Source organism: Streptomyces sp. NPDC006516 (assembly GCF_040611875.1).
Lineage (GTDB): Bacteria > Actinomycetota > Actinomycetes > Streptomycetales > Streptomycetaceae > Streptomyces.
Genome location: NZ_JBEXPD010000011.1, coordinates 219308 through 276777, shown reverse-complemented (window position 1 = coordinate 276777; position 57470 = coordinate 219308). Strand labels below are relative to the sequence as shown.

At 71.2% G+C, this 57470-nt stretch carries 50 protein-coding genes and 2 pseudogenes (2 of these 52 running past the window's edge); 21 read left to right on the top strand and 31 right to left on the bottom strand.

Going from position 1 to position 57470, the window contains the following annotated elements; translation table 11 throughout:
- A protein-coding gene (locus ABZY45_RS26825; protein WP_356743763.1) for a heparin lyase I family protein crosses the window boundary here: on the top strand, positions 1-261 show its final stretch. It extends 462 nt beyond the left edge of the window; only the last 261 of its 723 coding nucleotides appear in the window; its start codon lies beyond the left edge, outside the window; its stop codon occupies positions 259-261.
- 39 nt (positions 262-300) lie between these two features.
- The gene (locus tag ABZY45_RS26820; RefSeq protein ID WP_356743762.1) at positions 301-2043 is read left to right on the top strand and encodes a beta-galactosidase family protein; all 1743 of its coding nucleotides are present in this window, start codon (positions 301-303) and stop codon (positions 2041-2043) included.
- Positions 2044-2134: 91 nt separating this feature from the next.
- Here the strand turns inward: ABZY45_RS26820 and ABZY45_RS26815 are convergent.
- Both ABZY45_RS26815 and ABZY45_RS26810 read right to left on the bottom strand, forming a co-directional pair.
- Positions 2135-2349: pseudogene (locus ABZY45_RS26815) on the bottom strand (hypothetical protein); the annotation flags it as partial.
- A gap of 147 nt (positions 2350-2496) precedes the next feature.
- Complete coding sequence (locus ABZY45_RS26810) at positions 2497-3324, bottom strand: alpha/beta hydrolase (RefSeq protein ID WP_356743761.1); 828 nt, start codon at positions 3322-3324, stop codon at positions 2497-2499.
- A gap of 69 nt (positions 3325-3393) precedes the next feature.
- On the opposite strand from ABZY45_RS26810, the gene ABZY45_RS26805 reads away from it, so the two are divergent.
- The gene (locus ABZY45_RS26805; protein WP_356743759.1) at positions 3394-3858 is read left to right on the top strand and encodes a helix-turn-helix domain-containing protein; all 465 of its coding nucleotides are present in this window, start codon (positions 3394-3396) and stop codon (positions 3856-3858) included.
- 504 nt (positions 3859-4362) lie between these two features.
- On the opposite strand, the gene ABZY45_RS26800 is transcribed toward ABZY45_RS26805, so the two are convergent.
- Positions 4363-4974: a TetR/AcrR family transcriptional regulator gene (locus ABZY45_RS26800; RefSeq protein ID WP_356743757.1), complete on the bottom strand. Its 612-nt coding sequence runs from the start codon at positions 4972-4974 to the stop codon at positions 4363-4365.
- 51 nt (positions 4975-5025) lie between these two features.
- Here ABZY45_RS26800 and ABZY45_RS26795 point away from each other — a divergent pair, with 51 nt between their 5' ends.
- Positions 5026-5577, top strand: a complete 552-nt coding sequence (locus ABZY45_RS26795) for a GNAT family protein (protein ID WP_356743756.1) — start codon at positions 5026-5028, stop codon at positions 5575-5577.
- Between the two features lie 877 nt (positions 5578-6454).
- Here ABZY45_RS26795 and ABZY45_RS26790 read toward each other — a convergent pair.
- Positions 6455-7360 (bottom strand): S41 family peptidase, encoded by a 906-nt coding sequence (locus ABZY45_RS26790; RefSeq protein WP_356743754.1) that lies wholly within the window; start codon positions 7358-7360, stop codon positions 6455-6457.
- Between the two features lie 313 nt (positions 7361-7673).
- Here ABZY45_RS26790 and ABZY45_RS26785 point away from each other — a divergent pair.
- Together ABZY45_RS26785 and ABZY45_RS26780 are read left to right on the top strand one after the other, a co-directional pair.
- A pseudogene (locus tag ABZY45_RS26785) lies at positions 7674-7879 on the top strand (hypothetical protein); the annotation flags it as partial.
- Positions 7880-7899: 20 nt separating this feature from the next.
- Positions 7900-8781, top strand: a complete 882-nt coding sequence (locus ABZY45_RS26780) for an alpha/beta hydrolase (protein WP_356743753.1) — start codon at positions 7900-7902, stop codon at positions 8779-8781.
- Positions 8782-8927: 146 nt separating this feature from the next.
- On the opposite strand, the gene ABZY45_RS26775 is transcribed toward ABZY45_RS26780, so the two are convergent.
- Positions 8928-9488 (bottom strand): TetR family transcriptional regulator, encoded by a 561-nt coding sequence (locus ABZY45_RS26775; RefSeq protein WP_356743751.1) that lies wholly within the window; start codon positions 9486-9488, stop codon positions 8928-8930.
- Positions 9489-9602: 114 nt separating this feature from the next.
- Here ABZY45_RS26775 and ABZY45_RS26770 point away from each other — a divergent pair, with 114 nt between their 5' ends.
- The 6 genes from ABZY45_RS26770 (at position 9603) to ABZY45_RS26745 (ending at position 16454) form a co-directional block, all read left to right on the top strand.
- Entirely contained in the window at positions 9603-10295 is a 693-nt protein-coding gene (locus tag ABZY45_RS26770; RefSeq protein ID WP_356743750.1) for an SDR family oxidoreductase, read from the top strand.
- Between the two features lie 330 nt (positions 10296-10625).
- Positions 10626-11630 carry an NADP-dependent oxidoreductase gene (locus tag ABZY45_RS26765; RefSeq protein ID WP_356743748.1) on the top strand — a complete coding sequence of 335 codons (1005 nt, stop codon included), beginning with the start codon at positions 10626-10628 and terminating at the stop codon, positions 11628-11630.
- A gap of 201 nt (positions 11631-11831) precedes the next feature.
- Positions 11832-12401, top strand: coding sequence for an SMI1/KNR4 family protein (locus ABZY45_RS26760; protein ID WP_356743746.1), 570 nt, complete (start codon positions 11832-11834; stop codon positions 12399-12401).
- 300 nt (positions 12402-12701) lie between these two features.
- Entirely contained in the window at positions 12702-13154 is a 453-nt protein-coding gene (locus ABZY45_RS26755; RefSeq protein ID WP_356743744.1) for a hypothetical protein, read from the top strand.
- Positions 13151-15493 carry a tetratricopeptide repeat protein gene (locus tag ABZY45_RS26750; RefSeq protein ID WP_356743742.1) on the top strand — a complete coding sequence of 781 codons (2343 nt, stop codon included), beginning with the start codon at positions 13151-13153 and terminating at the stop codon, positions 15491-15493. The genes ABZY45_RS26755 and ABZY45_RS26750 overlap by 4 nt, the downstream gene beginning before the upstream one ends.
- Before the next feature lie 322 nt (positions 15494-15815).
- Positions 15816-16454 carry a hypothetical protein gene (locus ABZY45_RS26745; RefSeq protein ID WP_356743740.1) on the top strand — a complete coding sequence of 213 codons (639 nt, stop codon included), beginning with the start codon at positions 15816-15818 and terminating at the stop codon, positions 16452-16454.
- Positions 16455-16601: 147 nt separating this feature from the next.
- Here the strand turns inward: ABZY45_RS26745 and ABZY45_RS26740 are convergent, their stop codons facing one another.
- Positions 16602-17846, bottom strand: a complete 1245-nt coding sequence (locus tag ABZY45_RS26740; protein ID WP_356743738.1) for a helix-turn-helix transcriptional regulator — start codon at positions 17844-17846, stop codon at positions 16602-16604.
- Here ABZY45_RS26740 and ABZY45_RS26735 point away from each other — a divergent pair.
- A complete protein-coding gene (locus ABZY45_RS26735) occupies positions 17771-18265 on the top strand; it encodes an STAS domain-containing protein (RefSeq protein WP_356743736.1) in 495 nt (164 codons plus the stop codon). The genes ABZY45_RS26740 and ABZY45_RS26735 overlap by 76 nt on opposite strands.
- 78 nt (positions 18266-18343) lie before the next feature.
- Here ABZY45_RS26735 and ABZY45_RS26730 read toward each other — a convergent pair whose 3' ends face one another.
- On the bottom strand, positions 18344-18751 hold the full coding sequence (locus ABZY45_RS26730; RefSeq protein WP_356743734.1) for an ATP-binding protein: 408 nt from the start codon (positions 18749-18751) through the stop codon (positions 18344-18346).
- 220 nt (positions 18752-18971) lie between these two features.
- Here ABZY45_RS26730 and ABZY45_RS26725 point away from each other — a divergent pair, with 220 nt between their 5' ends.
- Positions 18972-19841 carry a DUF4429 domain-containing protein gene (locus ABZY45_RS26725; protein WP_356743732.1) on the top strand — a complete coding sequence of 290 codons (870 nt, stop codon included), beginning with the start codon at positions 18972-18974 and terminating at the stop codon, positions 19839-19841.
- Positions 19842-19969: 128 nt separating this feature from the next.
- On the opposite strand, the gene ABZY45_RS26720 is transcribed toward ABZY45_RS26725, so the two are convergent.
- On the bottom strand, positions 19970-20722 hold the full coding sequence (locus ABZY45_RS26720) for a hypothetical protein (protein WP_356743730.1): 753 nt from the start codon (positions 20720-20722) through the stop codon (positions 19970-19972).
- Positions 20723-21009: 287 nt separating this feature from the next.
- On the opposite strand from ABZY45_RS26720, the gene ABZY45_RS26715 reads away from it, so the two are divergent.
- Both ABZY45_RS26715 and ABZY45_RS26710 read left to right on the top strand, forming a co-directional pair.
- Positions 21010-21741, top strand: a complete 732-nt coding sequence (locus ABZY45_RS26715) for a HEAT repeat domain-containing protein (RefSeq protein ID WP_356743728.1) — start codon at positions 21010-21012, stop codon at positions 21739-21741.
- On the top strand, positions 21735-22772 hold the full coding sequence (locus tag ABZY45_RS26710) for a HEAT repeat domain-containing protein (protein ID WP_356743726.1): 1038 nt from the start codon (positions 21735-21737) through the stop codon (positions 22770-22772). Before ABZY45_RS26715 ends, ABZY45_RS26710 begins: the two co-directional genes overlap by 7 nt.
- Before the next feature lie 505 nt (positions 22773-23277).
- Here ABZY45_RS26710 and ABZY45_RS26705 read toward each other — a convergent pair.
- Positions 23278-23862 (bottom strand): PadR family transcriptional regulator, encoded by a 585-nt coding sequence (locus tag ABZY45_RS26705; RefSeq protein WP_356743724.1) that lies wholly within the window; start codon positions 23860-23862, stop codon positions 23278-23280.
- Between the two features lie 108 nt (positions 23863-23970).
- Here ABZY45_RS26705 and ABZY45_RS26700 point away from each other — a divergent pair, with 108 nt between their 5' ends.
- The 3 genes from ABZY45_RS26700 to ABZY45_RS26690 are packed head-to-tail and all read left to right on the top strand — an operon-like array spanning position 23971 to position 27493.
- Positions 23971-25083, top strand: coding sequence for an aromatic ring-hydroxylating dioxygenase subunit alpha (locus ABZY45_RS26700; RefSeq protein WP_356743722.1), 1113 nt, complete (start codon positions 23971-23973; stop codon positions 25081-25083).
- A gap of 1 nt (position 25084) precedes the next feature.
- A complete protein-coding gene (locus ABZY45_RS26695; RefSeq protein ID WP_356743720.1) occupies positions 25085-26107 on the top strand; it encodes a PDR/VanB family oxidoreductase in 1023 nt (340 codons plus the stop codon).
- Positions 26108-26155: 48 nt separating this feature from the next.
- Positions 26156-27493 (top strand): MFS transporter, encoded by a 1338-nt coding sequence (locus ABZY45_RS26690; protein WP_356743718.1) that lies wholly within the window; start codon positions 26156-26158, stop codon positions 27491-27493.
- A 332-nt stretch (positions 27494-27825) separates the two neighbouring features.
- Here ABZY45_RS26690 and ABZY45_RS26685 read toward each other — a convergent pair whose 3' ends face one another.
- The 22 genes from ABZY45_RS26685 to ABZY45_RS26580 form a co-directional block, all read right to left on the bottom strand.
- The gene (locus tag ABZY45_RS26685) at positions 27826-28512 is read right to left on the bottom strand and encodes a DUF3618 domain-containing protein (protein WP_356743716.1); all 687 of its coding nucleotides are present in this window, start codon (positions 28510-28512) and stop codon (positions 27826-27828) included.
- Positions 28488-28940 carry a phage holin family protein gene (locus tag ABZY45_RS26680; RefSeq protein ID WP_356743713.1) on the bottom strand — a complete coding sequence of 151 codons (453 nt, stop codon included), beginning with the start codon at positions 28938-28940 and terminating at the stop codon, positions 28488-28490. Before ABZY45_RS26680 ends, ABZY45_RS26685 begins: the two co-directional genes overlap by 25 nt.
- A gap of 12 nt (positions 28941-28952) precedes the next feature.
- Positions 28953-29687, bottom strand: a complete 735-nt coding sequence (locus ABZY45_RS26675; protein WP_356743711.1) for a hypothetical protein — start codon at positions 29685-29687, stop codon at positions 28953-28955.
- Between the two features lie 422 nt (positions 29688-30109).
- Positions 30110-31291: an MFS transporter gene (locus ABZY45_RS26670; RefSeq protein ID WP_356743710.1), complete on the bottom strand. Its 1182-nt coding sequence runs from the start codon at positions 31289-31291 to the stop codon at positions 30110-30112.
- Positions 31292-31293: 2 nt separating this feature from the next.
- Entirely contained in the window at positions 31294-32487 is a 1194-nt protein-coding gene (locus ABZY45_RS26665; protein ID WP_356743708.1) for an argininosuccinate synthase, read from the bottom strand.
- Positions 32484-33899 carry an argininosuccinate lyase gene (gene argH, locus ABZY45_RS26660; protein ID WP_356743706.1) on the bottom strand — a complete coding sequence of 472 codons (1416 nt, stop codon included), beginning with the start codon at positions 33897-33899 and terminating at the stop codon, positions 32484-32486. The genes ABZY45_RS26665 and argH overlap by 4 nt, the downstream gene beginning before the upstream one ends.
- A 2-nt stretch (positions 33900-33901) precedes the next feature.
- A complete protein-coding gene (locus ABZY45_RS26655; protein WP_356743704.1) occupies positions 33902-34546 on the bottom strand; it encodes a GNAT family N-acetyltransferase in 645 nt (214 codons plus the stop codon).
- 125 nt (positions 34547-34671) lie between these two features.
- A complete protein-coding gene (locus ABZY45_RS26650; RefSeq protein ID WP_356743702.1) occupies positions 34672-36087 on the bottom strand; it encodes an asparagine synthase-related protein in 1416 nt (471 codons plus the stop codon).
- 2 nt (positions 36088-36089) lie between these two features.
- Positions 36090-36869 (bottom strand): enoyl-CoA hydratase/isomerase family protein, encoded by a 780-nt coding sequence (locus tag ABZY45_RS26645; protein WP_356743700.1) that lies wholly within the window; start codon positions 36867-36869, stop codon positions 36090-36092.
- Positions 36870-36991: 122 nt separating this feature from the next.
- Entirely contained in the window at positions 36992-37318 is a 327-nt protein-coding gene (locus ABZY45_RS26640) for a rhodanese-like domain-containing protein (RefSeq protein ID WP_356743698.1), read from the bottom strand.
- Positions 37315-37827 carry a peroxiredoxin-like family protein gene (locus ABZY45_RS26635; protein WP_356743696.1) on the bottom strand — a complete coding sequence of 171 codons (513 nt, stop codon included), beginning with the start codon at positions 37825-37827 and terminating at the stop codon, positions 37315-37317. The genes ABZY45_RS26640 and ABZY45_RS26635 overlap by 4 nt, the downstream gene beginning before the upstream one ends.
- 80 nt (positions 37828-37907) lie before the next feature.
- A complete protein-coding gene (locus tag ABZY45_RS26630; protein WP_356743695.1) occupies positions 37908-38735 on the bottom strand; it encodes a TauD/TfdA family dioxygenase in 828 nt (275 codons plus the stop codon).
- 95 nt (positions 38736-38830) lie between these two features.
- Positions 38831-39094 (bottom strand): acyl carrier protein, encoded by a 264-nt coding sequence (locus tag ABZY45_RS26625; RefSeq protein WP_356743694.1) that lies wholly within the window; start codon positions 39092-39094, stop codon positions 38831-38833.
- Complete coding sequence (locus ABZY45_RS26620) at positions 39081-43001, bottom strand: amino acid adenylation domain-containing protein (RefSeq protein ID WP_356743693.1); 3921 nt, start codon at positions 42999-43001, stop codon at positions 39081-39083. Before ABZY45_RS26620 ends, ABZY45_RS26625 begins: the two co-directional genes overlap by 14 nt.
- On the bottom strand, positions 42994-44292 hold the full coding sequence (locus ABZY45_RS26615; RefSeq protein ID WP_356743691.1) for an alanine racemase: 1299 nt from the start codon (positions 44290-44292) through the stop codon (positions 42994-42996). The genes ABZY45_RS26620 and ABZY45_RS26615 overlap by 8 nt, the downstream gene beginning before the upstream one ends.
- The gene (locus ABZY45_RS26610) at positions 44282-47557 is read right to left on the bottom strand and encodes an AMP-binding protein (RefSeq protein ID WP_356743690.1); all 3276 of its coding nucleotides are present in this window, start codon (positions 47555-47557) and stop codon (positions 44282-44284) included. Before ABZY45_RS26610 ends, ABZY45_RS26615 begins: the two co-directional genes overlap by 11 nt.
- Positions 47554-48195 carry an FMN-binding negative transcriptional regulator gene (locus tag ABZY45_RS26605; RefSeq protein ID WP_356743688.1) on the bottom strand — a complete coding sequence of 214 codons (642 nt, stop codon included), beginning with the start codon at positions 48193-48195 and terminating at the stop codon, positions 47554-47556. The genes ABZY45_RS26610 and ABZY45_RS26605 overlap by 4 nt, the downstream gene beginning before the upstream one ends.
- Complete coding sequence (locus ABZY45_RS26600; RefSeq protein WP_356743686.1) at positions 48195-49340, bottom strand: acyl-CoA dehydrogenase family protein; 1146 nt, start codon at positions 49338-49340, stop codon at positions 48195-48197. Before ABZY45_RS26600 ends, ABZY45_RS26605 begins: the two co-directional genes overlap by 1 nt.
- Entirely contained in the window at positions 49337-50845 is a 1509-nt protein-coding gene (locus ABZY45_RS26595; RefSeq protein WP_356743684.1) for a class I adenylate-forming enzyme family protein, read from the bottom strand. Before ABZY45_RS26595 ends, ABZY45_RS26600 begins: the two co-directional genes overlap by 4 nt.
- A 937-nt stretch (positions 50846-51782) precedes the next feature.
- The gene (locus ABZY45_RS26590) at positions 51783-53489 is read right to left on the bottom strand and encodes a LuxR C-terminal-related transcriptional regulator (protein WP_356743682.1); all 1707 of its coding nucleotides are present in this window, start codon (positions 53487-53489) and stop codon (positions 51783-51785) included.
- A gap of 161 nt (positions 53490-53650) precedes the next feature.
- The gene (argJ, locus tag ABZY45_RS26585) at positions 53651-54805 is read right to left on the bottom strand and encodes a bifunctional glutamate N-acetyltransferase/amino-acid acetyltransferase ArgJ (protein ID WP_356743680.1); all 1155 of its coding nucleotides are present in this window, start codon (positions 54803-54805) and stop codon (positions 53651-53653) included.
- A gap of 320 nt (positions 54806-55125) precedes the next feature.
- A complete protein-coding gene (locus ABZY45_RS26580; RefSeq protein ID WP_356743816.1) occupies positions 55126-56016 on the bottom strand; it encodes a ferric reductase-like transmembrane domain-containing protein in 891 nt (296 codons plus the stop codon).
- A gap of 364 nt (positions 56017-56380) precedes the next feature.
- Between ABZY45_RS26580 and ABZY45_RS26575 the strand changes: the two genes are divergently transcribed.
- Positions 56381-57199 carry a DUF427 domain-containing protein gene (locus ABZY45_RS26575; RefSeq protein WP_356743678.1) on the top strand — a complete coding sequence of 273 codons (819 nt, stop codon included), beginning with the start codon at positions 56381-56383 and terminating at the stop codon, positions 57197-57199.
- Between the two features lie 195 nt (positions 57200-57394).
- Positions 57395-57470 carry the 5' portion of a DUF402 domain-containing protein gene (locus ABZY45_RS26570; protein WP_356743676.1) on the top strand. 443 nt of this gene lie beyond the right edge of the window, so 76 of the gene's 519 nt are visible here — the first part of the coding sequence; the start codon lies at positions 57395-57397; its stop codon lies beyond the right edge, outside the window.

Below are 57470 nucleotides of genomic sequence, written 5' to 3'. Positions count from 1 at the left end.
GCGCCGGTCTCGGCCGGGGCGTGGAACCGGTTCGCCCTCGGCATCCACACCTCTGCCTCGGCCGCATCAGGCTGGGTGGAACTGTCCTTCAACGGGACCCGGCAGACCTTCGCCGGTGGCGGCACCCGCTATGCCGCACGCACCTGGGACAGCGCCAACGAACCCAAGTGGGGCATCTACGACCGGGACACCCCGCAGAGCGACGCCGTGAACCGACTGGACCGGCTGCGCGTGGGCACCGCCTACGCGGACGTCGGCTGAGCTGCCGTGCGCAACGAGAGAGACGAAGGTGAACCGTCGATGAGCAAACGACCGGCGGACGGCGTTTTCACCGTGACCGACAGCGGATTCGCCCTGGACGGCCGCCCTGTGCGGCTGCTGTCGGGCGCCCTGCACTACTTCCGGGTGCACGAGGCGCAGTGGGCGCACCGGCTGGACATGCTTCGAGCGATGGGACTCAACTGCGTCGAGACGTACGTGCCGTGGAACCTGCACGAGCCTTTTCCCGGACAGTACCGGGACGCCGAGGCGCTGGGCAGGTTTCTGGACGCGGTACACGCAGCGGGCCTGTGGGCCCTCGTCCGGCCCGGACCCTACATCTGCGCCGAATGGGAGAACGGCGGGCTGCCCCAGTGGCTCACCGGCAGCTTGGCAGGGCAGGTCCGCACCAGGAACCGGGCGTACCTGGAGCCGGTGCGGCGCTGGTTCGGCCGCCTGCTGCCGCAGGTCGTGGAGCGCCAGGTCCACCACGGCGGCCCAGTGATCATGGTGCAGGTCGAGAACGAGTACGGCAGTTACGGCTCCGACCAGGAATACCTGCGCGAGCTTGCCCAGATCCTGCGGGACGGCGGGGTGACGGTGCCCCTGTTCACCTCCGACGGGCCCGAGGACCACATGCTCACCGGCGGTTCGCTGCCCGGTGTCCTGGCCACCGTGAACTTCGGCTCGGACCCGGCCGAGGCCTTCCGCACCCTTCGCCGTCACCAGCCCACCGGCCCACTGATGTGCATGGAGTTCTGGTGCGGCTGGTTCGCCCACTGGGGCGCCGGTGAGCCCGAGCCGCGCGAAGCCCGGGACGCGGCGGCGGTACTGCGCGAGATCCTGGAGTGCGGGGCGTCGGTGAACATCTACATGGCGCACGGCGGGACGAGCTTCGGCGGCTGGGCGGGCGCCAACCGCGCGGGCGACCTCCACGACGGCGCCTTCCAGCCGACGGTGACCTCCTACGACTACGGTGCCCCCGTCGACGAACGGGGCAGGCCCACGGAACTGTTCCGGCGTTTCCGCGAGGTACTCGCCGACTTCGCCGACACCCCACCGCCTCCCGTGCCGGCAGCCCCGCCGGTCCTCACGGCGCCGGCCACGGCCGTGCTCGATGCGTGGACACCGCTGGGCGAGGTGATGGACACACTCGGCGGACCAGAGGGAGCTTTTGGTACGGCGCCGACTTTCGAGGACCTCGATGTCGACCGGGGCCTGGTGCGTTACCGCGTCCGTGTTCCCGGCCCCCGCCCCCCACTGCCGCTGTCCCTGCCCGGTGTACGGGACCTGGTCCGGCTGTCCGTCGACGGCATCGACACCCCGGTCGGCACGGCGGTCGCGGGCCCTGCCGAGCTGGAACTATGGGTGGAGTCCCTGGGACGCGTCAACTACGGTCCCCACCTGGGCGAGACCAAGGGACTGACCGGCGGGATCCTGCACGAGCGGCAGTACCTGCACGGCGTGAGCGCACGCGGCCTGCGGCTGGACGCGTTCGACGACGTGAAGGCGGTCGCCGGGCTGCCGTCCCGCCTCCCGGAGCAGGGGGAGCCGGGCCTCTACCGGGGCGGCGTCGACGTATCGAGCCCTGGGGACGCGATGCTGGAACTCCCCGGCTGGGGAAGGGGCTTCGTCTGGGTCAACGGCTTCTGCCTGGGGCGGTACTGGTCCATGGGTCCCCAGTCCGCCCTGTTCGTCCCCGGCCCCGTACTCCGTCCCGGGGCCAACGAGGTGTGGGTGCTGGAGACGGAGCGAACCGACGGCAACCCGGCGCGTCTGGTCTGAGGCCGGTCCCCTCCTGCCTCGGCGGTCACCAGCTCACCGACATCGTCCGGCCTGGCCGCCGGGCGGACGGCAGGAATACCCACCCCCGTTTTCAGCGCCGCCGCATCAGTGCGAGCACGCTCAGGGCGAACATCAGGACGCCCAGGGGCAGGTGGACTGATGGGATGCGGGCGATGCCGAGGACGACCTGGACGGAGGCAAGAATCAGGAAGCCGGTGGCGTGCCGGATATCGCGGGGGAGCCGCCGCCCGGCTTCCACACCAGGACTGCGGCGAGCGCGTACAGCATGGTGGCGCCGTACATCACGCTCGTGGGCAGGAGGGAGCAGGCGTGCGTCTTGCCAGGCCGGCGGCTCATGGCTCCTGAGCGCGTACGGTCCACGGTCGGTGGGTCTGGAGGCTGTTCCGGCACCGTGGCGCTGGGCGTTACCCGGGTTGGTCAAGGCGGCTTTCGTCAGCGCAGGAAGTGCAGCAGCCGGTCGTTCAGCTCCTCGGGTGCGACGGAGGGCAGGGAGTGGTGGGTGGCTCCGGGAAGCACGGCCACTTCGGCGTGCGGGAGTCGCCGGCGAGCTCGGGCCGCGACCTTGGCCGTGTGGTGGGCGCGGCTGTGCTGGGCGAGCAGGACCAGGACCGGCATGTGCAGGCCGGTGGTGCGGGGGCGGGCGCCCGTGACGATCTTGCGGCCGGAGAGAGTGGTGGCTGCTGCGTAGAGGCGCTGCCAGGTCTCGTCCAGCGGGGCGCCGTCGGTCTCCCAGGCCAGGAACGCACGAGCGCGGGCCTGGCTGGGACGGATCAGGGTGGGCAGCGCGCGCAGCAGGTAGTGGGGGCGGAAGGCGGCGAAAACCTGGGTGGGGTCGAGGAGGGCGAGGCGGTCGACGCGCTGCGGTGCCCGCAGTGCGTAGTGGGCGGCCAGCCAGGCACCGTAGGAGTGGCCGCACACGTGCGTGCGGGCGAGGGCAAGGCCGTCCAGGACGGCGTCCAGCCACGCCGTCAGATCGGCGGTGGTCTTCAGTGCGATACCCCGCCGTTCGGTGCGGCCGGCGTCGCCCAGCAGGTCGACGGCATGGACCCGGTAGCGCGCGCCCAGGGCGGGAGCGTTGGCGAACCAGGCCAGTCCGGTGGCCGCCCCGCCCGGCAGCAGCACCAGAGGACGGCCGTCCTGAGGGCCGTACACATGCACGCGGGTGGGACCGTAGGGGGTGGGGACGTCCTGCGCCTCGGTCAAGGCAGGCCAGCGGGAGTGCAGTTGCTCGTAGGCACGGTCGAAGGCGGACAGCGACACAGACTTTCCCCTCGCTCGACGATAATCTCGTTCAGCGAGATAATAGGCAAGAGAAGGTAGGGAGCGTGCATGAAAGACGATCAGAGCCCGGCCATGGAGCTGGTCCACCTGCTGCGCGCGGTGACCGTGCGATTCGACCTGCTCGGCGCCGAGTTCGCCGCCGGCCACGGGCTGCACCCCACCGACGTGCGGGCACTGATCCATCTACTGGATGCGGCACGCGAGGGCACCCGCGCCACACCCGGCCGGCTCGGCGAACAACTACGCCTGAACTCCGCCGGAACGACCGCCCTGGTCGACCGGCTGGAGCGACTTGGACTGATCCGGCGCACCAGGGACACAACTGACCGACGCCGCGTGCTGCTCACTGTGGAGCAGAAGGCCCACGACCTCGGCTGGGCCTTTTTCGGACCGGTCATCAGCGACGTACGGGGCGTCGCCGAGGGCTTCGAGGCAGAAGATCTTCAGACGGTGCGTCGCTTCCTGACAGCGGTTCTCGACTCCGTGCCCGATCGTCTTCCGACCCGGCAATGACGCGGACGAGTTGCGCGCTTCGCGGGGTGCGCCGTGGTTTTGGTCCGGGTGGAGCAGCAGCCGGGACGGAGTGGCGCTGAGGCCGGGCGTCGTCGTGTCGTAGCCGAAGCAGCCCGGTCCGTGCTGTTTTGCGAAGCCGCGGACGGCACGGAGCACGACCGCGGGCGATGCGTTCCGGCGCACGCACCGCCCGCTTCGGTGGTCGTGAGCCGGATCAGCGCTCTCCCGATGTGGCCGGACGCCCCTCGCCCCGCCCGCTGTCGAGGGCGCAAGGCCGCCCGGCGGACGCCCGATGGCCGGCAACTGCTCGCGCATGGCCTGCGAGCTCCGGACGGATCGGTGCCGGGGGCGCGACGAGGCATTGGCTCGCAGGCCGAGCCCGAGCCGTGCCAGGTCGAGGTGGACCCTGTAGCCCTGGATCCGCGCCAAGCCGTCAAGATCGCACTCCGGCCATGACCCTTGCCAGGATCCGCGCGCGGGCCCCGTGGCACCTGCCACCTTGCGTCAGGGTGGTGGTGGCGCGTTCTCCTCGGCGCGGTCGAAGGCGGCCAGGTAGTCGTCAAGAAGCCGCACCTGCCGCGCCGGCGGAAACGCCTCCGGGGCGAACAGCGCCTGGACCACCAGGCCCAGCGCGAAAGACTGGGCCCCGGCCGCCATCTCCGCGGGATCACCGGGGGGCATCTCCCCCAGCTCCTGGGCCGCGACCACCCGCTCGGTCAGCCTGGCACGGCTGTCGGCGTACTTGCGCGCGTAGCCGGCGCTCAGGTGGGGGTCGGCGAGCGCGGCGTCCCAGGAGGACACCCAGACCCGGTTGCTGTCGGTGGCCTCGGGAGTCAGCGGGAGAATGTCCAGCAGCGCGGCCCGCACGGCGGCCAGCCCCGGGCCCGACTCGCGGCGGGGGCGAGAGAACGTACGCTCCTCGAGCAGGGCGAGGGCGTACTCCACCAGCGCGCTCTTGGTGGGGAAATAATGCGTGAGCAAGCCGGTCGTCGCCCCGAGTTCGGCCGCGACCGCGCGCAGGGTCAGTCCGGCGAAGCCGCGCGTCGCCATGACCTGCCAGACCGCCTGGGAGACATCGCGTCTGCGTGCCTCGTGATCACCCTTGGTACGCGCCATGCCGCCACGCTACTTTATCGTAACGACTGTTATGTGAATGGAGAGGTGCTCATGTTCTCGCTGCCGTTGCACGACGATGCCCGTCTCGCCCCGTTGGAGGTCCGGCACGCCGAGGAGTTCGCGGAGCACCTGGACCGGGCGCGTGAACACATCCGCCCGTGGGTCGGGCCGGGGTTCGTCACCGAGGACGTGGGCGGCGCCCGGGCCACGCTCGAGCGGTATGCACAACGCCAGGCCGCCGACGGTGCCCGGCTGTACGGCATCTGGTGGAACGGATCGCTGGTCGGCGGCGTCATGTTCACCGACTTCGACGCGGCGGTCGGCTCGTGCGAGCTCGGTTGCTGGCTGGAACCCTCCGCCGAGGGCCACGGCCTCGTCACGCGGGCCTGTGCCGCGCTGCTGGAGTGGGCGTTCACCACCCGGAAACTGCACCGGGCCGAATGGCACTGCCGGGCCGACAACGACCACAGTTCTGCGGTCGCCAAGCGGCTCGGCATGACACTCGAGGGTGTGCGACGCGAGGCGTGGCCCTACCAGGGCACGCGCTACGACAAGCAGCTCTGGGCTGTCCTTGCTCCCGAATGGCAGTCCACGGGCCGGTGACCGGTGACGGCTGTGTCCGGCGGCCTTGCCGTGGATGCCATGTCTGCTGACGACCTCCGTGATGACCCGCAGTGCTGCTGGAAGGGCACGGGGCCACCGACGCGGGCCTCGCATCGGGGCGGCGGCGAGAGGAACGCCCGTGCGCCCCGGTCAGGGCAGGGGCTGGTGACCTTGACGAGCTCCAGGGTCACCGGTCCGTCCACGTCCGGGTGCAGGAACACCTTCCTCGGACTGGCCGTGTAGAGCTGGATGTCGCCCATGTCCTGGCCGCCACCCGAGTCGTCGGGCTCCAGGTACACGAAGGTCGAGTGCGAAGCGGCACTCCAGGTACCGCCGAAGTCGACGGAGGCGGCACCTCCGTGCCACCAGAGGTCGCTCGCCGGAATACCCGTGACGGAGAACCGCCCGTTGGCGTGCAGCCGGACCTCTCCGCCCCTCTCGCCGTCGCGGTATGTCCCGGGCAGGCCACGCGGATCCACCTCGACCGCGCCAGGCCCGACGCACCCCGAAGCGAACACCGCCACGGCTGCGACGAGCACGGTGACACGCCCGCCTCCGGCCGCGCCCCTCGTCCTCCAGGTTCTGGCCCCCACGTCCACGCGCCTCCTCCCCCGACACCGGGCGGCAGGTCTGCCCGCCCAGTGCCTCAATTTGAACACGCTCGGAAATGGTCCACTCGCGCAGGGCGCGGCAGGATTTTGCTTTCGCGGACCCGGCGCTCCCTCTGCGCGACCTGCGGCGCAGCCGATCGAGGATGGGCCTTGTCCTTGTCGGGTCTGGGACCGGACAGCAAAAATCGTCCCCCTCACCTCGAAGGGCGGGACGGGGGGCCGACGGCGCTTTCCGGGGCGGCGCTGCGCGTGGTGCTGCCGGAGGGTCAGCCTGCCAGTCGGGCGCGGGCCAGAGCGTGTGCGCGGTCCAGAGCGTCGGCGGGAGCGCAGGAGATGTCCGGCTGTACACCGGCGCCCTCCCAGTTGGTGCCGGAGACGGGGTTGATGGCGCGGCCGATGGGGATCGAGGCTTCCAGATGCGGGTGGACCGTCCAGCCCTCCCGAGGGTGCGCGCCGCCCCGGGTGGGCTCGCCGACGACCACCGCACGGCCGAGCTGTTGCAGGTCGTACGCCAGTTCCTCGGCTGCGGAGAAGGTGTGGTTGCTGGTCAGCACATACAGCGGCTTGCTGCCGCCGAAACGGGCGCCGGGGACGTGCGGCTGGCTCCAGGACTGCTCGGTGCGTTCGCCGTCGCGCCAGTACATGGAGTTGAGGTGGGTGCGCTCGTCCAGCAGGTGGCTGCAGATGAAGGCGACCGTGTCCGGGTCGCCGCCCCGGTTGGCCCGGAGGTCCAGGATCAGCGCCTGGGCACGGGCGGTCAGGGTGAGCGCGGCGGTCAGCGGTTCGGCGGCCCAGTCCAGCGGAAACAGCATCGGCGCCAGCTCCAGTACGGCGACCCCTCCGTCGAGCAGTTCCACCCGGGGCGCCCCGCCCAGCGAGGTGTCGAAGTCCCCGCGGATGGACTCCAGCACCGCCGCCCCCTGCTTCTCGGGCACCTGCTCGGCGTGGTACTGCAGGCTCAGATGCCGGTCGCCGTTGACGGACCGCAGGTCCGCGGTGACCAGCCGGGCGAGCTCCTCTGCGTCGTCAACGGCGTAGGCGCCCTCGGCATGGCGCCGTTGCAGCAGGCCGGCGAGCTGCCCGGCTATCTCGGGGAAGACGTAGTGCTCGGTCAGAAGCCGGACCGTCTCGTCGATGACAGGGCCTGGCTGAAGCTTCGTCACAGTCGTCATGGCACGAAGTAGATCACCGCCCTTGCGAAAGCGTCCACACGTTCAGCATGCGCCACCACATCCGGTACGCACGCTCCCGAACGGCGGCAGCACGCGCGCCCATCGACCTGGCCTGCGTTCCCCGAGAACACCACGACGTGCACACGCTCTCGGTCGGCTCCACCACCTCGACAACACGACCCAGCCGGCAAACGGCGCGGCCACCGAGACCCTCCTCGGCAAGCGCCGTCACCCAGACCGATGCGGAGATCCTCCCCGTCGACGAGGCCATCCGGCTCACGCAGGCCCAGATCTGGCCCACTGGCGATGCTGACGCCGGCGGGCGGCAGGGTCCGACAGGTAGCCGGCCCACAGGGATCGACAAGACGATCTGCTGACGCCGCAACGAAGTCGAGCGGACCATCAACCGGCCAGGAAATGGGCGAGCAGTGGCGACGCGCTACGCCGAGAGGGCATACGTCTTCCCACGGCACGGTCGTCGTGGCCGCGCTCAGGGGTCAGCCCACGTGCCGCGTGTAAAACATCGCGAGGAGGCGTAGGTGTTCGAGGGATTCGAGACGGCGCAGATCGATATCGGCGAGGCTTCGGCATTCGTCCGCTACGGCGGTCACGGGCCGCCGGTGGTGCTCCTGCATGGTCACCCCCGCACCTCAGCGACGTGGCACCGCGTTGCTCCACTGCTCGTGCAGGCCGGCCACACCGTGGTGTGTCCGGACCTGAGGGGCTACGGGCGCTCCCGCGGGCCGCGTTTCACTGCGGATCACGCGGGCTACTCGAAGCGAGCTGTTGCCGCGGACGTGGCAGCCGTGATGCGCCATCTCGGCCATGACCGGTTCGCACTGGTGGGGCATGACCGCGGAGGGGCAGTGGCCCTGCGCCTGGCACTCGATCACCCGGAGAGCGTTACGCGGGTGGTCTTCGCGGATGCCCTGCCCGTGACGGAGCATCTGTCGCGGATCACTGCCGAGTTCGCCACCCAGTGGTGGCACTGGTTCTTCTTCGCCCAGCCGGAAATCCCCGAGCGGGTCATCAACGCCGATCCCGACAGTTGGTACCACGGGGACCGTGAGGTGATGGGCGGGGAGAACTACGACGAGTGGCGGCAGGCCACCCGTGATCCCGAGGTGGTCCGGGCCATGCTCGAGGACTACCGCGCCGGGTTGACCGTCGACCGCAGGCATGAGGAGATCGACCGTGCGGCTGGCGCGCAGATCAGGTGTCCGACCCTGGTCCTGTGGTCGCTTCAGGACGATCTGGAGGACCTCTACGGTGACCCTCGCGCGATCTGGCGACGGTGGGCCGGCGACGTCCGCGGGCACGGCATCGACGCCGGTCATCACGTTGCGGAACAGGCACCCGGAGCTCTGGCCTCAGCCATCACCGGCTTTCTCCAGCCAACCTCCGGTGACGTGACGCAGTAGGCCCACGGCGCGGGCCTACTGCTCATCGAGGGCCGGGCCTCGATGCCTGCGACCGGGCCAGACGTCGCGCGGCGCCGGCACCGGTGGACGTCTCGGATGCCTGGCGCCGTTCCCCGGCGGGCTGGGTTCGCACACCGTGCCCCTGATCAGCCCACCTCTGTCAGGGCCGCATGCGCGGCGGAGAGGATCTCTTCGGAGAGCGGGGAGCCCACGGTGGCCCGGGACAGGACCAGCGCGCCGAACAGGGTGCAGAGGCGGACGATGCCGTCCTCGTCGTCGGTGGCGAGGAAATCGGCGAAGTCGGCCACTCCCTCGGCGTAGACGCGGCGGGCCTCGTGCCCCGCTCCCTCACGCGCGATGTCGGTCGCGAGGGCTGCGACGGGGCAGCCGTCCGCCGGAGTGTCGCGGTGCTCGACGGAGAGGTAGGTGTCGATCAGCGACTGCTGGGCGCCCTCGCGCTGCCTGTCGTGCCGCTCGAGCCCGGCGCTGTAGCGCTCGGTGAAGTCGGCGAAGGCGTGGGCGGTGGCCTCGTCGACGAGCGCCTCCTTGGAGGCGAACTGCTTGTAGAAGGCGCCGTGGGTCAGACCGGCCGCCTTCATCAGGTCGGCGACGCTGACCTGCGTGCCCTGCTCCCGGAACAGCCGGGATGCGGTGTCCACCACCCGCCTGCGATTCTCCTCCGCCTGTGCCTGCGATACGCGGCCCATGACCACTCCCATTTGGATGTCGGCTGGCATCTATCATAGACCCGTGTTTAGATTGGCTACATAATCTAAATCGTGCGGGTGGCAGACGGCGCCCGCCAGGCACCAGGAGCGAACATGGAACTGAAGAACACGGTCGCAGTCGTCACCGGCGCCAACCGGGGGCTCGGGCGGCACCTGGCCGCGCAGCTCGTCGAGCGCGGCGCGAAGGTGTACGGCGCGGCTCGACGCCCCGAGACCGTCGACGTGCCGGGCGTCATCCCGTTGCGGCTGGACGTCACGGACGAGGCGTCGATACAGGAGGCCGCCCGCGCGGCGTCCGACGCGACACTGCTGATCAACAACGCCGGCATCTCCACCGGAGCGACGCTGATCGGAGGTGACCTGGATGAGGTGCGCCGGGAGATGGAGACCAATTTCTTCGGCCCGCTCGCCGCGACCCGCGCCTTCACCCCCGTCATCGAGGGCAACGGCGGCGGCGCCGTACTCAACGTCCTGTCCGCCCTGTCCTGGTTCCACCCGGCCGGCCTCGGCTCCTACGCCGCGTCCAAGGCCGCCGCTTGGGCGCTGAGCGACGCGACCCGTGAGGAGCTGGCACCGCGCGGGATCACCGTCTCGGCGCTGCACGTCGGCTACATGGACACCGACATGGCCGCCGCAGTGCCCGCCGACCAGAAGGTCGCCGCCGCCGACGTCGCCGCCCAGGCCCTGGCCGGCATCGAGGCGGGCCTGCCCGAGATCCTCGCCGACGAGACCAGCCGGTACGTCAAGCAGAGCCTGTCCGCGGCACCCCAGCCGGACGCGGGCTGAGGCTCCCCTTTACCCCGGCCCGACCGCCTCCCCGCCCTCGGGCAAGGGACATCTCATGGGTTGCAGGACCTTCGGCCACCGGACCGGACTGCGCGTCCCAGAGACACGCTCGGCACCTCCAGGGAGGCGCCGCCGACCGGATCGCCGCCCCGGTCGTGCCGACGGTCTGATCGCTCGACGCGGCCGGACATCGCACCCGCACCGCACCGCACCGCACCGCACCGCACCGCACCGCACCCGCAAAGACACCACGAAATGGTTCGCAATGGGAGAATCCCGGACCGAACACGGCCCTCGTCCTCACGGACGGGACACGGAACGGAGACGACGATGAGGGCTTTCACGGTCGAGACGTACGGCGGCGAAGCCGGGATGCGCGCCGTCGAACTGCCCGACCCCCGGGTAGGGGACGACGACGTCCTGGTCAAGATCCACGCGGCGGGCGTCAACCCGCTGGACCTCAGGATCCGCAACGGGGACTTCAAGGCGTTCCTGCCCTATCGTCTCCCGCTCGTCCTGGGCAACGACCTCGCCGGGACCGTCGTCCGGGTCGGCCCGTCCGTCACCCGCTTCGCGGCGGGCGACGAGGTCTACGCCCGGCCCGACAAGGACCGCATCGGCACCTTCGCCGAACTCATCGCAGTCCATCAGGACGACCTGGCACCCAAACCGGCCACGCTCACCATGACCGACGCAGCTTCCCTTCCTCTGGTCGCGCTGACCGCATGGCAGGCCCTGGTCGAGCGGGCCCACGTACAGCCGGGCCAGAAGGTTCTCATCCACGCGGGCGCCGGCGGCCTCGGTTCCATCGCCGTCCAGCTCGCCAAAGCGCTGGGCGCGCACGTGGCCACCACCGTGAGCACCGCCAAGGCAGACCTGGCCAAGGAGCTCGGTGCGGACGTCGTCGTCGACTACCGGGCCCAGGACTTCGAAGAGGTCCTCGACGGCTTCGACGTCGTCCTCGACAGCCTCGGCGGCGAGAACCTCGCCAAATCCCTGCGCGTACTCAAGCCCGGCGGCATGGCCATCAGCGTCGCGGGCCCACCCGACCCGGCCTTCGCCCGTGAACTCGGCGCGAACCCGTTGCTCCGCCTGGCCATGAGCGCCCTCAGCTTCAAGACCCGGCGCAGCGCGAAGCGCCGAGACGTGACGTACACGTTCCTGTTCATGAGGGCCAGCGGCGACCAGCTGCGCGAACTCACCCCCCTCATCGAGACCGGAAAGGTCCGTCCTGTCGTCGACCGAGTCTTCCCGTTCGGCGAAACCCTCCAGGCAATGGAGTACGTCGAGAAGGGCCGCGCGAAGGCTGGAAAAGTCGTCGTCTCCATGACGTGAGCCCGGCACTGGTGGGCCATGGAGGGCGGGGCAGGAGGCCTGCTCCGAGTACCCTCCCTGCCGAGGCTTCCGGTCGGCGCTCCCCGACGTGACGTTTCTGCGCACACGCTTCGGTCCTGCGACGCCCGGCATCGACGCTTCGAACGGCACCCCCACGGAGGCGCAGTTGTCGGGGGCATCCGTGCAGAGAGAGGAGAGGGAATGAGTGTGGTGGAGAGCTGGTCCCGCGTGATGAGTCTTCTGGAGCAGCACGCCCCGGTGGAACACGCGGATCTGCCGGGGCCCGCTACGGAACAGATGCTCGCGGCCGCCGAGGAACGGATGGGTATTTCCCTCCCCCCGGATCTTCGGGTGTGGCTGCTGCAGAACAGTCTGGATCTTCCTGCGGAGGATGTGGACGACGATGTGCAATGCTGCGGCTTTGCCGGGTTCCCGGATGAGGGCAGCTTCTTTCTGGGCATCCGGGCGATGGAGAAGCTCTATGCCAACCGCTCCAGGTCCGGTGGCTTCGACCCTCCGGACCAGCCGGACAATCCGTTCTGGCGTAATGAGTGGATCCCGTTCCTGTCGGACCAGGACGGCTGGACCGGAAAGTTCATCGACGCGCGGGACGGGCGGATCGGCAGGTGGTTCGTGGGTGACATCACGACCACGGGCGAGTACGAATCCCTGGCTCACTACTTCGACTCCGTGGCAGAGATGCTGAGGAAGATCGCCGATGGAAGCCATCCGGTCTGCGAGGTCGACCAAGGGCGACTCGTCTGGTCGTAACGCAATGCGCCCCGGTTGCGCCGGGGGCGCCTTCCTTGCGCATTCGCAGCGTGGCCACCGGTTCGCGAGGCGGAAGGCACCGCCGGCGCGTACCGATCCCCGCCGCCTGGCCTCAGCCGCCCGGCGAGCAGCTCCGCCGTTGCGTGGGCGCTCAACTCGCTGCCATAAACGTCGGCTTGACGGCCCATGGTCTACATTGCGGTATCCGGCGGTCGCTGGTGCGGGCTCTGTGTCCGGCCAGTGACCAGGACGGTGTTGCGACAGCTACGAGGGCCGACACGGTCCGCTGGAGGGGGATCGGTGGAGATCGAGGCCATGGTCACGGCGGTGTCGTCCATGCTGGGGCCGGTGCTCCAGTTCCTGGGACGCCGACGGGAGGAGACGGCAGGCGACGAGAGCGACGCTCAGCCGGTGCCGGCCGGTGCCGAACCCGTCTACGCCGTTGTCCGCGAACGCTTCGACGTCGAGCCCGCCACCGCGCTCCTGCTCGACCGCCTGGCTCAGGAACCCGAAAGCACCCTGTGGCAGAGCACGTTCCGCGCCGCCCTCGCGGACATGCTCGCTCAGGATCGGAGGTTCGCCGACCAGGTGGCTGAGGCGCTCAACCGAGCCGACGGGCCCGGCGGCGGGAGTGGTGTCACGGATGCCGGTGCCGTCGCAGGCCGGGACTTCTCCCAGCGGGGCCGCTTTGTGGCGGGCCGGGACCTGCACATCGGTGACCACATGCCGCAGGACCCGGGCGGACAGCCGTGACCGACAAACCCGAGGCAGCGCCGTCCCCAGCCGGCGCCACCGCCCCCGTCACCACCGTCCAGGACTCCGGTCTCACGGCAGGACGGGACGTCCACCAGAGCGGACGGTACGTCGCCGGCCGCGACCTGTCGGTCGTCCTGCCGCAGCGCACCGCTGTACGGGCTCTTTCACAACTGCCCCCAGCCGTGGAGCTCGTGGGACGCGCGGCCGAACTCGCAGCCCTCACCCGCCCGCAACCGGCCGGCGACGCCACCCGTGTCGCCGTCGTACGCGACGGCGCGGGCGTGGGCAAGTCGGCGCTGGCGATCGGGGCCGCTCACCGGATGACGGAGCAGTATCCCGACGCCCACCTGTACCTCAAACTCGGTGGTGAGAACCTCCGCACCCTCTCCACCGCAGCGGCCCTCCAGCATCTGCTGTGGTCTCTCGGCGTCGGCGAGAGCGACATCCCCGAAGACCTGGAACGCCGTGTCGCCCTGTACCGCTCCACCATCGCCGAGATGCGCGCCGTCATAGTCCTTGACGACGCCGAGTCCGCTCAGCAGGTCGCTCCGCTCATTCCGGCTTCGCAGGCATACGTGTTCATCACGTCTCGCCGTCAGACCGTCGGGCTGCAAGGAGCTCATGTCGTGGATCTGACCCGCCTGTCCGAAGACGCCGCGATGGAGCTGCTCGAACGTGAGATCGGGGCGGAACGGTGCGCGGCTGAGCCCCGAGCAGCCCTCGACGTGGTCCGTGCCTGCGGTTGTCTGCCGCTTGCGGTCCAGCTGGCGTCATCGGCACTCAACTCACCCTCCGGGAAACGCCGCTCCCTCACGACGTTCGCGCGACGGCTGGCCGAAGAGGGACGACGCCACGGCGCGTTCGACACCGAAGTACGAGCCGGCTTCGCTCTCTCGTACCGCACCCTCTCTCCCACCGCGGCCCGGGTCTTCCGCGCTCAAGGGCTGGTCGCCGCCACTTCCCTCGGCGTGCCCTGCGTCGCCGCCCTCACCGGCCTCGACGAGGCCGACGTGGAGGAGGCCCAGGACGAACTGCTGGACGCCTACCTCGCCGAGCCGTCGGGCCCGGACGGCGACCGCTTCCATCTCCACGACCTGCTACGGCGTTTCGCCCGGGAACAGGCCCTGGACGAGGACGGCGTGCAGGAATGCGGGAGGGCCACGGCCCGGCTGCGCGCCTGGGCCCTCGCCTTCGCCACCGACAACATCCAGGCACTGCACTCCCCGGACACGACGGAGGCCGACCGCGCCCGCCGGCGGTTGGACGCCGAAGGAGCGGTTCTCGTGGCCGTCGTGGAACAGTCGACAGCCCAGAGTGGTGGCGCGGCCGATGCCGTCGCACTCGCCCTGAGTCTGGAGCCCTGGTTCGAAGCCGGCAGCCACTACGAGGCATGGCGGCGGGCGTACGAGAGCGCCCTGAACCATGCCGTCGCCTCGGGTGACGAAGCCTGCGCCGTACGCCTCCTGCTCGGCCTGGGCGACCGCAGCCGCCTCCTGCGCGACCACGCCGGCGCCGAACACCGTCTTGCAGACGCCCTGCACCGCGCCCAGGACCTCGGACAGCCGCAACTGGTGGGCCAGGCACACTTCCAGTCCGGCATGCTCCTGCGCGAACGTGGACGATACGACGAGGCCATCAGCCACCTGAGCCTGGCCGTCGACGCCCTCACCGGCGAAGACAGCCACGCTCTGGCCCAGTCCCACAACAACCTCGGGCACACCCTGCGCCGCCTCAAGCGTTATGAGGAGGCTGCGGTCCACCTGCGCCGAGCGGCCGCGATCGCCGCCCGGCTCGGCGACCGCACCGTGACTGGCTGGGCCACAGCCAATCTGCTCGCCTCCCTCCGCGCGCAGAACCGGCTCACCGAGGCCGAGGCGTGTTACAGGCCTGGCCTGGCGGCGTTCGAGGCCGTAGGACACCGGCTCGGCCAGGCGTGGATGCACTGCCATCTGGGTGCCGTGCGCGCGCTGCAACAGAGGTGGCCCCAGGCCGTCGAACTGTTCACCCGCGCGGTCGACGAGTTCACAGCCCTGGACGACGCCTACGGTCTGAGCGCCGCGTACGGCGGACTCGCGGACGCGCACCGCGCGCAAGGCGACCTGGGCCAGGCCGCGACCCTCTTCGCCCGCGCGGCGGACCGCGCCGAACAGGCGGGCGACGCGCACCGCCGCGCACTTGCCGCGCTCTGCCGGCTCACGACGCTTCAGGACCTCGGCGATGCCGCCCCACCCGATCGGGTCTCCACCGCTGAATCAGCTGCGCAAGCGGCAGTGGCCGCCCTGGACGAACCCCAGCGCCGGTCCGCGCTACGAAATCCGCGATGGTCCCTGGACTGAAGAGCGAGCGTCAGGACCGTTGCATGAGGTGACTGCGCGCCGCACCTCGTAGAACCACCGTGCGGACCGTCAGTCATCGACTGCGTGACCGATCACGGTCGGCAGAACCATGGCCCCCCTGCCGACCCACGACGTGACACCGTGAGGGCACAGCACGAGGCACAGCTGCCCATCGCGGCAATCGGGGTCCGGCACCTCACCCGGTCGACGATCCGTCCGATCGGGCTCTGCCCCGCCGCGGGGACGTCGGTGGACGTTTGCTGCCTCACCTGTCTCCGTCGGCCGCAAGCACGGGCCCGGAAGGATCAGTAGGGTCGTCGGCGTGCATGACGTACGGGTGGTTCTCATCGGCGGGACGTCGAACGTCGGAAAGTCGACCGTTGCCCAAGTGGTGGCGGAGAGGCTCGGGTTCGCATGCCTGAGCACCGACGGGCTGGCCCGGCACCCCGGACGACCCTGGCGAACCCCGGAGAGGGAGGTGCCGGCGCACGTCGCCGAGCACTATGGATCACTTGCGGTCGACGAACTGATCACGTCCGTTCTCGGGCACTACGATCGGCTGTGGCCCCGCATCGAAGACCTGATCAGCACGCATGCGTCCGACGGCCGCGGCACGGCAGGACTGGTTCTGGAGGGGTCGGCGCTCTGGCCCGTCCGCGTCGCCACTCTGCAGGTCGCGCGCACGGCCGCCGTGTGGCTCACCGCCGACGCCTCCGTAGTACGCGCCCGCGTGCACGCGGCGGGCTCCTACGAAACAGCCCTGGACGAGGAGCAGGTACTGATGGACAAGTTCCTGGCCCGCACCGAGCGCTACCAGACACTCATGATCGAGGCTGTCGACAGGCTCGGCCTGGAGCGCATCGACGCCGGGGGTGGACGGTCCGCCGCCGAGCTGGCTGACGTCGTACTCGCGGCTGCCGACGCACAGACCGCGGTGGGGCGGTCGACCGATACTGGGTGACCAGTGGGGGCACCGCCGACACACCCCTACGCCAGGAGCCCCACCAGGTCGAATGGCAAGGATCACCTGCGCTACCGAGCTTTGCGACTGGGCAGTTGAGCCTCGAGTCGTGTGTGCGTGCTCGCGGGGCACGAATGTGGAGCGGGTCTAGCTGCGGGTGCGAAGAGTCGTGGCGGGGGTCGCGCCGTACAGCTGGCGATACGCGGCTGCGAAGCGGCCGATATGCGCAAAGCCCCAGCGGGCCGCGATCTGCGTCACGCTGGACGTGGCCGGGTCGGCGGTCTTCAGATCGTGGTGCGCACGGGTAAGACGTACATGGCGCAGGTAGCCGAGTGGACTCGTGTCGGCGTGCCGGCTGAAGGCGTACTGCACAGCGCGGGGGGTGACGAATGCAGCCGCGGCGATGTCGGACAGGCCGATGGCGCGGTGAGCGTTCTCTTCGATGAAGGTTCTTGCCCGGCGCAGGGTGTCGGTGTGCGCGTCACGACTGTCGATGCGGTGGTGCTCCTCCCGGTCTGTGGTGTTCGGGAGCGCGGCCAAGGCGACGGCGGCCAGATGTTGGGTGGCGGTGGCGACGACGAGAGGGTCGGGGGCGGGAGGCCCTGTCAGGACTTGATCGCGAAGGAAGGCTATGGTGCTGCCCAATCGACGATTGGCTCCGCCGTCGACTGCGCGCTGACCGGTGAGTCGGACCGGCCCCGGTGCGGCCTGAGCACCGACGGCGGCGGCCTTGTCGAGCACCGTCGGGTCGAACATGGTGATGGTGTAGCGCGCGGAGTGCAGTGCGCCGGTGTACGGGCGGTCGGGAGGGGCGATGAGAAACGTTTCGCCCGGGCCGTAGACGTCGGAGCGGCCCTCGGTGGTGTCGACCATGGTGCCGCTGTGCACAGCGATCAAGCAGATCAGGCCCAGCGGGTTGGCGGTGTAGGACATGGTGTAGCCGAAGGTGAGGCGGTCGACAATGAGGCCCTCGGCTGCGTTGCGCACGATCTGCGTCTGCGTGTCGTTGGGTCGGCCGCCGATGCGCATCGGTGTGTACGCCCGCGACAAGAACTCCTCCGTCGCCTCCAGACTTCTGCTGTCGAAACGCTCCGTTTTCATCTTTGCCTCTCCGTGCGCGCAGCGGCGCAGCAGTCCTGCCACATCGTACGACGCGCAATGTGCAGGCCCGGGCACGAGCATCGCGGAGGTGGTGAACCGGGTGCGTCGGCGCTCCGCAGAGGTGATCCTGCAGGTGGCGGCGTTGACGGCCCCCTGGAAGGTCAGAAAACGAAGGGCCGCAGACTCTGCCGCGAAACGCAGGCCGCGAAGCGTGGATGCGTGGGTGTGCAGGTGGAGGACCAGGGCATTCGTCGAGTCGAGCGGCCTGCCGCAGCAGGCCGACCGTGTCATTTACCCACCGAGAGAGGTCTGCAGTGCTCACAGCTCACGCGGGCCAGCACGACAGCGGGCGGGCCGAGGTCACGGCATGTCACGACGTGAGCAACGGCCGATACGTGCTGTACGCAAAGGGCGTGTTCGACGCCACCACGAGCGGCGCCCTTGACCAGGCCTTGAGCCGAGCGTGCCATGCTGGGAATCCCCGCATCGTGATCGACTGTTCCGCCGTCACCTTCGCGGATGTCGCCTTCTTGCGTGCGCTGCTCAGCTGCAACTCTCATGGCGCCCGAGTCGCCGTGGCCGCACCGTCCCTGGCTGTGCGCCGCCTCCTTGAGGCCACGGACACCTCCGGCCGCTTTCTCGCTGCGCCAGACGCTCATTCGGCCTCGGGCAGGGGATCCGGCGAGGCCATCATGCGTGCCGGCCGTTGAGCACTCAGCGCTTCGGCGGACATGCCCGCAGCCTTGCTGGAGCACCAGCTTCACCGCCACGCTCTCCAGGGTCGCGCCTCACATGAGAGGTACAACAGCTTCGATGCGTTTTCCGGTGGCGGTCGAGATCACCACCAGACTTTTCGCCAGACGGCTGACCATGGGCCAACCATAACCACCGACGGTGTACTGGCCTGGAGGGCACGGGCGAGCGACGGGAAATTCGGTGCTTGCATCAGCAACTGACAAGATGAGTTCGTCGCCGTGGATTTTCGCGGAGAAACCCGTGAGGCCGCCGCCGTGCCGGCACGCGTTGGTCACCAGCTCAGAGGTGACCAACAGGGCATCGGCCCACACGATGTCGTCCCGAATTCCCTCGTTGCCGGAAAAGAACTGGGCACGGAGCAGCGCATCGACATGCTCGCGGGCGGCAGCCGCGCTCGTCGGGAGGCCCATCACGAGGACGTCTGTAAGCTCGTCGCTCACGCTGCCTTCACCGCCAATCTGCTGCAACGTCTACGTCGTCCCCGCCTGCCCGCCAATCCTCGGCTTACACGGGGCGGCAGCTGACCCCGGCCCTGGGCGTAAGGCGGCCGCCGACGCCTGAGCGTCCGCCCGCACATCCGGCGGGCGGAGGGCCCTGGACCTTGCACCGCACTGCCCGCGCACCGCTCGACGAGGTCACCGGGCTGGCAGAATCCGGGGTATGGCGGACATCATCACGCGTGACGGCACCTGGAGCTTCGACGGAGACACGATACGGATCGTGCCTGGCGGCAAGGTGCACCCGGTGCGTCAGGACCTCGGTGAGGTCATCGTCCCGCTGCACGCGGTGGCGGGGGTCTCGTTCGAGCCGGACCGCAAGGGCGGTCGTCTGCGGTTGCGAATGCGGTCCGGAGCCTGCCCTGTGCTGCGCGCCGCGGACGGCCGGCTGAAGGATGCCTCCGATCCGTACCATCTGGTGGTGGAGAAGGGCCGCACGGGCGTGGCGGAGTATCTCGTCGACGAGATACGTAACGCCCTGCTGATCGAGCAGGTGCCTGACGGGCCGGTGGACCGCTTCCTGCTGCCGGGGCCGTCGGTGCCGGTGTCCGGCGGGGGCGGGGACGGTACGGCCTCCTTCGACGGCGAGACCATCCGCCTCTCCTGGAACTGGAAGGCCGAGGAGTCCAAGACGGCCGGCGGCACGGTCTCCCTCCCGCTGTCGGAGGTGACGGGCGTGCGCTGGGTGCCCTCCATCGGGCTGGAGAACGGCTCCCTGCGCTTCGACCGGGCAGGAGCGGTGTCGAGCGCGCCGGCCAAATTCGATCCGTACTCCCTGGAGCTGTGGGGGCTGTCGAAGCGGGAGTACACCGCCGTCCTGGTCGCGGCTGCCGTGCTCGTCCGGCTGCGGGCGCCCGCCCGACAGGCCGCACCCCCCGGCCTGTCGCCCCCAGCCCCTGAGATCGCCCCCGCCGCCGACGACCATGACCTCCTGCTGCGCAGACTCCGCGAGCTCGGGGAGCTGTACGGGGCCGGCATCCTCACCGACGAGGAGTTCGCCACCGCAAAGGCCGCAGTCCTGAGGCGCCTCTGAGTGGCCTGTGGGAGCCCGCGCGGCCACCACCGCCCGAGGCCCTCTGCTCTCGGCTCGTCGTACGCCCGCACCCGGAGGGGCTGGTCCGGGCCCGTGCCACGGGACAAATCCGCAGGCGTTGCGACGGATCAGGGTGTGGGCGAGGCGTCGGTGAGGGCCATCCACTCCCGGACCGTGTCCTGGTGCGACCCGCTCGCCGTGCTCGCGGCCACCTCTTCGGCATCCTTGACGGAGCACGGTGCCCCTGCTCGGCTGAGCAGGACGAGCGGCCACGCAGGGCCCGCACCGGCCGGCTCTCCATCAAAGGCGGCCCATTCCCAGGGGCCGTCAAAACGCCATGCCCGGCCGGCGGCGTCGGCGATTTCGTCGCCCGCCTGGAGAGACGCGTAGGGACGCATCAGCAACTCGAAGGTGAAGGGGATACCGTCACCAGGGTGGATGGTGTATCCCGAGCCATCGAGATGACTCTCGTCCGGGAACTCCCTGTAGGACAGGCCTCGGCGCAGCACCGTCACTGTCCGAGTGGGATGCGGCAGCCAGACCGTCTCCAGCGGCGGATCATGGTGGTCCACTGCCGTTACGTGCACCACAGTAGGTGGCACGCCGACCCGGCAGACGCCTCCGGCCTGCAACTGCTCGGCCGGAGGATCCGTCCGGAACAACTCCGCGGCCACCTCCGGCGCAACGCTTCCGTGACCGTCGTCCACACCGAGGGCCACGATCCCGTTCCACTGCGCGAACCCGTCGGTCCTGTCGATCTCCCACCATGGCCATCGCACCGCCACATGCCCCCACGTGACACCCCGCTCAACGCGGGTGACCGTAAAGGGGCACGAGACCGACAGCACGTCACCTACCCGGAAGTCCCCCTCATCGTCCACCCGGTCAGGGTAGCCAGGTAGACGGGAGAGGTGCCGGCGGGCGTACGAGCCGCTACCGGACCACGCGTAAGCGGCGGTCCGGGAAGTACGCGCAGGTGCAGGTCAGGCGGCTGTGCTCTCAGCGTCTCCATGCTCTTGGGTGAGCACCACGTGGAAGATGCGTACCCCGGTCAACAGGTGTCGACGGGGTTCCTCTGACTCATCGGTCATGAGCTTGACCTTGACACGGTGACAAGGTCTTCACTTGGGCGTAGGAGGTGGTCCCGATCAACACGACCGACGTGACCATGCAGAACACCCGTGTGACCGACGCCCTCGGATCCGAGGACTCACCGGTCCGGCTTCGGGCGGCCCTGGCGGTCGGCTCGAACCCCGACCCCGTGTTCCTGGAGGTGCTCGTCGACCGGTGCGCGGTCGAGCCGGACTTCTTCGTACGCGACATGCTCTCCTGGGCGCTGACCCGTCTCCCGACGGAGATCACCTTGCCCCGGATCCGGGATGAGCTCGGCTCCGGGCTTCCCCAGGCCCGCAGTCAGGCGCTGCACACACTCTCCAAGATCGGCGACAGGAGTGCGTGGGCCTGGATCACCCGCGACATGCTGCGGGACGCCGACGACGAGGTCGCGCGGACTGCGTGGCGCGTCGCGGTCGTCCTCGTGCCCGAGCACGAGGAGAAGGAGCTGTCCGACGAACTGGTCCTGCACCTCGGCCGTGGCGACCGAGATGTGCAGCTGAGTCTGAGCCGGGCCTTGGTCGACCTCGGTGACGTGATCAAGCCCGCCCTGGAGAGGGCAGCGCAGAGCGCCGACCCGGCGATGGCCGCGCACGCGCGTGCCACCGAGCTGCTCCGGCAGGACCCGGAGACCGGTTTCGACGCGGCCCTCGACGAGGCGAAGCGCGTGGTCGCACTCGGCCCGGGACGAGCCGCTGCCGCAGCGGCTGCGCCGGCCGGCGCTGAGACCGCCGCGCCACCGGAGACGACCGAGCAGCTGGAGGGTTCGGGGGGCACGGAGTGCTGATCGGTGATGTGGCCCGCCGCTCCGGGGTGAGCACCCGGATGCTCCGGCACTACGACGCCCTGGGGCTGGTGCGGCCCACGGGCCGCACCGTCGGTGGCTACCGCGAATACTCTGCCGAGGATGTCCGCAGGATCTTCCACGTGGAGAGCCTGCGGTCCCTCGGGCTCTCGCTCAAGCAGATCGGGCGCGCGCTGGAGGATCCGGCCTTCACACCGCTCGACCTGGTCAGCGACCTCATCCGGCAGACGGAGGACCGCCTCGCGCGAGAACAGGAACTGCTCGAGCGGCTACGCGCCATCGACGCGTCGGCGCCCACCGACTGGCAGGAAGTACTGCGCATCGTCGAACTCGTGCGAGAACTCAACTCGACCAGCGCCGCGCGCAGACAGCAGGTTCTCCTGGCCCGCCCGGAGGACGTGCCGGTACCCGCCGAACTGCTGGCCGGGGCGGTCCTGAACGAGTCCGACCCGCACGTCGCAGGTGCCCTGCGCTGGGCGCTCGCCCGATCGGGCAGCGACGGTGTGGCGACGCTGCACGCCGGCATGCGCTCGGAGGACGCCGGCATCCGGCGGCGCGCGGTGCTTGCGATCGCCGAGATGCCCGAGGCTCCAGGTGCCACCACTGTGCTCGCGGATGCTCTGGGGGACCCGGACACAACGGTGCGCAGGCACGCTGCTCTTGCTCTGGGCCGTCGGGGCGTGGCCGCGGCTGTGCCCACCCTCGTCAGCATGGTGGTGGAGGGCTCCAACGACGTGGACGCCGCGGAGGTTCTGGGAATGCTGTCCCTGGACCCCGGGTGCACGGACCGGATCATGACCGCCCTGGTCGACGAACTGGCCGTACCCACCGCCGACTCCGCGACGCGGATTCGTCTCACCCAGGCACTGGTCGAGCTCGCGGGAACCTCCGCGCAGGAGGTCCTGCGCCAACTGGCCCACGACGACGACGCCGCTGTCGCCCTCGTCGCCTCGGCCCTTGTCGGAGTTCTCGAAGAGCGGTCCCGTGAAGACGAGGCAGACGAACCTTCCTGATCGCGGGTACGGAACCAGGTCTCGGTCATGGCCTCGCAAACGGATGCTTCACGATCGGCTCACCTTGACTCGCCGGCCCGGAGTGAACAGGAGGGCCCGGGAGCCGTCGAATTCGGCCTCCGCGCGCTTCCCTCCGGAAGCAGGCCACAGGAAGGGACGACCGACGACCTCAGGGGACCGAGCACCAGCAGGACGGAGACGCAGACGGCGGCATAGACGGCGAGGGTGAGGCCGAGGGCGCAGACTGGCGCTCCTCGACGGCCGTACCGCAAGCAGGTGGCCCGCGGTCCGCGCCGACGACAGGGGATGGACCTGAACACGCCGTGAGCCTGGGCGGGCCGGGGCGCCGCGCTCTCGTCCGCCGGTGTTCGTCCATGGCGGCGCCCGCAGTGCCGCATCGACCACCTCGGCACCTCCGCGTTCCCCGGCCTCCTCGTCCCGCACCTGCGGGCGACCCGCGCGTGGTCACGGTCAGCCCCTGGCGTCGGCCGCGCAGGCGGAGGGGTCAGGGGCCGTGCAACTCGTCGGCGAGGGCGAAGCCGTCGGCAATCCATGCCAGCTCGGTGCGGGCCCGGGCGATGAGCCCGTCGTAGGCGTACACCTTGTACCGCACCGCCAGCTCGGCCTCGCGCTCGGTCAGCTTGGACAGGCGAGCCGCCAAGGTGGGGTGGGTGCGCTCGACGAGTGCGGCCCGGGTGCCTTCGAGCATGCTCAACTGCTCCCGCCAGTACGCCTCTTGCTGCCGAAGCTGCTCACGTACCGATGCGGGGTCGGCGAAGTCGAAGTAGGCCGCCTTCAGGTACGCGGGGTCGCGCTGCCGCTGCGGCGTCAGCGGGGACTCCATCCAGCCCCGGAAGTCGGCGAGTCCCGCGTCGGTGACGTGGTACTCCTTCTTCGTCCCCTTCTGCCCCCATCGCACCTCGACCGACTTGAGAAGCCCGTCGCGCTCCAACCGGTTGAGTTCGGGATAGATCTGCGAGTCCGGGGCGTGCCAGACGTGGGCCACCGAGCGGCTGAAGCTCTTCGAGATGTCGTACCCGGTCATGGGGCGACCGGTGAGCAGCGCGATGAGCGCGTATCGCAGCGACAAGGCACCTCCCCCTCCGAGATCACCAAGCTACACACCCTTGCCATCTCACTATATCGATAGTTAGTTTGTGGCCCGCGCAACACATACCTCTCTTCATAGGGAGTTTCCATGTCTGTCACCACTCCGCCCTCCACCGCGGCGGCGAAGATCTTCAACTACCCCCGCAACGCCTGGTACGCGGCCGCCTGGGATCACGAGGTCACCGGCAGGCAGCCGCTGGCCCGTACGATCGCCGGCGTCCCGCTGGCGCTGTGGCGCACCACCGAGGGCCGCCCGGTCGCCCTCGCCGACGCCTGCTGGCATCGGCTGGCTCCCCTGTCGATGGGCAGGATCCTGGGCGACGAGTTGCAGTGCCCGTACCACGGCCTGCGCTACAACGCGGCCGGCCGCTGCACCGGGATGCCCGCGCAGGAGACGATCAACCCCAGCGCGGTCGTCCCGTCCTTCCCCGTCGTCGAGCGGCATCGGTACGTCTGGGTCTGGGTCGGCGATCCCGACCTCGCCGACCCGACCGCGGTGCCCGACATGCACCAGATGGACGACCCGGGCTGGGCCGGCGACGGGGAGACGATCCACGCCGACTGCAACTACCAGCTCATCCTCGACAACCTCATGGACCTCACCCATGAGGAGTTCGTCCACTCCTCGAGCATCGGGCAGGAGGAACTGTCCGAGGCCGAGTTCGACGTGACCCACAAGGGCGACACGGTCACCGTCGCCCGGTGGATGCGCGGCATCGACGCCCCTCCGTTCTGGCTGAAGAACATGCGGGACAAGTTCCCCGGCTTCTCCGGCAAGGTCGACCGCTGGCAGATCATCACGTTCCAGGCACCCGGCACCATCTGCATCGACGTCGGCGTCGCGAAGGCAGGCACCGGGGCACCCGAAGGCGACCGCAGCCATGGCGTCAACGGGTACGTGATGAACACGATCACCCCCGAGACCGACCGCACCGCCCACTACTTCTGGGCGTTCATGCGCAACTACCGCCTGGACAGCCAGACCATCACCACACAGCTCCGCCAGGCCGTGCACGGCGTCTTCGGCGAGGACGAGGAGATGCTGCGGGCCCAGCAGCGCGCCATCGACGCCAATCCCGAACACGAGTTCTACAGCCTCAACATCGACGCCGGCGGTATGTGGGTGCGCCAGATCCTCGACCGTATGCTCGCGGCCGAGGGACGCCGCTCCTCCGCGCCGGCCGCCGGTCAGGTGGGCTGACATGGCAGTGCAGACACAGACCCGCTGGCAGCGGGCCCGGGTCGTCGAGGTCTCGGACGTCGCCGACGGTGTGCGCCGCATCGTCCTGGCGCCGGAACACCCCGCGCACGCCGCGCCCGGCACGCACGTCGACGTCCGGATCGGTTCCGGGGACGGCACCGGGGACGGAGTCAGCCGCGTGCGGTCCTACTCGGTGGTGCGCTCCGAGGACGACGGTCGCCGGCTGACGCTCAGTGTGCGGCTCTCCCCCACCTCGTCCGGGGGGTCGGCGACGATGCACCGGCTCCGGGCCGGGGACGAACTCACCGTCACGGGCCCGCTGCAGAACTTCCCGCTCGCGGTCGGCGCCTCCCGGTACGTACTCGTCGCCGGCGGCATCGGCGTCACCGCGTTGGTCGCGATGGCATCCGCGCTCCGTCGGCGCGGAGCCGATTACGAGCTGCGGCTCGTCGGCCGCAGCCGCGCCGTGATGGCGTACGTCGACGAGCTCGTCGGTGAGCACGGCGACCGGGTCCGCCTCCATATCGACGACGAAGGCACCCCCCTGGCGGTCGACGACCTGGTCGCCGGGATAGCCCGGACGCCCTCCGCCCCCGGAACAGAGCTCTACATGTGCGGCCCGATCGGGCTCATGAACGCCGTCTCCCGGAGCTGGGCCGAGCATGCGCTGCCCACCACCAACCTGCGCTTCGAGACCTTCGGTTCCAGCGGCAGGTACCCGGCGGAGGAGTTCCTCGTCCATCTGCCCGAACTCGGCCGCGAGGTCACCGTCGCCCCCGGCACCTCGATTCTCGACGCCCTCGAGGCGGCAGGCGTCGAGACCCTGTCGGACTGCCGCAAGGGCGAGTGCGGGCTGTGCCTGGCGAAGGTACTGGACTCCACCGGCACCGTCGACCACCGCGACGTCTTCCTGAGCGAGGCCCAGAAGGAACGCTCGGACAAGCTGTGCCTCTGCGTCTCCCGGGCGGCGGCAGCCCACAGCGGCTCGGACACCCCCGCTGTTCTCTCTCTCCGCCTGACCTGACCCGGCGGGCACCCGCGTACGCCCGGATCTCTCACCACCTGGACACCCATGAACATCACCGCACGCATTTCGCAGGCACCGATGAGCGGCTACCAATGGCTGATCGTCGCGCTCTGCACCTTCATGAACTGCCTCGACGGCTTCGACGTCATGGCGGTCGCCTTCACCGGGCCGTCGGTCACCGAGGAGTTCGGACTCAGCGGATCGGAGTTCGGGCTGCTGGTCTCCTTCGGCCTGATCGGAATGGCGATCGGCTCGATGCTGCTGGCGCCCTTCGCCGACCTCATCGGCCGTCGCCCTCTGATCCTGGTCAGTCTCGTCCTCGGCACGATCGGCATGTTCGGCGCGGCGACGGCGCCGTCGGTGACGGTGATGGGCCTTTTCCGCCTCGTCACCGGCATCGGTGTGGGCGGCATCCTGGCCAGCACCAACGTGATCGCCAGCGAGTTCTCCAACGCCAGGAACCGCGGTCTCGCCATCGGCATCTACACCGCCGGTTACGGGATCGGCGCCACCGCGGCAAGCCTGGTCGCGAAGACCGTGGTGGGCGGCGACTGGCGGATCGTCTTCTACGCCGGTGGCATCGGGACACTGCTCGCCCTGATCGTGATCGCCGTCGTCCTGCCCGAGTCGGTCGCCTTCCTGGAGCAGCGACGTCCGGGCGACGCGCTGGAGCGGATCAACCGGACCCTGGCCCGCATGCGTATGGAACCCGTCACCGGCGCCGACCTCGACCGGGCCGCCGCCACCGGGTCCGCTGCCGAGCGGGCCGGCTCGGGCTGGCTCAGGCAGCTGCTGACCCCGACGATCCTCCTCTGGCTCACGTTCATCACGATCATGTTCGGCTTCTACTTCGTCAACAGCTGGACGCCGACGCTGCTGGTCGAGGAGGGCCTGTCCGAGAGTGCGGCGGTGACCGCCGGAATGGCGATCTCGATCGGCGGTACGGTCGGCTCGGTGCTCTACGGCGTCGTGGCCCGGGTGCGCACGCCGCGGGTGGTGCTGATCGGGTTCTCCCTGCTCTCGGCCGCGATGATGATCGTCTTCATCGTGAGCACGTCGACCCTGTGGCTCGGGTTCGCCATCGGCGTCGTCGTCGGCGCGCTGATCAACGGCTGCATCGCCGGCGCCTACACCGTCGGTCCGCCGCTCTACCCCGCCAACGTACGCAGCGTCGGCATGGGCTGGGCTCTCGGAATGGGCCGCATCGGCGCCATCCTGTCCCCGACCGTCGCAGGCATGCTCAAGGACGCCGGCGCCTCCGCGACGCAGCTCTACATCGGCGCGGCCGTGGTCGTCGCCCTCTGCGCACTCTTCCTGGTGGCCCTACGCCGACACGACCCCGAGTCCCGGCCCGCAGCCGCCGAGGAGGCACTCGCCGCCTGACCTCCGCCGGTTCTCCGGCCGGACACACCGCTGCGTCTGCACACCGGACACCACGGTCGTGACCCGGCAGGCTCACCCGCAGGTCAGCGCCATCACCACCTCCGCGTGGTGCCGATCCCCGTCAGCTCAGGCCCTGCCCAGGCCTGCCTGGCGTGGACCGGCACCACGCTTCGTGGTCCTCGCCCTTCGCCCTTCGCCCCCGCCGAGCAGGGTGTCCCCGCTGTTGACGGAGTGAAGGCCTCGCGCGGAACGACCCTGCCGGCCGGTGGACCTGATGAGGGATCACGCCATTCCACCGGCCGCCCGCGGAGGGCCCGGGCCCTTCGGATGCCTCAGGCCTGTCCTCCGCCTGACCGGTCGCGGGCCTGCCGGGCAGCGTCCTGGCCCACCTCTCGCAGCCCCGAGGCCGCTTCCTCGCCTGAGGTCTGAGCCTGCTCCTTCGTGGCTTCGGCGGCCTGCTGCGCCGTGCTCTTCACCGACCCCACCGCATCCGCAGCCGGCTGGCGCATCCCCTCCTTGAGATCCTGCGCGACCTCCTGCGCGGTCTCCTTGGCGGGCTTGAGCAGTTCGTCGGAGTGCTCGCGCAGCCGGGAACCGATGCGCTCCTCGGCGTCCGAAGCCGGGAGCAGGGACGCGGCGAGCATGCCGGCGCCGAACGCGATGACCCCCGCGGCGAGAGGGCTGCCTTGCGCTTGCCTGCTCACCTGCCCCGGGGCCTCCTTCAGCGACTGGCCGACCTGATCAGCTGTGTGCCGGACGGTCTCCTGGGCCTGCCCGGCGGTGTCCCCCGCGCCCTGCGCGAGATCGTGCGCCTTCTGCCTGGCCGGTGAGTCCTGGGTGTGGTCGGCCGAGCCCATGACACGCTCCTTCAGTCCGGTCAGCCGGTGCTGCGCGGCGTCCGCCTTACGCCGGGCCACTTTTCTGGGCGCTGCCTTGTCCGCGAGGCGATCCACGTTGTGCGCCAGGCGCGCGCGGGTGTCCTCCACCTCGGTCTTCAGTTCGTCCGGGTCCGAGCCCATCGGGCATCCTCCTTCAGAGTTTCGGCGGTCCGCTCGGGCTTCACCTGCACTGCGCGCATGCGTTTACGGCCCATCACGAAGAGGACAGCGGCCACCACCGCCCAGAACCCGGTCACGATGAGCGCGGCCCAGGCCAGGTCGACCACGTGAGCCAAGCCGAAGATCGCGGCCAGGCTGCCCATCAGCAGCACCAGATGACCGACGTAGCCGGACCCGGCGAGCATCCCCGCCGCCTTGCCCGCTCGGGTCGCCTCCTGCTTGATCTCTGCCTTCGCCAGCTCGATCTCGCCACGGACGAGCTGGGTCAGGTCGTCACCGATCTCGCCGACCAGTTCCCCGATGGACGGGTCCGGCGAAGGGGCCCGGTGGGAGCCGGACAAACTGCCGTCCTGCGGGGCGGTGGCGTTCCGCGAAGTGGAAATGGCCACGATCGCACCCCCTTACAGCTGTCGCGGATCGGGGTTGGGATACGGGTCCCTCACGGGCAGCGGACCCGGCGGCGTGATCGCCCCGCCGTACGAGGGCGTGGTCCGCTCCTGCTCGGACGGGTTCGCGGGCCGCGTCACGTCAGGCATGTGATCGTCCGCGGCAGCGGAGGGCCAGGCATTTCCACCGGCTTCCACCGCTGGACGGCCGCTACGTTCGTCACCTGCGTAGGAGTTGGTGCCACCGCTCGCGGACTTCACACCTTTACCGAGACGGGCCGTCGCGAAACCGGCCAGGGCGGCACCGGCAAGAAAGACGCCGGGGCGACGGCGTGCGAAGTCCTGGAGGTCACTGACGAGTCCTCGCGGACCCCGGTCCTCCAGCTTCGTCGCCACATCGTGGCCGCGGTCAGCTATCTGCCGCACCGCCTTCGTCGCGGGCGAACTCTGCTCACCGCTCTCGCCCATGGTGCTCAACTCGTCGGCCAGCTGACGAACGCTCCGAGCCAGGCGCTGAGTCTGGGTCCGCGCCTGATCCTCGAGTTGATCCCGCAGCTCACCCCCCACCTCCCGGACCTGCGACGAAGTCTCGTCCGCCAGGTCTCCCGCACGCTCCTTGGCCGTGCCGGCCACATCGGTCGCCTTCTCGCTCACCAGCCCGATGCCCTCGCCGGTCTTCTCCTGCGCCGTCTGCTTCACGGCCGCGGCTGTGTCATCGTCCGGACTGGTCGCACCGCCGAAGTCGCTCAACGTTCCTCCTCGGTCGTCATGCGCGGGGAGTTCACTCCCCTGCCCGTATCGGGCTCACCACTTCCATCATGACAACCCACCCGAAATACGCCATACGGGCGCTCCCCATACGCAAAGGCGCAGGTCAGGAAGCGCGCTCTGCCGGTTCCCATCGGCACGCACGCCCGTCGAAAGGCTCTCCTCGCGTGAGCTCCGCCCTCCGGCGAGGGCTCCCGCTTCGGCACTCGGAGAGTGTTGCGTCTTACGGGCCCCCCAGGGCTGGCCGGGCGTGTGGAATGGCCCTTGGCCGCTTCGATGGACCGCACGAAGGACGCTGTGCGCAAGGCGATGAGCAGGGGCGGCTGAGTTCGCGGAGAACTCGCGCGACCGGCCCCCGCCATGTCACCGCCCGGTGGGCGGTGGCACGGCGGGTGCGGGGCCGGTCAGCGGCGGCGGGTGCGGGCCGCGAGCGCCGCGGCTGCGGTGACCAGGGCCAGGATCCACAGCAGCGCCAGCGACCAGGGCATGCCGTCCGCACCCCAGACGTCCATCGCCGCGCCCGCGTAGGGCGGCCCGACGACTCCGCCCACGCCCCAGACGACGGCGAAGGCGGTGTTGGCCATGAGCAGGTCCTCGCCGTCGAGATTGGCGCCGAGGATGCTCAGCACGAGCGCGTAGCCGGAGAAGGCGACGCCGCCCCACACCGCGACCACGAGCCAGAGCCAGGGGCCGGAGTCCATGACGGTGGGGAGGAGCAGCGCACCGCCCGCCCCCACGGTCAGCGAGAGCATCAGGGCCGCCCGGCCGCCGATGCGGTCGGCCAGCCAGCCCAGCGGGAACTGCAGGACCATCTGGCCGACCAGCAGCATCGTCAGGGCGAGTTCACCCTGACCGGAGCCGAGCCCCGAACGGTCCCCGTACAGCGGCAGGAACTGGAGGGTGACCGCGTCGAAGACGGACACGGCCAGGACCGCCACCAGCAGCACCGACAGCTGCCGTGCCAGCGCCACCACCGGTACCCGCCCGGAGGCGCGCATGGACGGCACGCGTCCGCGCTCCGTCCACAGCGGCCACAGGGCGAGCACGGGGCTGACGACCGCGAGGGTGAGGGCGAGCGGCTTGGAGTTGCCCGACACGCTCAGGACGGCGGGGCCGATGCAGAATCCCAGGGCGAGCACGGAGGTGTACGCGGTCAGCAGGCGTCCCCGGTGGGTCGCACCGGCGTTCTCGCTGATCCACGTCTCACTGAGGATGAACATCGCGACGGCGCAGCTGCCGAGCACACCGCGCAGCAGGAACCACAGGGCGAGGTTGTCGGTCACCGCGAACAGCGCCATGATCACGGACGTGCCCGCGGAGGCCGCTGTCATCAGCCGCCAGGCACCGAACCGTCTCACCAGTGCCGGGACGGCCACGGCGGTGAGCACCATGCCCAGCGGGGTCATCGCACCGTTGAGGCCGATCACCGTCCCTGAGACGCCGCGCTCCTCCAGCATGCGGGAGAGCAGCGGGTAGGTGATGCCGAGGGTCATACCGAAGACGCCGATGACGGCGATCGGCCCCACGGCGGTACGGAAGACGCCCGGTCCCCCGGGGCGTGTCGCGGTCGATGATGCTTCCAGCATGGTCAGCCGTTCACTTTGTTCCACACCCTGCCGGGCAGACTGAAGATGTCGATGAACCCCTCGGCGCTGCTCTGGTCGAAGGTGCAGTCGCTGCCGTAGGTGACCAGCTCGTGGCGGTACAGCGAGCGTTCTGCGGTGCGGGAGGCGACACTCACGCCGCCCTTGTAGAGCTTGAGGGTGATCTCCCCGGTGACGGTCGTCTGGGTGGCGCCGACGAACGCGTTCAGGGCCGCGAGCAGGGGGCCGTGCCACAGCCCGTCATAGACGGCCTTGCTGTAGACGGCCTCCAGCGGGCGCTTCTGGTTGAGCACGTCGGCGGGCAGCGTCAGGTTCTCGAGCTCCTGGTGGGCGCGGATGAGCAGGAGCAGGCCCGGGGCCTCGTACAGCTCGCGGGACTTCACGCCGACGACCCGGTTCTCGAGCATGTCGATCCGGCCGTAGCCGTGCGCTCCGGCGAGCGTGTTGAGCCGGGCCAGGAGGTCCAGGGGGGCGAGCTCATCGCCGTCGACGCTGACCGGGATGCCGGACCGGAAGCCCACGGTGACGTGGACGGGGACGTCGGGGGCGGCCTCGGGGTCGGTCGTCAGGCTCCAGACCTCCTCGGTGGGCTCCCAGGTCAGGTCCTCGATGAGACCGGCCTCGACGTTGCGGCCGAGGATGTTGAGGTCGATCGCCCAGGGCTTCTCCTTGGTGACGTGGGGCTCGATGCCGTACTTCTCCGAGTAGGCGATGGTCTCGGAGCGGCTGAACGACCATTCGCGGGCTGGGGCCATGATCTCCAGCGAGGAGTCCAGCAGGGCGACGGTCAGGTCGAGACGGACCTGGTCGTTGCCCTTGCCGGTGCATCCGTGGGCGACCGCGTCGCACGCGTAGGCGTGGGCGGTCTCCACGAGCAGTTCGCCGATCAGGGGCCGGCCGAGTGCGGAGGAGAGGGGGTACTGGCCGTCGTAGAGGGCGTTGGCCCGGACGGCGGGGAAGCCGAACTCGGTGACGAACCGCTCCTTGGCGTCGACGACGACGGACACGTCCGCGCCGGCGGCCAGTGCCTTCTGGCGGATCGGCTCCAGCTCGTCGCCCTGACCGAGGTCGGCCGCCATGGCGACGATGAAGTCGGCGCCCATCTCGTGGCGCAGGTAGGGGATGCAGGCGGTGGTGTCCACTCCGCCGGAGTACGCAAGGACTACGCGCTTGGTCATCGGTCTTCTCCTCGGTCGAGCGCGGCGTTGCGCCGGCGCAGTTCCACGGCTGCTTCACGGACGAGTGCGGGGGCGGTGCCCCCCGGGGAGTTGCGGCGTGCGACGGCGTGCTCGACGGTGAGCACCTCGGCGGGCAGGTCGGCGAACCGGGCGTCGAAGTCGGCGAGTTCGGCCGGGGCGGCGTCCTTCAGTTCCCTGTCCTGCACCCCCAGCCACTTGACGAGGCCCTTGACGACGCTGTGGGCCTCCCGGAAGGGCACGCCCCGCTCGGCGACGAGCCAGTCGGCGAGGTCGGTGGCGACGGTGTTGCCGAGCGCCGCGTCGAGGCGGGTCTTCTCGGGGAGGAAGGTGATGCCGCGGAGCATGGCGCCCGCGGCCCGCACGCTCAGTTCCAGGTGGTCGGCGGCGTCGAAGAGGGCTTCCTTGTCCTCCTGCATGTCGCGGCTGTAGGCGAGCGGCAGCCCCTTCATGACGGTGAGCAGGGCCATCAGGTCGCCGAAGATGCGGCCGGACTTGGCCCGCATCAGTTCGGGCAGATCGGGGTTGCGCTTCTGCGGCATGATCGACGAGCCGGCGCAGAGGTCCTCGGGGAGGGTGATGAACCCGAACTGGGGGGTGCTCCAGATCACCATCTCCTCGCCCAGCCGGGAGATGTGGACGGCGAGGGTGGCACCGGCCGACAGGAAGTCGAGGATGAAGTCGCGGTCGGAGACGGCGTCGAGGGAGTTGCGGGTCACTCCCCCGAAGCCGAGCTGCCGGGCGGTGTCGTAGGGGTCGATCGGGTAGCCGGTGCCCGCGAGGGCGGCGGCGCCGAGGGGGGACTCGTCGAGGCGGCGGCGCGCGGAGCGCAGCCGGTCGCGGTCGCGCAGGAACATCTCGCCGTAGGCGAGCAGGTGGTGGCCGATGGTCACCGGCTGGGCGCACTGGAGGTGGGTGAAGCCCGGCATGACGTCGGCGTGGTGTGCCTCGGCCCGCTCCGCGATGATCTCCAGTACCTGGGCCAGCAGGGCGTCGAGGCGGTCGATCGCCGCCCGGACCCACATCTTGGCGTCGACGGCGACCTGGTCGTTGCGGGAGCGTGCGGTGTGCAGGCGCCCGGCGACGGGTCCGACGAGATCCCGCAGGCGCGCCTCGATGTTCATGTGGACGTCCTCGAGGGCGGGGTCGAAGACGAAGTCCCCGGCCTCGATCTCCTCGCGGATGCGGCCCAGGCCGTGGACGATCTCCTTGGCCTCGGTCTCGGTCACGACCCCGCAGCGGGCGAGCATACGGGCGTGGGCGATCGAGCCGTCGATGTCCTGACGGGCGAGCCGGTGGTCGAAGCGTACGGAGGCGTTGACCTCCTCCAGCAGTGAGCTGCCGCCGGTGAGCCAGCCCTGCCAGATCTGGTCGTCGCGGTTGGTGTCGGTCATGGTCAACGGTTTCCTTCACTCGTCAGAGCGGCCACGCGGAATTCGAAGGAGCACCGGAAGGCCCGGCGCTTCCTGCGCATCTCGCGCAGCCGATAGGCGTTGGAGAGCCACTGGATCTTGTAGACGACCTTCAGGTGGAAGGCGCGCGCGAGGGATCCGCGCACGAAGTCGGCCTCGGATGCGGAGACGGCGAACCCGGCCTCGGCGCAGATCCGGCCCATCGTGTCGGAGGAGAAGAAGAGCAGGAGGTCGCGGTCCATGGCCCGCAGACTCCCCAGGGCCCCGTGGAGCATCCGGCGTCCCAGGCCTCTTCCCCGGTGCTCCTCCAGGACGAAGACGACCGCGATCTCGCTCCACCGGCCCAGCAGGTGGTGCACGAGCAGGGCGCCGGCGAGCCGGCCGGTCGCCTTGTCGACCAGGACGAAGGTGTCGCGCCCGCCGGTCCATTCGGCGGCGCTGTAACCCGTGATGGCGGACGAGCGGCGGATCTGCTCCATGACCTCGTCGGCCTCGGCGGTGCTGAGGGGCCGCCGCAGCACGTCGTACAAGTCCGCTGCCGGGGCCGCCGGTGGACGGGCGCGGGCGGTTGCCGCGTCGGGCGCCGGGGACGACGTAGTGACTCCCGGCGACGTGAACTGCTGACTCATCTGGTCCTTCTGTGGTGGGTGACGTGATGACCCGGTCACAACGCTGTGGTGGGCGGCGGGAGTGGGCGCGGGGTGGTACCGGTGCCCCGCGGGGATGCCGCCGCGGGACGCCGGAGCTCGGTGGGTCAGCGGCTCCGGACGCGTGCGACGGCGCGGTCGAGTACGGCCACGGGGTCGGCCGGCTCCAGCTCGCCCTGGCCCGCGAGGGAGACGAGTTCCGCGAAGACGGCCCGGTAGACGGCGCCCCGGTCGGTGATGCCGGTGTCACGCTCCAGCCGGCGGGCGACCCCGTCCTGGAGACCGCCGCCGTGGTGGACGGCGATCTTCTTCCGCCACGCGATCGGTTCGGACACCCGGCGCCCCATGGCGGTGCGCAGGTGAAACTTCTCGCGCCCTTCGCGCACCTTGCACTCCGGTGCGGTCTCCAGTGCGACGCGCATCACCGGCCACGACCAGAACGGGTGGTGGACGACCGTGCCGTAGGCGAGCGGCATCCGGTTGGACAGCTCGTTGCTGCGCCGGGTGCGGTCGACGGCGCCGAGGACCTGGTCGATCAGCTCCTCACGCGCTTCGAAGGGGCGGTAGAGGCCGGCGTTGATCAGGTCGCTGCCGTATCCGGTGAGCAGGACGCGCCGGGCCGGGACGGCGCCGAGGCGCTGCACGGCCGTCGCGGTCAGGGCCACCTCCACGACCTCGGGGTCGGTGACGCCGAGCCAGCGGACGGCCTCGGGGACGGAGGCGACGATGTCGTCCTCGGTGAGGTGTACGGCTTCGAGCCCGATGCCCAGCTCCCCGCAGAGTTCCGCGGCGTCGGCGAGCTCGTCGCCCCACGGCGTGGCGACGCTGTACGGCGTGACGTCGAGTCCCGCGGTGGCGGCCAGGTGGGTCACGGTGCCGGAGTCGATGCCTCCGGACAGCAGGGTCGCGTAGCCCGTGCCCGCAGGCCCGAGCGCGTCGATCCGGGCTATCTCCGCTGCCAGGGCGTCGAGTTGTGCCTCGCCGGCGGCGGCCGGGTCGTTGCGGTGGGGGCTGTGGAAGCCGCCCAGGGGGTCGGGCTCGTCGGCGGTCTCGGTGAGCCAGTGGCCCCGCCGGTACCGGGTGCGGACGACGGTGCCGTGCCGGAGGCGTACGACTCCGGCGAGCGGAGTGGCGTGGTCGGGGCCGGGCAGGTCGGCGGGGGTGACGGGCAGGCCCAGCGCGGGCAGGACCAGCGGGGCGACCATCAGGTCCGTGAAGTAGGCGAAGCGGCCCCTGATCCGGTCCGCCGCGTAGTAGACCGGGTTCTCGTTGAGCGGGGACGTGCGCGCGGTGACGGCGTCGGGGGCCACGTGCAGGGTGCACGGCGCGGCGGCCGGAGTGTCGGCGGCGAGGAGTTCCTGGGTCGCCACGTCGAAGAGGAACGGTGCTTCGGAGGGCAGTTGCGCCGAGGCGGGTCCACGGTGGTAGACGTGGAGGCCGCCGAGGTCGGCGTGCGCGGCGAGGCCGGCGAGGGCGGGGACGGGGGTGTCGGTGACGACGCACCACTTGCTGACGGGGAACATGCTCAGGCCTTTCCGATGATGCGGCGCATGCGCTGCTGTGCCTCGCCTGCCGAGAAGGCGGTGCGGTGGGACCGCTTGCCTTCCTCGCGGACGCGCCGCAGGCCCTGTACGTAGGGCCCGTTGACGCGTGCCCGGGTGGACTGGACGGCGGCCGCGGTGTATCCGGCGATGCGGTGGCCGTGTTCGAGGGCGCGCTCCAGCAGCAGGCCGGGTTCGACGACCTCGTGCAGCAGTCCGTCGGCGAGCGCACGGTCGGCGGGCCATGGGCCGCAGGTGTAGAGCATGTTCTGCATCACGCTCCGGCCGACCACCGTCTCCAGCATGTAGCCGCCGAAGTTGCAGGCGATGCCCACCTTGAACTCGGGCATGACGAGGGTGGAGGCGCTGCTGCCGATCCGTACGTCGCAGCAGAGGGCGATCTGCAACCCCACTCCGATGGCGAAGCCGTCGATCGCGGCGACCACGGGCTTCGAGATGCCGGCGAGGGTGCTGTACAGGTCGGTGATGTCGTCGATCCAGGCGTCGACCTCGTCGCCACCGGAGAATTCCGACACCTCGTGGAAGTCGCCGCCCGCGCCGAAGGAGCGCCCCGCTCCGCCGTAGAGGACGACGGAACGCACCTCGTCGTTCATGTCCAGGTCCAGCACCAGCTGGGTCAGTTCGCGCATGCGGGCGCGGCTGAAAGGGTTCTGCTCGTGCGCCTGCGAGAACTCCACCAGGGCGACCGCGCCCGGCAGCACCTCGCACTGCATGCTCGTGTTGGCGGTATCGGTGCTCGTCACGTGATCCTCCGTGGGCAGGGGAATGGGTGGGGTGGGCGGCGCACGGGGCGGGTGCGCGGCCGGTGGGTAACGGGCTGTTCTGCGGTGCCCGGCGCCGTCGGATCCGGGGCGCCGAAGCAGGCCTACGGCGGCCCGGGGTCGATGTCGTGCACCCAGGCGTTGACGCCGCCCTCCAGGTGGACGGCGTCGGTGTGCCCGGCCGCTCGGACGGCCGCGAGCACCGCGAGGGTCCGCACCCCGCTGCGGCAGTAGAAGACGGGGCGGTGGCCGGGCCGCAGGGAGGGCAGCGCGGAGCCGTCCAGCCAGGCGGGCATGGGCACGAGCCGCGCGCCGGGAATGCGGACGGTCTCCCACTCGTGGGGTTCGCGCACGTCGACGAGGTCGACCGGGGCGCCCGCGTCCAGCAGCGCTTTCAGCTCACGCGGGGTGAGCGCCCCGGGGGTGGTCACAGTTCGCCCCGTGCCGGGTAGTCGTTCTCGTTGATCCAGCGGATGGTGTCGACGACCTCGTCGAGGTGCGGTCGCAGGAACGGCATGCTGGTCTGCACGGCCGCGTACAGCGTCGTGTCGGGGCGGACCAGGAACAGGCCGGGCTCGCTGAACTCGTTGGGCTGCCCCTCCTTGATCGCCTTGGAGACGGGCAGGTCCCAGGCGCGCATCGCGTCCCGGCCCAGGTCGTAGCCGATCGGTACGCGGGTGATGCCCCACTCCTCCACGGCGCGTTCGGCCCGGTCCCGGTCGTCGCCGCTCACCGCGAGGACGGAGGTCACCCCGAGTTCGGCGAGCTTGTCGGCGTGGGTGTCGAGTTCGGTGATGTGGGCCCGGCACATGGGGCAGTGGACACCCCGGTAGAAGACCACCAGGCTGAAGGTCGACGGCCGCTGGTCGGCGAGGACCCAGCGCCCGCCGGTGGTGAGGGGGACGTCGAGTTCGGGGGCGGGGCGGCGGGTCTTGAGCATGCGGGTCTCCTGTCGGGAGGCGGTGCGGGCTGGGGGCGGCGGGTGGCCGGGGCGGTGTCTGTCCGGGTGACGGACGGAGGTCAGGCCGCGGGGGCCGACAGGGTGAGCTGGCCACGGAACAGGACGCGGATGCCGCCGTCGCTGATGGCGGTGCGGCCGTGGAGGGTGCGCTGGTTGTCGATGACCAGGAGGTCGCCCACCTGCCACCGGTGGGTGTAGGCGTAGCGCTCGCCGCGCAGGAAGGTGTCGAGTTCGGTGAAGAACGCGTCGGAGGCACTGCGCTCCATGCCCTTGACCCGTACGTCCCACGAACGCGGTTCGGCGTCCGGGGCGAAGGCGGTGGCGAGGTTCAGGGACTTCACCCGGCCGTAGTCGCGGGTGGTGGGGATGGTGTACCAGTCCTCGGGGACGGTCGGGAAGTAGCCGCGTTCGGTGACGAGATACTCGATCTCGTGCTCGTCGAGGACCCGGCGCAGGTGCGCCGGCATCTCGTCCCCGGCGGTCAGCTGGTCGCTCACGTACGTCTCGCCGGAGCCGGGGACGTCGGAGAACTCGGCCGCGTACAGGATGATCAGGTCCACCCGCTCCCCCACCAGGAGGCCGTCGGTGTGCAGGGGCAGCGCCCCGCGTCCGGTGACCACCTTGTCCTTGTCGCGGGAGGCGTTGAGCTTGAGAAGGTCGGCCTGTCCCTCGCCGAACTTGTGGTCGACGGTGTCGCCGAGCGAGCGTACGAGGAGACGGAAGCCGTCCTCGTCCAGACGTACGCCGCGCATCAGCGCGCATCCGGTCTCCAGGGCGGCCCGGCGGGCCGACAGGGCGAGGTCCTCGACGGAGTCCTGCGGGTCGCAGGGGAGCAGCGAGCCCATCCCGGACGGGGTGAGCTGCCGGCGTGCGGTCTGTTCGGACATGGGGGTCCCTTCGGCGGTGGAGGCACCGGCACGGCGCCGGTGGTGCACGGGCGGTTCACCGGCTGGGCGCCGGTGGTCGTACGGGCGGGTCGTGGTCAGCCGGCCGCGGCGGCGCGGGTGATGCCGTCTTCCAGCCGGGCCACCGTCAGCGGCTCGGCGAACAGCTGCTCCGTGTCGAGGTCGATGTCGAACCGGTCCTCCAGCGCTGAGAGGATCTGGATCAGGACGGCCGAGTTGACGCCCAGGCCGATGAGGTCGAGATCGTGCCGGTCCGCCGGGGCGGAGCATCCGTGGGCCGTGAGTTCCTCGTGGATCGCGCCACGCACCTCGGGGCCGGTCGTCGCACTAGAGCCGGTCATCGCGGTTCTCTCCTTCTGTCGCGTTGCCGCACGTGACTTCTTCGATCGCGTCGCCGCACGCCACTCCTTCGATCGCGTTCCGGACCAGGCGCAGGTTGTCGCCGTCGAAGACCTGGAAGTGACCGCCGGCCAGGGAGGCGCACTCCTCGCGGTGGGCGAGGCGTGCCCAGGCCGCGCCGTCGGGTTCGGCGGGCGCGTCGGCGGCGCGCAGTTCCACGAGCGGCAGCCCGGAGGGCCGAGGGGCCCATGTCCGCAGCAGCGCGGTGTTCCGCCGGTGGACCGCGAACCGGTCGGCGAGCGCCGGGTCCTCGGTGGCGTCGCCTGCTACGGCCGAGGCCCCGGCGGTCTGCCGTACGTCGTGCAGGAAGTCCTCCCAGGTCGCCTCGCCGCCCGCCCTGGCCGCGGCGGCGACCGGGGTGTCCACGACCACGACGCGGGCGGTACCGACCTGGCCGGAGCAGGCCGCCTCGTAGGCGAGGGCGCCGCCGAAGGACCAGCCGGCGAACACGGTCGGCACGCCGTCGCCGCGTGTCACCGCCGGCAGCTTCCGCAGGCACTGGCGGGCCAGTTCCGGCAGGGTCGCGGCGCCGGCCGCGTCAGCGGGGGCGTCGAGGCCGACGACGTGCACGTCGACGTCGTCCCCGAGACCGCGGACGAGACCGGTGTAGCAGGAGACACCGCCGCCTACGGGCGCGAAAAGGACCAGCCGCAGGCGCGGTGCGGTGCACACCCTCGGCCGGTGCGTCCACACGCCGGTGGGGTCCGCGGGGCGGCTGCGCAGGCACAGGGCTGCCAGCCCTCGCGCTGTCGGGTCGCCCATGAAGTCCCCGAAGGACACCTCGTGCCCGTAGCCGCTGCGCAGCAGGGAGAGCAGCCTGATCGCGTCGTAGGACGTACCTCCGGCGTCGAAGAAGGACCCGGTGCCCGGGGGGCGGCCGAGCACCTCGCGCCAGCAGGCCGCGACCTCGTGGCCGTGGAGGCCGGACGGCGGAGCGGCGGCCCGATCACCGCTCCCGTGGTCCGTGGCGAGGTTCCCGGAGTCCGGGGCGGCGCTCCCGGATTCCGGGGCGATCGGGAGCGCTGCGAGCCGCCGGCGATCGATCTTGCCGTTGCCGTTCAGCGGCAGCTCGTCCAGGGCGACGAGGACGTCCGGCAGCATGTAGGCGGGCAGGGTGTCCCGCAGGCCGGCCGTCACGCCGTTCCGCCAGTCGGCCGGGGCGCCGGGAGCGAGGGTGACGAAGCCGGCGAGCCGCCTGCGCCGCCCGTCGCCCCGCACGCACACGGCGGCGGACCGTACGGCGGGGGCCTGCTCCATGCGGTGCTCGATCTCGCCGAGTTCGACGCGGTGCCCGTTCAGCTTCACCTGGTTGTCGGTGCGGCCGAGGAACTCGACGGTCCCGCAGGGGTGGCGGCGGCCCCGGTCGCCGGTCCGGTAGGTCCACCCGTACACAGGGTCGTCGAAGAAGGCCGCCGCTGTGCGCTCCGGGTCGTCCGCGTATCCGTCGGCCACCCCGGCGCCGGCGATGTGGATCTCCCCCACCTGCCAGTCGGGGCAGACCTCCCGGAGCGGGTCGAGCACCAGGATCTCCTGGCCGGGCAGGGCCCGGCCGTACGGAATGGAACGCCCGGCGCAGTCCTCCTCCCCCACGGGGTGGGCGATCGACCAGATCGCGCCCTCCGTGGCACCGCCGAGGCTCGTGATCCGGGCGCTGGGCGCCAGCTCGCACAGGGCGCCGGGCAGGGACAGGGGTATCCAGTCACCGCTGAGCAGGACGGACCGCAGCGACGGCAGGGCGGAGCGCTCCTCGGCGAGCAGCGATGCGAGGGCGGGCGCGGAGTTCCACACGGTGACGCCGTGCCGGTGGACGAGCTCCACCCACCGGGCGGGGGACCTGGCGCTGTCCGGCGACAGCATGACGACCGCACCTCCGCGCAGCAGGGGGCCGAAGAGGTCGTACACGGAGAGGTCGAAGCCGATCGAGGACACCGAGAGCACCCGGTCCGCCGTCGACAGGCCGATCATGTCGTTGACAGCGTCGACGGTGCCTAGGACGGCCGTGTGCGAGACGACGACGCCCTTGGGTTCGCCGGTCGAGCCGGAGGTGAAGATGACGTAGGCGGTGGGGTGTCCGGGTGCGCCGTCCGGGGACGGGGCGGTCGGGGACGGTCCGCCGGGCAGCGGCAGGGGCACGGCCCCGCGCTCCGTCCAGCGGGCGCCGTCCCCCGGCTCGGTGAGCGCGAACCGGACGCCGCCGCGCCGTGCGATGCCGTCGAGGCGGCCGTCCGGGGTGGCGTCGTCGAGCGGGACGTAGACACAGCCGGCGAGCAGCGCGCCGAGGACGGCGACGACCTGTCCGCGACCGCGCGGCAGATGGACGGCCACGCGGTCGCCAGGACGTGCCCCGGCGCCTCGCAGGGTGTCCGCGGCGGCACGGGCCAGCGCGACGAGGCCGGCGTAGGAGAGCGTGCCGTCCTCGTCGTGCACGGCAGGCGCGTCGGGGGTGCGGGCGGCGGTGGCGAGAACGCGTCCGTGGAGGGTCTCCGAACGGGCGGGGCCGGGCGGGCGGCGGCGGGCGGGAGCGGGCCGCCGGGCCGGCGGCGCGTCCCACAGCGCGTCGTCCGCGGCGAGGTCGCGGCTCAGCCGCACGCAGCACTCCACCAGATGGTCGGCGAAGCCGGGGTCGAACGCGTCGGTGCGCCAGTCGAAGCCGAGCCGGACGCTGCCGTCGGACTCTCGTACGGCCTGATGGTCCATCAGAACCTGCGGGACACGCAGCTGTACGTCCTCCCAGCGGCGCCGCAGGCCCGCTGCGGACTCGCCGCGGGTGTCGGCGTCGAGCGCGGTGAAGGCGTACGGATGGGCGAGGCGGCTGAGGTCGGCCGAGGGATCGGCGAGGCGCATGATCTCGGCGCCGCCGAGCGAGCCGTGCACGGCCTGCGTCAGGTAGCGGCGCTGGACCTCGCGGGCGGTGTCCGCGAACCCGGCGGCCGCCGGTATCTCCAGAGGCATGCTGCTGCCGTGGTTGCCGAGGCCGCCGGGTCCGACCGGCCCGCTCCGCCGGGAGTGGAGCACGGTCACCGTGTGGGCCGCGCCGCCGCCGAGGCGGCCCAGGACGGTGCCGTAGACGGCGAGGTGGACCATGGCAGGGGTGAGCCCGCGGGCGGCGGCGCGCTCCTCGATCCGCTGCGCCGTGGCCGGGTCCAGGGTGACCATGCGGTGCGACACGCGGGGGCCGGTGTGGCGCCATCCGGGGCGCAGGGGCAGTTCGGCCGGGCCTGCGAGGGAGGCGGCCCTCTCCCGCCAGAACCGCTCGTCGCGTGCGGCTCGGCTGCGGCGCGTTGCGGACGGGGCGGCGCTGGACGCGGTGACGTCCGGGACGGGCGGGACGGCGCCGGACCCGGCGTCCGCTGCGCCGCCGTCGGTCACCAGGGCGGTGAGGAACGCGGCGAGGGACGCGGCGTCCATGAGCCACAGCGAGTACACGAGGTGCAGCCGTGCCCGGTGGGCGGACCGGACCACCGTCACCTCCAGCTGCGGCCAGTCGCCGAAGGCGAACCGGTCGTCGGTGCAGGAGCGGCGGACCTCGGTGTCGGCGGCGTCGAAGTCGTCGTCCTCCACCCGGCGCACATCCGCGTCGACGGCACCGGCCACGTCGGGCGGCAGGACGGTGAGCGACAGTCCGGCGTCGGCCCGTACGCGCAGGATGTCGTTGGACCGCACCAGCTCCCTCAGCCGCGCGCCGATGCCTGCGGTCCGGTCCGGGTCCAGGTCGCAGCTCAGGTAGTAGCGTGCGGGTCCGCTGAGTTCGAGGCCGTCCTGCGTGCCCACGAGGTAGGCGCGCTGGATGGGGCCGAGGGCGGGGAGCGCCGTCGGCGCGGTCCTCGGCAGGGTCGCGGTGTCAGACATCGCCGTGGACGACCTCTCGTGCGGGTTCGCGGCTGAGGAAGCCGCCGGGGCTGAACGTCGGGCCGTAGGCACCGACCCCCTCGAACAGGAGCAGGTCGCCCGGCTCCACCTCGGGCAGCAGCACCCCGTCGGCGAGCACGTCGAGCTGGGAGCAGAGCGGGCCCGTCACCCGGACCGGCCCGGTCGGCGCGTCCGGCGGGGCCCCGACGGCGCGGACCCGCACCTCGCCGCGTCCGTTTCCGGCGACGAGGCGGCTGGCGATCATCACGTGGTTCATCCCTGCGTCGACGAGGACGTGGCGCAGGCCGCCGACGGTCTTGGTGTCGAGGACGGTGGTCAGCAGGCTGCCGGCCGGGCCGACGAGGGAGCGCCCGTACTCGCACACGAGCGGCAGGCCCGCCGCGCCGTCCGGGAGGGCGGACAGCGGCGTGGCCATGGCCGCCCAGTCGACGTCCGGATCGGCGTCGCACCAGGGCATCGCGATGCCACCGCCGACGGACACGAAGTCGACCTCCAGGGCGAACCTGTCCACGCATGCCAGGGCGCGGGTGGTCATGGCCACACGGGCGGCGTGCACGACGGCGGGGTCGGCGTACTGCGAGCCCCAGAACATCTGGAGGCCGGATACGGAGAGGCCACCCGCGCGCAGCGTCTCCACCACGCGTGCCTCGTCGTCCGCGTCGACACCGAACTGGTTCGGGGACGGCTCGCCGCCCGGGACGCGCGCCGGGTAGGGGGTGTTGAGCCTGATCACGGCGCGCCCCCCGATGCCGAGTTCCCCGGCCGTCGCCGCGAGCAGCGCGGCCTGGCGAGGTGACTCGACGGTCACGGCGACCTCCGCGGCCAGTGCCGCCGCGGCCTCGCCCCGCGACTTGGCGGGGCCGGTGAACAGCACGCGGTCAGCGGGCGTCCCGGAGTCGAGGGCGGTCTCCATCTCCGCGCGCGAGCACACGTCGAAGCCGTCGACCAGAGGGGCCAGCGCGTTGACGACGCCCGGGTGCGGATTGGCCTTCAGCGAGTAGTACAGGCCGGCGCCCTCGATGGACGCCGCGCGCACCCGTGCGACGGCGGCCCGCAGCTCACCGCGGTCGTACAGGTACGCGGGCGTGGCGCCGGCCCGCCGGGCCAGCAGCAGCGCCTGACGGTCGGTGGGGGTGGGCGTGGTGATGTCTCGGGTGGGGGCGCCCCTCCCGGTGCTGCTTTCGTTGTCCGTACCGGTGTCCGCTCCGGTGTCTGTACCGGTGGCCGTGCCGGTCTCGGTACTGATCTCGGTGCCGGTGTCAGTGCTCACCAGGGGTCCTTCCTGCATCGCGCAGTACGGCGAGGACGTGGGCGTGGACCTGGTCGACGACGTCGGCCCGGTCCGCGGTGATGCCCCGCCGGTAGTAGTAGGTCAGCGCCATCTCGCCGCCGGACATCTGGAGTTCGCCCTGCAGTTGGTAGCGCAGGGCCCGTCCGAGGGGGCGTGGCCGCCAGTCCCCCAGGTCGCCGGCGCGGAGCCCTCGGCGGTGGGGGTGCTGGTTGAACAGCACGGTGGAGAGCGGGAAGCAGTCCGTGCCGGCGAGGCCGAGTGCCTCGGCGCGCTGGTCGAACTCCCGTGAACTGTGTGCGAGGCCCGCCTCGACCTGCGCGGCGAACTCCGCCGCGCGCTCCGCCACGATGGCCGGGCCACGTCCGCGGACGACGAGCTGGCTGGTGAACATGCCGGCCGTGTGCGCTCCGGAACCGTGGCGGATCTGCACGGGCACGACGACGGTCAGCGGCCCGAGCCCGAACGTGCGGGCGACGGCGAGTTCGAACGCGGCCAGGACGACGGAGAACACCGAGACCCCGGTAGCGGTGGCGAGCCGGTTGGCCGCCCGCGTCGCGGCGACGCCGAAGGGCCTCGACAGCAGTTCCCCCGCGGCGGCTCCGTAGCCGGTGGCCTCAGGGAGGACGACCTGCCCGGCGCCCGCGAGCAGGTCGTCCCAGTACGCGGCGTCCGCGGGATCGCCCACCGCGCGGCGTTCGGTCGCCGCGCAGTAGTCCCGGTACCCGGTCGCGGGCGGGGCGCCGGGGATGTGGCGGCCGTGCAGCAGCTCCCCGAGTTCCCGGGCGAGGAGGTCGAGGCTGAGGCCGTCGACGAAGAGGTGGTGCGCGACGAGGAGCACCGAGGTGGTGTCCTCGCCGGTGACGGTGACCACCCGCAGGGGCGGTGCCGCGCCGGTGTCGATCAGCTCCGAGACGGCGCTTACACGGGCCTCCTGGACACGTGCCCGGTGCTCCGCACCACGGGCCGCGGGCCCGTCACAGGGACGTACGAGGCACCGGACGGCGGACGCCTCCGTGTGCCGCTGCCGCAGCCCGTCGGGGGTCAGCGCGAGCCTGAGCACGTCGTGGCGGGCCACCAGGGTGTCGACGGCGTCCTGTACGACGTCCGTACGCAAGGTGCCGTCGACGGGGATCTCGCGGGAGATGTTGCACCAGTCGGCGTTGCCGTCGGCCATGCACAGCGCCCGGTAGGCCAGCTGGCGCTCCGACAGGGGGTACGTGTCACCGGTCGCCGCCGTCGGCACGGGCGCGGGGCCGGCGGGAGCCTCCACGGCTGAGGCGGCTGCACCGGCTGTGGTGGCTGTCGGAGCTGCGGTGGCCGGTCCGGGCGCGGTGGCCGCCCCGGCCCCGGTGGCTGTTCCGCTTGCGGCCCGCGTAGCGCCGACCGCCTCGGCGAGGGCGGCGACATCGCGGAGGCCGAAGAAGTCCTTCACCGACAGGCCGGTCGCGAAGCGCCGGTTGACCTCCGGGGCGAGCTCCATCATGTCGAGGGAGGTCAGACCCGTGTCGACGAACGGTGTCGTGGACGCGGTGCCGGTCCCGTACCCCAGCAGGGCCCGCAGCTGCTCCTCGACAGTGCCGCCCGCGTGCGGGGCAGCGGAGGCCGGGAGGTCCGTCGTCCTTTCCGGGAGGGCGGAGGCGGCCAGCGCGGTGCGGTCGACCTTCCCGCTGCGCAGCAGCGGCAGGTCGCCGCGGACGTGGACGGCCGGCCGGGGCAGTCCGAGGCTCCGGGCGGTGTCCGCGACGGCGGCGCGCAGCGTCCGGGCCGCCGGTGCCGCGGGATCGGCGACGGCGACGAACGCGTGCGGCCCGTCCCGGTCGACGACGGCGCACTGGCGGACGCCGGGCAGCCCTTCCACCTCGTCGACGAAGCGGTGGTAGGAGACGCGGCGGCCGGACACCTTCAGGTCGTTGCCGCGTCTGCCCACGACGACGAGTTCGCCGGCTTCGTCGAGGCGTCCGGTGTCACCGGTGCGCAGGTCGGCGGGGAGTGCGGTGACGCGGAACGTCCCCGGCGCGGGACCGGGTTCGCCGGAGAGCAGCCCCAGTGCGGGCGCCGAGGAGGTGACGACCACCTCGCCGGAGCCGTCCGGTCCGGGGTCGTCGACGCGCACGGACGTGCCAGGTCTCGGGCGGCCGACCGGGACGCCGTCGGCGACGAGGCCCGACGTGCCGCGGATACCCCGGCGGTACAGCTGGGCCAGGGTGCCCTCGGTCATGCCGTACAGGTTGACGAACTCGGCCCCCGGGGCCAGCCGGGTCCACTGGTCGACGACCCGGCGGGGCAGGACCTCCCCGGCGAAGAATCCCAGCCGCAGGTGGTCGAGGCTTCCCGGGGACGCGCCGTCGAGCGCGTCGCCGATCCGGCGGGCGAGGGAGGGGACCAGGAAGGCGATCGTGGCCCCGTGGGCCGCCAGGTGACGGGCCAGGGCCTCCGGGTCGAGTTGCGCGTCCACGTCGGGCAGGCTCAGGGTGCCGCCCGCCGTGAGCACCGCCAGCAGTTCACGCAGGGAGGGGTCGAAATTGGTGCGGGTGACGGCGGCGCACACATCGGCCGGGGTGAGCGCGAACTCCGCCGTGAACCAGCGGAGGAACGCGTGCAGGCCCCGGCGGCTGCCGACGACTGCCTTCGGCTCCCCCGTCGAGCCGGACGTCGGGATGAGGTAGCCCGCGTCGGGGTCGGTGTGGCGCTGCGGGCCGGGGCGCCCGGGGGGACCGGCGGCGTCCGCGACCGCCAGGCCGGTGGCGGCGTCCAGCACCAGCTCGTCCGGGTCGCCGACACCGCGGTAGTGGCCGGCCGGGGAGACGTCGCTGGACAGGACGGCGGACGGCCGGGCGATGCGCTCGGTCCACGCGTACCGGCCGGCGGTCAGGCCGGCGTCGACCGGCACAGGTACCGCGCCGCTGCGCAGGGCGGCGAGCAGCCCGACCACGTAGGCGGGGCACAGCGGGCCCATCACCAGGACGTGGGTGCCGGTGGCGCCGGCGCTCAGCAGGCGGTCCGTCAGCGTGTCGGCAGCGTGTGCGAGTTCGGCGTAGCTGGTCCGACGCCCGCGCCACAGGAGGGCGGTACGGTCGTCGCCGGTGAGGCGAAGCATCCGGGCCAGGGCGTCCTGTGTGCGTCCGTACGGTGTGCCGTCGTGCCGCGTGCCATTGCCCCGTGTGCCGTCGCCCCGTGTGCCGTCGCCCCGCGTGGCGTCGTCCCGCAAGCCGCGGTCCCGCGTGCCGTTGTCCCGTGTGCTCATGAGGCCGGACACCCGCGGCTCGTCGTCGGCGGGTCGAGGACCATGCCGGCCAGGTCCCGCAGGGCCCCGGCGCCGTCGTCCTGCAGGGCGCGGGCCAGGCTCTCCGTCCCGCCCTTGCGCTGGTTGAGGCGGAAGCACGAGGTGAGTTCGATGTCGCGGAGGCGGAACCCGACGATGTCCTTCAGGTACACCTCGGACAGGTGCGCCGGAATCTCGTCGAGTGTCCACGGCGGGCCCTCGACCGTGGCCCGCTGGAGGCGGTCGATGAGCACCTCGATGTCGGCACGGGTCCGGGCGGGGTCACTGAGCTCCAGCCGGCCGGAGACCTCGACGGCGCAGTAGAGCCAGGTGGGTATGCGGTCGCGGGTGCCGAACCACTCGGCGGGGACGTAGGTGTCGGGTCCGAGGACCGTCACGGTGGCGGGGCCGCCGGCGCCGAAGGTCCCGGACATGGCGTTGGCCCTGGCCACGTGCCCGGCGACGAACAGTTCGCCCTCGTCGGACTCGCGCAGGTCGACGGGGAGCGGCGAGGTGTGCATCCGGCCCTCGTGGGAGGTGGCGAGCACCCCGAAGGACTTGGCGCGGACGAACTCGCACATGGCGGGCAGCGGAAGGCTGAAGTGGTCTCTGGTGTACATCAGTCGCGGTCCCTCACGTCGGCATCCAGTTCTTCCAGGCCCACGCCCTCGCGCGCGCCGCGCTGCGGCGGGTGGAAGGCGATCGCGTTGACGGCGCCGGCGAGGCCCGTCCACAGGTCGCCGCGGGCGAACGCGCCGCCACCCGCGGCGCGCACCAGCGCGGCGCCGACAGCGCCGATCTCGTCCTCGACCCGGTCACGGGCGCGCACGGCGAGGTTGAGCTGGTCGCGGGCGGGTGCGGCCTCGTCGACGGCTCCGGCGGCCCGCAGCAGGACGCCCTCCAGTTCGCGCAGGTGTGCCACGGCCTCGCGCCGGCCCCGGGACGAGGCGCGCCTCTCCGGGGGCGTCGCGTCGGCCAGGCAGGAGGCGACGCCGAGGTAGGAGGCGCTGATGAGCAGCTGGAACCAGAGATAGCAGTCGCTCGCGAAGCGGCGTCCCGCGTCGCCGACGAGCGGGAATACCTGCCCGGCGTCGATCCGTACGTCCGTCAGCCGCACGGCGTGGCTCTCGGCGGCGAGGAACACGGGGCTCTGCCAGAACGGGCTGCGGGTCAGCCCCTGTGCCCGGGCGTCGACGAATGCCTGCGCGTACCCCTCCGGTGAGCCGTCGGGTGCCCGCAGCTCGACCATCAGGGACATCATGTCCATGCTGGTCGACAGCGAGCAGGGCCGCTTCAGTCCGGTGACGCGGTACTCGCCTCCGTCGCGGACGGCCTGGCTGCCGAGGCTGCGCAGATCGCGGCCGGGGGTGGACTCGGCGCCGCCGGAGGCGATCAGCAGGGCGCCACGGGAGATTCCCGAGAGGATCGCGCCGGCCCGCTCGTCGCCGGATGCGGCGACTCTGCCGAGGGCGGCGATCTTGTAGTGGTGCATGGTCGTCGCGATCGCGGCGGACGGTGCGAGCGAGCCGAGGGCGACCTGGAACCGCACCGCCTGCGCGGCGGTCGCGCCGGATCCGCCGAGGGCGGCGGGGATCAGCATCGCCGTCGCGCGGGTGCGCTTGAGGAGGGCGAACGCGCCCGACGCGTCCTTCTCGTGGCCGGCCGGCGGCGTGGCCGACAGCTCCTCCCAGAGCCCTTCCCCCACGGCGTCGAGCCGGGCCCCGGCATCGGCGACGGCCGCTTCCCCGGTCTCTGTGCTGGTCACGTGGTCTCCCCCTCCTGGTCGAGCACCAGCCGCTTCACAGCGGCGTAGTCGGTCTTGCCGAGCGGTGTGCGCGGCAGAGCCGCGGTCACGTGGTACTGCCGGGGCAGTTGGTGTGGATGCAACCGGTCCGCGAGGCGTCGGCGGACCTCCGCCAGGTCGAAGCCGTCCCCGGTCACCAGGGCGGCTGCGATCCGCTCGGTGGTATGTGCGTCCGGGATGCCCACCACGGCGGTGTCGAGCACCCCCGGGCAGTCGCGCAGCGCCGCCTCCACCTCCAGCGGCCCGACCTTGCTCCCGGCCACGTTGACGAAGGTGGAACGCCGCCCGAGGACGTACCAGCCGTCGGCGTCGGCGCGCACCAGGTCGCGGGTGCGCAGCCAGCCGTCCTCGAACATCTCGGCGGTGGCCGCGGGGTCGCTGTAGTACCCGCGGGCGAGCCCGGGCCCGCGGACGTACAGCTCGTACGCGGGGCCCTCGTGGGCGTCCTCTGCGGGCACCGGTTCGAGGCGGTGCTCCACGCCGGCGACGGGCAGCCCGATGGAACCGCGGCCGGTGTACCGGCGGTCGAAGCAGATGACGGCGATCTCCGAGAGTCCGTAGACCTGGCGGAGCGGCAGCCCGAACCGTTCGTGGAACAGGGCTTGGACGGCGGGGTCGAGCGGCGCGCTGCCGGAGATCGCGAGCCGCAGCGACGACAGGTCCCCCGCGCGGGCACTGCTCGCGCCGGTGAGCATGCCGTACATGACGGGCAGTCCACTCATGACGGTGACGCCGTGCCGCCGGATGATCCGGGCGAGCCCCCTGCCGGTGAGCCGGTCCCCCCGGGCGAGGACGACGGTGGCACCGCTCAGCAGGGCGGGCAGGGTGAGGACGTCGATGCCGTGGCAGTGCCACAGGGGCAGGGCGCACAGCACGGTGTCCGCGGCGGTCAGTTCCATCTCGCCCGCCCACAGGCGCACCCGGGCCGACACCGCGGCTTCGGTCATGACGATGCCCTTGGGCTCACCGGTCGATCCGGACGTGCAGTGCACGACGAAGTCGTCGGGCAGATACGCCGGGGCGGGAACGCCTCCGGGCTGTTCACGCCCGGCGACGGGGCTGAGCCCGAACGAACCCGCCCCGTCGGCGACCGCGAGCACGGTCACGTCGAAGCGCGCGGTCCCTTGCGGCGTCCCGTGCGGCTGGAGACGGCCGTCGAGCAGCACGGTGACCTGGTCGAGTTTGGACGCGGCGAGGTAGACGGCGACGAAGGCGACCGGATCGTCCACGGCGAGGCCCAGGACGTCGCCGGGCCCGAGGGCGGCAGCCAGCCGAGCCGCCGCCGCCTCCACCGCGTCCAGGAGTGCGCCGTACGTCGTGGTGGCCCCGTCGGGAGAGATCACGGCAGGGGTCCGGGGGGCGGCGAGGGCGGCGGCGCGGAAACCCGCGTACACCTCGCCCTCGCGGCCCGGCGCCGGGCCGGCGGACCGGGCCCCGGCATGCTGCGTCACGGCGTGCTGCGTCACGGCGGAGATTCCTCCAGGGTATTTCTGCCGAACTTCAGGAAAACCGCGGACGACGTCGTCCGCGAATCGTGGAACACGCAGGGCAATTCATCCGCCAATTCCCTCCAAGAACGCAGGAGAGAAGGCGATCACAGCGGAATCGACTCTCTTCGGAAATCTGCACGAATTGCTCGACCGCTCGCCGGGGACCGGTCACCGGCGCGTCCCCGCGCCGCACACGCACGGGGGAACAAGGGCGCCGGGCATGACTACGCGGACCGCGTTCGGCATCCCCGACCCGCTTGTACAGCAGTCGAGTTGCACAGAATCAGCTGTTTGGTGAACAGCGTGGCCGTGTCATCCCCCGCAGCGGCCGAAGCCGCGCCCATCCCCCGAAAACGTGAACAACCGACGCCGCAAAGGCGCTTCCCCCACTCACTGCCTTTGAACACACGACCGCCGAACCGAACCGGCGACCGGGCATGTCGAAGAAATCACACGACCATTCCCCGCGCAAGACGGTTCCATATGACGAGACATTCCCGCACGGTACCTAGGTAGAAATACCGATGCGCTTCAGGCGCCTGGTACCCGCGGATTCGACACCCTCCGTTCGGATGTGTTGACGACTGCCCGCGAACGAGCCGACGTACATGCGCGGTCCCGTGGACACACCTCGGCCCACCGGGGCGCCGGAAGACGCACGGAGACACACGAAGCCACGAAGTGACGAAGGCGTACGAAGGCGGATGGGAGGCCCCTCGAAGCCCGGGAGCCCGGGAGCCCCAGAAGTCACAGTCACAGGAAACCCGGAGAGGCCGCAGGAGCCCGGACGGCGTGCGGCAGAAAACCCTCGGGCGCCGAGCACGCTTCCGCCGGGCGACTACGGGCCACGCGGCGAGCGCCGGGCGGCGGCAGGCCACGCGGGGAGCGCCGGGGCCGCCGCGGTCCGCGGCGCTCACACCTCCCGGGCCGGACCCGACCGGTGGTACCAGGCGGCGACCTCCGCGCGGTTGCGGACCCCTAGTCGTCCGAGGATCTGCACGACATGCGCGTTGACGGTGCGGACGCTGAGCCCGAGGTCCCCGGCGATCTCCCGGTCGGTGCGCCCCCGGGCGAGAAGGGAGGCGACCTGCTGCTGCCGCCCCGTCAGCGCCACGGTCGGAGCGGTATGCACCGCCGTCGCCGCCCCGGCACCGCGCAGGGCCGCGATCCGTTCGAGATGCGGCGCCGCCCGCATGTCGCGGGCGATCTGCGCCGCCTCGTCGAGGAGCAGACGGGCCCGGGCCACGGGCCCGTACAGCGCGGCCCTGCCCAGCAGTGCCGTGACCAAGCGGGCACGGGCATGTGTCCGGCGGAAGACGACGATCGCCTCGTCCCAGTGCCGCGCGGCGTCGTCCGGTTCGGGGGCGCATCGGGCGCGCGCCTGCGCCACGACGCCGTCGGTGAGTTCGTACGTGGCGATCACATGGCCGCGCACCTTGGGATAGATGCGTTCGATGACATCGAGCAACCGGGTCGGCGAACTGTCGGGATGCATGAGGGTGTGCCGCCCCTCGCACTGCGACTCGATCGCCGAGGCGAGGGCGTTCACGACGTGCAGACCGCAGCCGGACGGAGCGAGTATCCCCTCGGCGAGTGTCAGCGCCCTGCCTATCAGCTCCTCCACGCTCGCGTAGTCCTCCAGCCGCACGGCGGCGGCCAGCGCGATGTTCAGCAGGTAGGCGTGGCGCGTCGGACTGCTCGACTCGACCAGTTCGACGAACGGAGGCACCGTCCTGGGGCGCGGGCCCTGCCGGCTCGTCAGCCAGCAGCGGACCAGGGTCTCCTCCACGGCGTTGATCGAGCCGTGGCGCCCGTCGGCGACCGCGGGGCCGAGCAGCGAGTCGGCCTCCGGCCAGTGGCCCGCCTCGATGAGGTCCTTCACCAGCGACAGGCGAAGTGTGTCGCCCTCCTTGGTGGCGAGTTCACCGAAGTCCCTCGCGTACCGGAGCCCGACCCTCTTGATCCGCAGGGCGTCGCCGACGCTCCCGGTCCTCAGGTAGGCGGCCCTCGCCTCGTTGAGATACGAGCGGACCACGATGTGGTGCTGGGCGGACTCCATGCCGAGACGCCGCGCCCGGCGGGTGCGTTCGATCGACTCCTCCGGCGTGCCGAGGGCGAGCAGGGCCTCGGCCGCCACGGTGTGCACGGTCATCTCCAGTTGGGTGTCCACGACGTCCCGTGCCAGGTCGAACGCTTCGCGTAACAGACCCATCCCCTCCTCGGTGCGCCCCCTCTGCACATAGGCGAAGCCGACCGAGCACAGCACCTTGACCTTGCTGTGGAACGGTTCGTCGGGACGCAGCTCGGCGAGCGCCTGCTCGAAGTAGTCGTGCGTCCAGCTGCAGCTGGACGCGTCCAGATAGCGCCCGAGGCGCTCCAGGAGCTCCGCCTTCGAATGGTCGGCTCCGTCGCCCGCCATGGCGAGCGCCCGTATGAGGACGGCCTGCGCCTCGTCCGCGTGACCGAGCCTGAACAGGTGCTCCGCCCTGCGCTGGAGGGCCGCCGCGCTGTCCGGCCGCTCTCGGTCACCGTCCCCCGGCACCGCCATGGATATCCCCCCGATCGGTGGCGCGCCGCAGCCCCGCTCCACGGCCGCATGCCCGGCGTCTTCCCTGTCCATCCGTCTCCCACCCACCGGACGGAACCCTCTCCGGCACGCCCCGAAGCGAGGGCGTCGTACGCCGCTGCCGGCCCGGCGGGCTGCCTCCGGACGCGTTCCGGGCGCGCGGAGCTGCCCGGTGCGCGGCACCGGGCAGCGTGGTCCGCGACGACCTTCGGACGTCAGGTGGTGTAGTCGGCGTTGATCTTCACGTAGCCCTCGGTCAGGTCGCATCCGTAGACGGTGAACGCCCCGTCCCCGATACCGAGGTCGACCCGGATGACGACCTCGTCGCCGGTCAGGTAGCGGGACGCCTCCGCCAGGAGCTCGTCGCTCGGCTCCTCGGGGTGCATGACGAGGTCGCCGAAGCGGATACCGACGTTCGGGGGGTCGATGTCGGTCTCGTCGTCGAGCTTGCCGACCGCCATCGCGACCCTGCCCCAGTTGGGGTCGGCGCCGTGCACCGCGGCTTTGACCAGCGGCGAGTTGACGACGCTCTTGCCGACCCGCTTGGCCTGCGCGTCGTCGCGCGCACCGGTCACCCGGACCTCGATCAGCTTGGAGGCGCCCTCGCCGTCCGATGCGATGTCGCGCACGAGATGCAGGGCGCACTCGTACAGTGCCCGCTCGAACTCGTCGACGTCGACGGACCCCGCGAGACCGTTGGCGAAGATCGCGGCGGTGTCGCTCGTCGAGGTGTCGGTGTCGATGCTCAGCGCGTTGAACGTCTTGTCCATGACGCGCCGGAACAGGGCGTCGAGCTGGTCGGCGGGGATGTCGGCGTCGGTGAAGAAGAAGGTGAGCAGGGTCGCCATGTTCGGCTCGATCATGCCGACACCCTTGGCGATGCCGGTGAGCACCGCGTCACCACAGGGCACGGTGAAGTACTTCGGCCGGGTGTCGGTCGTCATGATGGCCTTGGCCGCAGCGGCGTAGTCCGCCTCGGGGAACGGCCAGGAGAGCGAGGCCAGTCCGGCCCGGATGCCCTCCATGGGATAGGGCCGGCCGATCACCCCGGTGGAACCGATGACCAGGTCCTCGGGCTCGACCCCGGCGGCCTCGGCCACCTTGGCCCGCACCTCCGCGGCGTGCGAGGCCCCCGTCTTGCCGGTCGCCACATTGGCGTTGCGGGAGAGCACCACCATGCCGCGGGCGCTCCGGCGGGAGGCGGCCTCACGGCTGATGACGACACTCGGGCCGGCGAAGCGCGAACGGGTGAAGACCGCCGCGGACCGGGCGGGCACTTCGGACACCACGGCGGCGAAGTCGTCATCGACGTCCTTGAGCCCCATGTTCATGGTGACACTGCGAAAACCGCGCGGCGCCATGGATCCCATACCGGCAGACCTCCCGAGTGGTCCGGACCCTCCGTGCGAGGCAGTCCGGCAATGCATGAAGATTCCGTGAACCGTACACTTTCGCGCCACGGTAGAGCAAGCGATCACGACATACAACCGACTAAATCACCCTGTTTGCCGCACTGTTCAGCCAGTCATCCGCATTCTGGACAGCTACTGGACACCTCACGACTACATACTTTTGCATTTACGTTGCCGTAACACGTGCCCCTGCGTGCCTGCCCTGCACGCCCGACCGTCTCCGGAGCGCCGCCCTCGGGAACACCGCTCCCGAAGACCCATGGCAATGGTTCAGGCCGTCACTCCGTCTCCTGCGCGTGCGGGGCCGTCGCCGGCGGGTGAGCAGGCCGGGCCCGACCACCGTCACGGCCGGACGCCACCACGACGACGAGCCCGACGATCACGGCTCCGGCGGCGGCCCGCCCCGCCGCCCGCACCCACCACCCCCCGGTGGCACCCCTGCGCCCACCCGGCGTGCCCAGCCGTTCGGCCCGACAGGCCGGTCGCAGCAGGCGGAGCAACAGCAGTAGCGCGACCGGTAGTTGCAGCAACCACAGGACGGTGCGCGGCCAGTCCCCGTACCAGACGTTGGTTCCGTACAGCAGCGTGTGCCACACGCTCAGCACATACACGACGATCACGAAACGGTGCAGGCGCCGCCACGTGTTCGCACCGATGCGGTGCCGGACGTAGAACAGCAGCCCCAAGGGAATCGCCAGGTAGACGGCCCCTTGTCCGAGCGGTATCGCGATCCGGCCGGTGCCTGAGTCGTACCAGCCCGGCACGAAGGTGTCCGCGAAACCCACCCACAACCGCTCGGCCCACGACACCTTCGTCTCGTAGCGTACGAGTTCCGCCGCGAACATCAGCGCGTGTGCGAGCATCAGCGCCGTCGTCGTGAGGCTCGTGGTGCGGTGCCAGCGCTCAAGTGCCTGCCGCGAGACCGGCAGCCGGGTCGAGTGTGCCCCGGACAGCAGCAGACCGATCATGACCGTGCCCCAGGCCCACAGCAGGCCCGACCATCCGAATGCCTGGCTGAGCAGGTACATCCAGTAGGTACCGGGATCGTCCATGAACGGCATGACGGCAACGGTGTCCGACTCGCCCGATGCCATGCGCGCGTGCAGGAACACGAACACCAGCACCGTGACCACCACAGCCGCAGCGACGTCGGGCAGGGCGGCCCGCATGTCACCACGCAGGGCGACGCGGTCGCCGGAAGGCCGTTGCCGTCCAGGCGTTGCCGCTGCCTCGTCTCCGGCCGGCCTCGCGTCAGACTCCATCACGGGCCTCCTGGGCGCGGGCCACCTCAGTGGCGGTGCGTATGTGGCGTGGGACAACGAGTCTGGCTGAGGGGACCACGACCCCCGAGGCGTCATCCGGCCAGAGCCGCCACCAGGGCACCCCCGGACGCCCGTGATGGAGTCGGACACGAGGTGCCGGCTTTGCCACCAGCCGGGATACGGAGGAGTGTGGAATCGGCTGTCGCGGTACCGCGAATCCGGGTCCGTCCGGGCAGCCGGGGGCAAGAACCGGAGCGAGGAGGAGAGACCCATGACCGCACCGAAGCCCGTCCCGGAAGCCGTGCCCGTGGTACGCCGCCACGATGAGCGCGACTGCGTGTTCTGGGAACCGAGTGAGCGCTGGGTGCGCGCGACGGCGGGGCAGGTCACGGTCGTGGACAGCCGTGAACCGGTCCTCGTGTGGGAGCCCGGTCGCCCCGTCCCCCTCTACGCCTTTCCGGCCGGGGACGTCCGGACGGACCTGCTGCGGCGGACGGAGCGGCCCCCCACCCGGCGGCGCCACGCCGGTGCGACGGTCTTCTACGACCTGGTGCTCCCCGACAGGACCGTCCCCGCGGCCGCCTGGACCTACCCGGGGGCGGATCTGGCGGGCCACATCAGCTTCGAATGGTTCGGGCGCGAGATGCTGGACCACTGGTACGAGGAGGAAGAGGAGATCTTCGTGCACCCGCGCGACCCCCACAAACGGGTGGACGCCCTGCCCAGCAGCCGACATGTCCAGGTCGAGATCGAGGGCACGGTCGTCGCGGACACGCACGCGCCGATTCTGCTGTTCGAGACGGGTCTGCCGGTGCGCTTCTACCTCCCTCGGGAGGATGTCCGCCTCGACCTCTTCACCAGCACCGACGGGCGCACCCGGTGTCCGTACAAGGGCGTGGCGAGCGAGTACTGGTCCTGGGCGGGCGAGGCCGACGTGCGGCCCGACATCGCCTGGAGCTACCCCGACCCCTTGCCCTCGGTAGGAATCATCAGGGACCGGGTGGCCTTCTACGACGAGTCCGTCGACGTCGTCGTGGACGGAGTGCGGCGGAAACGGCCGGTCACCTTCTTCAGCCGGCCGTCGCGATAGCGCACACGACCAAGCGGCGGGCATCTCGGGGCGCGGACCTGGTTCCCGAGCCGAATCCGCAGTACTCGTCCGCCTGGAGTCATGGAGGAGAGCACGCATCGAAGAGCCGTGTTGATCATTACAGCGTACGGCGCCCTGAAGAGAGCCAGCTCTGGTGGATGCTCGGTCATTTCGCTGTCGGGCTAGCGTCCTGGCATGACCACTGATGGTGACCCGGTGATGGTCGACGTGCGGAAGTACGACGGCAGCTCGAGTGCGCTGTGGAGTGCCG

Bases quoted from the DNA above. Each gene is read 5' to 3' on its own strand.
- ABZY45_RS26820 (WP_356743762.1), top strand. From the start codon at position 301: ATGAGCAAACGACCGGCGGACGGCGTTTTCACCGTGACCGACAGCGGA.
- ABZY45_RS26805 (WP_356743759.1), top strand. From the start codon at position 3,394: ATGAAAGACGATCAGAGCCCGGCCATGGAGCTGGTCCACCTGCTGCGC.
- ABZY45_RS26800 (WP_356743757.1), bottom strand. From the start codon at position 4,974: ATGGCGCGTACCAAGGGTGATCACGAGGCACGCAGACGCGATGTCTCC.
- ABZY45_RS26795 (WP_356743756.1), top strand. From the start codon at position 5,026: ATGTTCTCGCTGCCGTTGCACGACGATGCCCGTCTCGCCCCGTTGGAG.
- ABZY45_RS26790 (WP_356743754.1), bottom strand. From the start codon at position 7,360: ATGACGACTGTGACGAAGCTTCAGCCAGGCCCTGTCATCGACGAGACG.
- ABZY45_RS26775 (WP_356743751.1), bottom strand. From the start codon at position 9,488: ATGGGCCGCGTATCGCAGGCACAGGCGGAGGAGAATCGCAGGCGGGTG.
- ABZY45_RS26770 (WP_356743750.1), top strand. From the start codon at position 9,603: ATGGAACTGAAGAACACGGTCGCAGTCGTCACCGGCGCCAACCGGGGG.
- ABZY45_RS26765 (WP_356743748.1), top strand. From the start codon at position 10,626: ATGAGGGCTTTCACGGTCGAGACGTACGGCGGCGAAGCCGGGATGCGC.
- ABZY45_RS26760 (WP_356743746.1), top strand. From the start codon at position 11,832: ATGAGTGTGGTGGAGAGCTGGTCCCGCGTGATGAGTCTTCTGGAGCAG.
- ABZY45_RS26735 (WP_356743736.1), top strand. From the start codon at position 17,771: ATGCGTGGGTGTGCAGGTGGAGGACCAGGGCATTCGTCGAGTCGAGCG.
- ABZY45_RS26740 (WP_356743738.1), bottom strand. From the start codon at position 17,846: ATGACACGGTCGGCCTGCTGCGGCAGGCCGCTCGACTCGACGAATGCC.
- ABZY45_RS26725 (WP_356743732.1), top strand. From the start codon at position 18,972: ATGGCGGACATCATCACGCGTGACGGCACCTGGAGCTTCGACGGAGAC.
- ABZY45_RS26715 (WP_356743728.1), top strand. From the start codon at position 21,010: ATGCAGAACACCCGTGTGACCGACGCCCTCGGATCCGAGGACTCACCG.
- ABZY45_RS26700 (WP_356743722.1), top strand. From the start codon at position 23,971: ATGTCTGTCACCACTCCGCCCTCCACCGCGGCGGCGAAGATCTTCAAC.
- ABZY45_RS26695 (WP_356743720.1), top strand. From the start codon at position 25,085: ATGGCAGTGCAGACACAGACCCGCTGGCAGCGGGCCCGGGTCGTCGAG.
- ABZY45_RS26690 (WP_356743718.1), top strand. From the start codon at position 26,156: ATGAACATCACCGCACGCATTTCGCAGGCACCGATGAGCGGCTACCAA.
- ABZY45_RS26685 (WP_356743716.1), bottom strand. From the start codon at position 28,512: ATGGGCTCGGACCCGGACGAACTGAAGACCGAGGTGGAGGACACCCGC.
- ABZY45_RS26670 (WP_356743710.1), bottom strand. From the start codon at position 31,291: ATGCTGGAAGCATCATCGACCGCGACACGCCCCGGGGGACCGGGCGTC.
- ABZY45_RS26665 (WP_356743708.1), bottom strand. From the start codon at position 32,487: ATGACCAAGCGCGTAGTCCTTGCGTACTCCGGCGGAGTGGACACCACC.
- argH (WP_356743706.1), bottom strand. From the start codon at position 33,899: ATGACCGACACCAACCGCGACGACCAGATCTGGCAGGGCTGGCTCACC.
- ABZY45_RS26655 (WP_356743704.1), bottom strand. From the start codon at position 34,546: ATGAGTCAGCAGTTCACGTCGCCGGGAGTCACTACGTCGTCCCCGGCG.
- ABZY45_RS26650 (WP_356743702.1), bottom strand. From the start codon at position 36,087: ATGTTCCCCGTCAGCAAGTGGTGCGTCGTCACCGACACCCCCGTCCCC.
- ABZY45_RS26635 (WP_356743696.1), bottom strand. From the start codon at position 37,827: ATGCTCAAGACCCGCCGCCCCGCCCCCGAACTCGACGTCCCCCTCACC.
- ABZY45_RS26630 (WP_356743695.1), bottom strand. From the start codon at position 38,735: ATGTCCGAACAGACCGCACGCCGGCAGCTCACCCCGTCCGGGATGGGC.
- ABZY45_RS26625 (WP_356743694.1), bottom strand. From the start codon at position 39,094: ATGACCGGCTCTAGTGCGACGACCGGCCCCGAGGTGCGTGGCGCGATC.
- ABZY45_RS26620 (WP_356743693.1), bottom strand. From the start codon at position 43,001: ATGTCTGACACCGCGACCCTGCCGAGGACCGCGCCGACGGCGCTCCCC.
- ABZY45_RS26610 (WP_356743690.1), bottom strand. From the start codon at position 47,557: ATGAGCACACGGGACAACGGCACGCGGGACCGCGGCTTGCGGGACGAC.
- ABZY45_RS26605 (WP_356743688.1), bottom strand. From the start codon at position 48,195: ATGTACACCAGAGACCACTTCAGCCTTCCGCTGCCCGCCATGTGCGAG.
- ABZY45_RS26590 (WP_356743682.1), bottom strand. From the start codon at position 53,489: ATGGACAGGGAAGACGCCGGGCATGCGGCCGTGGAGCGGGGCTGCGGC.
- argJ (WP_356743680.1), bottom strand. From the start codon at position 54,805: ATGGGATCCATGGCGCCGCGCGGTTTTCGCAGTGTCACCATGAACATG.
- ABZY45_RS26580 (WP_356743816.1), bottom strand. From the start codon at position 56,016: ATGCGGGCCGCCCTGCCCGACGTCGCTGCGGCTGTGGTGGTCACGGTG.
- ABZY45_RS26575 (WP_356743678.1), top strand. From the start codon at position 56,381: ATGACCGCACCGAAGCCCGTCCCGGAAGCCGTGCCCGTGGTACGCCGC.